Origin of the sequence: Pseudomonas sp. TAE6080, from assembly GCF_018732265.1 — a bacterium.
In the GTDB taxonomy this organism is placed as follows: Bacteria; Pseudomonadota; Gammaproteobacteria; order Pseudomonadales; family Pseudomonadaceae; genus Aquipseudomonas; species Aquipseudomonas brenneri.
In genome coordinates, this window is record NZ_JAHIDY010000009.1 from 57,672 (window position 1) to 113,409 (window position 55,738).

Sequence of the window (55,738 nt, forward strand, 5' to 3'; positions counted from 1 at the left end):
CCATCCGGTTGGCCGTCGGCCCCGAGGGAAAACACATCGACTTCACCATTGGCGCCAGGGTTGAGGTAGTGATATGGGCGACCCCACGGGTCGTTGGGCAAACGTTCGAGGTAGGCGCGCCAGTTGCTGTTCTTCGCATCGGCCGGGCGCTCGACCAGGACCTTGAGACCCTGGGTCATGTTCGGATAGGTGCCGTGGTCCAGGCGGTAGAGTTTGAGCGCCTGCATCAAGCCACCGATATCTTGCCTGGCGGCTGTGGCCCGCGCCTGATCCGGGCGGTCGAGCACCTTGGGCACCACCATGGCAGCGAGAATCCCGAGAATGACCACCACCACCATGATCTCGATCAGGGTGAAGCCACGCTGGCCCCAAGGGCCTCGCGGGGTGGATGTGACGTGCGCGCTATCCATCTCGACATTCCTTGGCTTGAGTGCTTTTCGTCGCGCAGTGTTGCAAGCCAACATGTCAGGCGTATTGAAAATCCTCGGGAGCTTTGGTCGCCAATCGGTCAAGTGCAGCGGCTAGTCTGCGGGCCTGTTTCCCGGCATTGAGCACGTCATGCGTGGTCGTCACAAGAACCATGGTTTCACCCTGATCGAGGTGCTGGTGGCCCTGGCGATTATTGCCGTGGCCATGGCGGCGGCTGTGCGGGTGGCGGGGTTGATGACCCAGGGCAATGGCCTGTTGCGCGACAAATCCATCGCCATTCTGGCGGCCCAGAGTCGCCTGGCCCAACTGCGCCTGGAGGGGCGCGCAAGCCCCGGACGCAAGACGTTCGAGTGTGATCAGGGGCGCTTGAAGCTGCGCTGTGAACAGGTGGTGGCGGGCGATGGCTCCCTATTGAAGGTCAGCGTGCAGGTGCTGGATGCCACACGCGAGGCGCCGCCCCTGGCACGCCTGGAAACCCTGGTGGACCGCGCGCCTGCGTTGCAACAGGTCAAGGTCGAGTGAGCCTGGGCAAGGCTGGCGCCTCGGGCAGCTTATCGAGATTGACCCGGACCTTTTCGGCGCCCCGCTCGATCACCACCCCATCGCCCTCGATGGCCGCCAGGCGTACGCCGGGGCTGAGGCGCTCACCGGCGAGAAAACTGCGTGGCGGTCCTTCGTTGAGGCTGAGGATTGCCACTGCACCCTGGGCACCAGCCAGCACCCCGGACACCTTGACCTGCAGCGCCGCCGGCACATCGGCAAACCATTGCAGCGCCGGGCTGTCACTGCGCGCCGCCAACGCCTGGGGTGCAATCGGCGGGGTATGGGACTGCGCAGACGTCAGCAGCAGCGGCGTCCATGTAGCAACCCCGGCCAGCGTCGCCAGCAAGGCCAGGGCCTGGACGCCGTGGGCGGCAGATAAGCGATCGATGAATGCCATGGGCGGGACCTCCTGTTTGTCCGTCCCGACAGCCTACAGGGCAATTCTCACGGTTTTATTTCAGTGGTTGATCCGGTTGAGGGCACACGCATGACGGATCGCAGGCAACGCGGTTTCACCTTGATCGAGTTGATGGTGGTGCTGGTGATCATTGGCATCGCCAGCGCTGCCATCAGCCTGAGCATCAAGCCGGACCCCTTGCACCTGTTGCGCAAGGACGCCGAGCGCCTGGCTCAGGTGTTGCAAATCGCCCAGGCCGAAGCCCGCGCCGATGGCCGCGCAATCACTTGGCGCGCGGATGCCAACGGCTACCGCTTGAGCCGCAGCCGCGACGATGCCCCAGGGCTGGAGGACTTCAAGGACGATCCACAACTGCGCCCACGGACCTGGGACACCACGCCGCTGCAGGTGCGCATCGAACCCCGGCAAACCCTGGTGCTGAATGCCGAATGGATCAACCCGCCGCTGCAGGTGCTGTTGTCGGACGGGCAGCACAGCCTCAGCCTGCAACGTGATGCAACCGGCGCCCTGCGCGTGGTGAGCCCGCCATGAACCGTAACCAGCAAGGCTTTACCCTGATCGAGGTGATGGTGGCGATCATGCTGATGGCGGTGGTCAGCCTGATTGCCTGGCGCGGCCTGGACAGCGTGACCCGCGCCGACGCCCACTTGCAGGCGAGTACCGAACAGACCCAGGCGCTGCTGCGTGCCCTGAACCAGTTGCAACTGGACGTCAGCCTGCGCGCCGGGGTGGAACTGGCGCCGCCACCCACCGCCGACCAGCCCCCCGCCGCAGACGCTTTGCCGGCGGTGACCGTGCGCAGTTCCGATAGCCAGGGGTTTCGCCTGGAGCTGATCCGCAGCGCACCAACCCCCGGCGATGGTCTGCAACGGGTGCGGTGGTGGCTCAAGGGCGACACCTTGTACCGCGCCGCAGCACCGGCGCGGGATCGCTATCCGCTGCCGGCCCCCAAGGAGGCCGTGGCGGTGTTGAGCCAGGTCAGCGACCTGCAAGTACGGGTCTGGGATAACGACAAGGGCTGGCGGCAGTTGAGCGGCAATCGCCGAAACAATCCGGCGGGGCTGGAAATCACCCTGGTGCGGCAGACACCGCAGGGGGTGGAGCGCTATCGGCAGGTGTTGGGACCGCTGGACTGAACGGTGTGCGATGGCCTGCTGTAGGAGCGAGCTTGCTCGCGAAGAACCCGAGAGCGCCGCGTTCATCCAGGGTGCGCACGTTATCGTTGACGTGCTTCGCGAGCAAGCTCGCTCCTACAGTGGGAACGGCATTAGCTGAGCAACACCACCCCACCCGGCAGCTGCGTGCATTTGGCCCCATAGGCATCGCGAATCAGCAATGCCACGCCTGCCAGTTGCTCCAGGCTGAAGCGCGCCTGCACCCGGCGTTTGCCCAGTTCGCGATTGAGCAAGACCAACATCCCCGGCCGGTAACGGTTGATCTCGTCGATCACCGTGTCCAGCGTGGCGTTATTGAACACCAGTACCTGCTCGCGCCAGGCGATCACGGCCTCGGTGTCCACCGTCAGTACTTGCCCCAGCCCTGCCGCGTCGTAGGTCAACTGGCGCCCGCTGTCCAGGCGCACGCTGCGCCCACCCACGGCAACCGCCAGCGAGCCTTCAATGCAGGTCACGCATACACTGTGATCGGTGTTGCGCACATTGAATCGCGCCTGGCTCGCACTCAGCCACCCTGCCCCCGCCTGTACCGTCAGCGGCTGCGCCGCCAGCACCTCGACCTCGCCTTCAAGCAATTCAATGCCCTGCTCACGCCGGCTGATACGGGTCTGGGTGTTGAGCTCCAGGCTGATGCCCTCGCTCAGTTCAACCCGCCGCTGCTCACCCACTTGCGTGCGGTAGTCGGCACTCAACCCGGCAAAACCACCGGGCACCGTGACGCGTACCATCACCAAGGCAGCCGAGGCGGCCAGCGCCCCGCCGAGGAACGCACGCCGGCCAAAATGCCGGGGTGCCTGGGCCTGTGCCAGCGCCGGGGTCAATTGTTGCCACAACAACTTGGCGTGTTCGAAAGCCTGGGCGTGCTCCGGGCTCTGGGCGCACCACTGGCGCAAGGCCTTGGCATCGGCCACGGTCGCCTGGCCCGAGGTCAGGAGGACCAGCCAATCGCGCGCTTCGTCGTGCAATCGGCTGTCGGGCGTGCCCCGGGCAGTGGGAAAGCTAAAAATTTTCAAGCGCGCAGGTACTCACGGATTGTCAGGGACTCAACACTAAGACGGTTTTCCGGCGCCGGGACCGAACCGCTGGATGACTTTTCTTTCCAGGCGCTGGGCGCAATGCCCCAGGGCGGCCTTGATTTCCTTCTCGACCATGCGCGTGGAGATGCCGAAACGCTGGGAGATTTCCAGGTGCGGCGCTTCCTCCAGGCGGGCCGCGATGAGGATCTTGCGGCGCCGGGCGGGCAGTTCGTAGAGGGCTTTGAGCAAGGACTGGATTTCTTTCTGGCCGCCCACCACCCGCGAGGGATCCTGGGCTTCGTCGCTGATGTTGAGCAACTCCTGGACCTCACTGCCGGTCAGCAGGCGGGCATCGGCCTGGCGCCGGTCGGCGGCGATGTTCAGGGCCATGCGATACAGATAGGCATTGGGTTGTTGCAGGTTGGCCGGCATGTCCATGCGGTCGACCCGCAGGTAGGTTTCATGCAGGACGTCATTGGCCAGGTCCTCCGAACCCAGGCGCTTGCGCAAACGCACCTTGAAGTCTTCGTAGGAGGCCAGGAACAACCTGACCATTGGCGTGTGCCCGGTATCCTTCATGCCCCGGAAACTCCTTCCCGTGCTGTGCATTCCATGCGTTTTCCTGTGGTGTCGGGCATTAAGAGCAGGGTCAACGGCAACCGCATCGAACTGGGTGCCGGGCGTTCTATCCGGGTGCTGCCCAGGCTGCGGACCAGCGCTTCATCACGCTGCGCATCACCGGTGGAACTGACCAGGCGGCTATGTTCAATCCACCCGTCGCGGTTGACCCAGACCTGTACCAGCGCACGAAAAGTGCCGGGGCGGGTCAAGGGCAAACGGCACAGGCTGGCTTCGACGGCCTGCTGCAAGGCCGTGGCATAACTGCGGTTGAGCCGTGCAGCATTGCGCGGCGACACCCCTCGACCGGCCAGCGGCTGGCTGACTTCAGGCAACTGCAGCGTAAATGCATCACTGCGTGCGTAACGCGCCATCAGGCCACTCCCGGTCAGTAACAGGCCCAAGGCCTGTTGGGCGCTGTAGTGCCCATGCACGCCAATCGAACGCCGCCCGTGGGTCAACTCACGGTCCACCAACACCGCCATCCCGGTGGCACGGCTGAAGGCTTCCAGGGCTGGCACCAGGCTTTGCGCAGGCAGATCCAGGCGCAACACCTTCGGCTCCCCAGCCAGGGCTGCGGGCAGTGGCAACCACATCCAGGCCAACAGCAAGGCCAGGCAGCAGTGTGTGCGCCTCCAAGCCCACCGTTCGACCCCTGCTCTGCCTTGCTGCACGGCTGACGTGTCCTGGGAAAAGCGTCATCCTGAGGCCAATTTATGAACCTGATGTTACGGTGATGGCAAAAAAAACATCACGGTTTCACCCGTTTCATCGGGCTAGACTGGCAAGCACTTACGGCCCACTTCCTCGGGCCAGCCAGGAGGCCCTGATGAAGCGGTTGGTGATGCTGTTGCTGTGTGCGGGCCTGGTGTCGGTCGTGCAGGCCGAGGACACGCCGGGCGGTTGTGTCGAAGCCAGGGTGGATGGGTACAAGGCGCCTGACTATGGGTGCTTGAGCCAGCAGATGGGCGGCAAGGCCGCGCAGAAAAACCGCGAGGCCCGGGAAAAACCGGTCCATCAGCGGCCGCCGAACCAGATTGGCTTGTCGACACCTGCAGCGACCAGCGTGCGGATGGGCAATACGTTTGGGACCGGGGTGAAGGCGCAGCGGCCCTGAGGCCGCCACGCCCTCCACTTATAACAACGACAACGGATAACTGATAATCAACCGGTTCTCATCAAACTCCAGCGTGCTGTAATCGCGACGCAACGTCGAGTTACGCCAGCGCACGTTGAGGTTCTTCGCCACCCCGCTTTGCACCACATACGCCAACTCCGACTCCCGCCCCCATTCCCGGCCATCAGTGACCGCCCCCACATGGGCATTGCTGCCGCGAATATAACGTGTCATCAACGTCAGCCCCGGCACGCCCAGGGCCGCGAAGTCATAGTCATAACGCAGTTGCCAGGAACGCTCGCGCGCTGCGTCGTAGCTGGCGTTGTAGCTGTCGTTGGCCAGGCTGGTGCCGGCAGTGCCATTGACCCGCATCCAGCCGTTCTTCCCGGACATCCGCTGCCCGCCCAGGTACAGGGTATGGGCACCTGTTTTTGCCGAAAGCATCGCCGACAGCGCACGGTTTTCCAGGTCGCCGGCCAGGGCCTTGGCGTTTTCTTCGCCAGAGAAATAACCCAGGTTGGCCCCCAATACCCAACTGCCCAGGGGCTGGCTGTGGATCAGGTTGAAGTAGCGCTGCTGATAGATATCGGCCAGTTCCGAGTACCACACGCCCACTTGGGTTCGCTTGTCGTTGAACTGGTACTCGGCGCCGCCGAAGTTGAAACGGTCCGAGGTCACATCCGCGCGCCCGGCCATGAACATGTCTTCCATGCTCGCGTCATTGCGCGGGCTGTTGGCGCGGAACTGACCGCCGTACAGCGTCAAGCCGTTGAGCTCGCGGGAGGTCAATTGCGCGCCGCGAAAGGTCTGGGTCAGCGAACGGCCATCGTCGGAGCGCAACACCGGCAGGGCCGGTGCCCACTCCCCGACCTTGAGCTCGGTGTTGGAAAGCTTCGCCTTCAATGCCACGCCCAATCGCCCGAAATCATCCGCCGGGCGACCGTCGTCGTGCACCGGCAACAACTGGGTGTTGGCGGTGCCCTTGCCGCCATCAAGTTTCACCGCATACAGGCCCAGTACATCCAGGCCAAAACCCACGGTGCCCTGGGTAAAGCCGGAGCGTGCATCGAGGATAAAGCTCTGCGTCCACTCCTCGGCCCTGGCCTGGGAGTAACGATCATCGACAAAGTTGCGATTGATATAGAAGTTGCGCAGGTTCAACGAGGCCTTGGCGTCGTCGACAAAACCTTCGGCATAACTGTTGGCGGTGAACGCCAGGCAGCCCAGCAGCACAGGGTTGGAACGGGAAAGGATGTTCATTGTTGTTATTCCTTTGCTTTTTGACAGGCAACAGTCTCCCGTCGCAGATAAACCGCTATCTGCCGGGAAAATGTCGTGGTGGTTCTAGCTAAGACGTGGCTGGGTTACCTAGCCCGCCAGCGCGATGATCGCCGGCACACTGAGCACCGCCGTGTAATACCCCATGAATTGCACGCCGGTGTTGAAACCCAGAAAGCGCGCCAGGAAACCACCCAGCAACCCAACCGTGACGATCACCAGCAGCCCAAGCAGACCGCCCTCCCAGATACCGATCACCAGCACCAGGCCGATAAACGTTGCGATCACCGCTTCGTGGCTGATCTTGCGCACCACAAAGGCGGCGGCGCCATGGGCAAAGTTCATGGTGAACGGGTAGGCCACCAGGATTGCCACGATCACGGCGAGCATGCCGTAGCCGAGGAAGTCCCAGGTGCTGAGCAGGTTGTGCAGGTTGTTGACCTGGCCGCTGGCGTTGTCCACCCAGAAGCGTGGCGGTGCGTTGAACAATGGCGCGGCCGGGCCGGCAGCCACCGGGCTCAGGGGCAGACCGAAGGCCATCAGCGGGATCAGGGTTTCGGCGATGTAGGTGGACTCGGTAACCCCGTTTCGCGCGGTGATCACCGTGGTCAGGCGGTCGTACGCCTGCTTGATCCGCGCGCCGATCACTTCGCCCATGATCACCGTCATCGCCACCGGGCTGAACACGAACGTCGCGCTCGACACGCTGGCGGCCATGGCCGTGACTTTCACCTGGCGCCGATTGATGACTTTGAACGGGTTGGGGAAATAGCCGCTCCAGCCCTTGACGTCCGGCGCCAGGGAGAACACCCGGTATTCGTTGCGGCGCATGTGCTCGCGCTCACTTGGGGCCAACAGCGAAAACAGCGACGCAATCAGCGGCGCCACGGCGATGCCGAGGAAATAGCTGACTGACAGTTTCACCCCGTAGTGGCCGGTCAAGGCCTGCAACGCGACGATCACCACCACAAACGGCACCAGGGTCAGCACCGAGGCCCAGCGCCCGGCGGAGAAATAGGCAATGGCCAGGGCCGCACACAGGAACACCCACGGCGCGAACTGCTTGATCACCCCGCCAAACGGCGCCAGCAACACCGCGAACAGGACCGACAACGGCACCGCAATCAACGCCGCCACCGCGCCGCCGGTGATCATTTTACGCAGGGCGATATGTGGCACGCCGAGTTTGCGCAGGTAGTTGGCGTCGCCAAGCAAGGCGGTGGCCACCGTATCACCGGGAATGCCCAGCAGAGCCGTGGGCACCGCGTGAGTCATGTGCTTGGCCACCGCGCCCGCGAGGAAGAACGTCAACACCCCGGCAGGTGGTGCGCCGAGCAACACCACCAGCATGGTCAACGGCGCCAGGGTGGCGGTTTCGTCGGTGCCCGAGACCAGGCCGATGGCGGAAAACACCACCGCCCCCAGCAGCCCCAAGGCGAACGCCATCATGATTTCATGCATCAGCATTTCCATCACGGTCGCCCTCCGTTCAGGTGCGCCTGTTCTTCACGAGCCTGGCCCTCACGGAACAAGTCGTACAGCTCCAGTTCGCGCAACTCGGCGATCACTTCGTCAGACAAGTCCTCCAACCGACCAAGGCTGCCGTACTCCTTGAGCAGATCGGCCACCACTTGTGCGCGAAACGCCGGGTCCGCCGCGTGCTCCTGCACGTCACGCTTGGGCGGGAACAACTTGGCGCTGATCACGCCTGCACCCAGGCAGCCGAGCACGCCCACCAGCATGGCGTAGGTCTTGGCCATCTGCGCCGACTCGACGATGGGTTGCAGCAGGTAATGTGCGCCGAAATACGCACCGAGGCTGACCACTGCACCGATGCCGATGGACAGCACCAGGTCGCGGCCATCGATGGTGTCGCCCCAGACCTCATAGAGGTTTTGCTTTTTTGGCGGTGAAAGAGGTTGCTGCATGGTGCCCTCCGCGCCCTTGCGGGCTTGTTGTTTTTATTAAGGCTTTTTATGAGAAGCATTGACGCGCTTTTATGGCTTTCGCCACTCGCGAGCCGCCGACGCGCTGCAACTGGCTGTCGATAAACACGCCGACCTCGATCAATCGCTCAAGGTCGACACCGGTTGCCAAACCCTGGTGTTCCAGCAGGTAGACCAACTCTTCGGTCGCCACATTACCGGTGGCTCCCGGTGAATAAGGGCAGCCACCCAGGCCGGAGACGGAGCTATCGAACACCCTGACCCCGGCCTCCAATGCAGCCTGGACGTTGGCCACGGCCATGCCATAGGTGTCATGGAAATGCCCGGCCAGGGCGCTGACTGGCACCTCTGCAGCACAGGCGGCGATCAGCCGGGAAGTGGCTTGCGCAGTACCGACGCCGATGGTGTCGCCCAGGCTGATTTCATAACAGCCCATCTCATACAGTGCCGTCGTCACCCGTGCCACTTCGCCGGGTGCAACCTCGCCACTGAACGGGCAACCCAACGCGCAGGACACATAACCACGCACCGCCACGCCTACCTCGCGCGCCTTGGCCAACACCGGGCCAAAGCGCTCAAGGCTCTCGGCAATCGAGCAATTGATGTTCTTGCGGGAAAACGCCTCGGAGGCCGCCGCAAACACCGCCACCTCCCGACACCCCACCGCCAGCGCGGCGTCCAGGCCTTGCAGGTTGGGCACCAGGGCGCTGTAGGTCACCCCGGCTGGCTGCCCGAGACGGCGCAGCACCTCGTCGGTGCCGGCCATCTGCGGCACCCAGCGTGGCGAGACAAAGGCCCCCGCCTCCAGGGTTCTCAGCCCCGCCGCGACCAGCCCCTCCAACAGCGCCACGCGGGTTTCTACCGGCAGGCTGCGGGCTTCATTTTGCAGGCCATCGCGCGCGCTCACTTCCACCAACCGCACAGAGTCCACGGTTACTGCCCGCGCTTTTCAAGCAACAGCTCGGCGGCCCGATCAGCGCGCACGTCATGGCTCTCGACCATGCGTTTGACCAGCCAGTCCAACTCTTCACCACGGGCGCCGGCCGACAACGCAACGTTGCGCGCATGCAAGGCCATATGCCCGCGCTGGATGCCTTCGGTGGCCAGGGCACGCAAGGCGCCGAGGTTCTGCGCCAGGCCCACGGCCACGGCGATTTCCCCTAGTTCCTGGGCAGTCTTCACGCCCAGAATGCGCAGCGACAATTGCGCCAGCGGATGGGTCTTCGTCGCCCCGCCCACCAGTCCCAGTGGCATTGGCATTTCCAGGGTACCGACCAAGTGCCCGGCGCCGTCCTTTTCCCAGGTGGTCAGCGAGCCGTAGTGACCGTTGCGGCAGGCGTAGGCATGGGCGCCCGCTTCCACCGCACGCCAGTCATTGCCGGTGGCCACCACCAACGGGTCGATGCCGTTCATGATCCCTTTGTTATGGGTCGCGGCGCGGTACGGGTCGATCACCGCAAAGGTGTAGGCGTCGATGATCCCTTCAATGACTTCTTCACCGCTGTACGCAGCGGTGGCCAGATGCTCAGGGGCGATGCGCAGCTGGGCACGGGACAGGCGCAGGTCCGCCAGGTTGGACAAGATGCGCAGGCGCACCTTGCCGCCAGTCAAGCGTTCCATCAGCGGCGCCACGGCTTCAGCCATGGTGTTGACGGTGTTGGCGCCCATGGCATCGCGCACATCGACGATCAGGTGCGCCACCAGCATCGGCCCGCGCGGGCTGTCGGCAAAGGTGTGGACCTCGATGTCGCGGCAACCGCCACCCAGCTTGATCAGCAATTGGTCCTTGCTGTTGGCCTGGGCGATGATTTCATCCTTGTGCCGCAACAGGCTCAGGCGCGCATTGAACGGGTCAGTAATCCCGACAATCTGCACCTGCGCACGCATCAATGGCGCGCTGCTGGAGGTCTGGAAGCCGCCGGCGTGACGAGTCAGCTTGGCCATGAACGAGGCCGCGGCGACCACCGAGGGCTCTTCCACCACCAACGGGATCAGCACGTCGCGGCCGTTGACCTGGAAGTTGCTGGCCACGGCGTAGGGCAATTCAAAGGTACCGATCACGTTTTCGATCATGCCATCGGCGATCTCCAGGGGCAGCGCGCCAGACCCGCGCAACAGGTCGGCATCAGCCGCGCTGAGGCCCAACAGTTGCTGGAGGTGGTCAAGACGCTGGCGGGGGGACAGGCTACGAAAATTGGGCAAGCGCGAATCGATTGGCATCAGGGGCTCCTTGGGGAGTCATTTGTTATTGGATGACGCCAAATTGCCCGATCTGTAGCCTTGAAAGAAGGTACAGTTTTGCCGGACAGTTACGCGACTGTACCCATAACAAGCACCCCACGAGGAAATGCCCCATGGCGCGCTCGACCCTCGCGCAGCAGGTAGCCAGCGCCATCGCCCAGCAAATCACCGATGGCGCCCTGAAAGCCGGCGAAAAGCTGCCGTCGCTGCGCGAATACATGCGCCTGCACGGTCATTCGAAAAATACCGTGATCACCGCCTACGAACACCTGGCCGCCGAAGGCTTGGTGGAGGCCCGCCACGGCCAGGGTTTTTTTGTCATCAAGCGCGTGGCGCAGCCCCGCGAAGAAGACGACAGCCTGCCCTACAACCGGGCGCTGGACACCATCTGGATGATGCGCCAGCAGTTCCTGCGCGACCCTGGGCATTCGCCCCTGGGGGAAGGTTTCCCGCCGGTTGAATGGCTGATGGATATGCGCCTGGACAAGTTCCATCGCCAGGTGGTGCGGGCCGGTGTCACCACTTTGTTTCGCTATGGCACGCGCCTGGGCAACGCCGGGCTGCGCGCACGCCTGGTCCAGAAGCTGGCGGACTACAACATCAAGGTCTCGACCCGCCAGTTGGTCACAACGCTTGGGGCCAACCATGCCATGGACCTGATCATCCGCCGCTACGTCAACCCGGGCGACCCGGTGCTGGTGGAAGACCCCGGCTACTACCCGCTGTTTGGCAAACTGCAATTGCAAGGCGCGACTATGCTCGGCGTGCCACGCGAGCCCGACGGACCGAACCTGGAGGTGTTGGAGCAGTTGCTCAAGGCCCATCGCCCCAAACTGTTCTTCCTGCAATCGATTGGGCATAACCCCACGGGCTCGGACTTGTCACCGGCCAAGGCGCACCAGTTGCTGCGCATCGCCGAGACTTACGACCTGCTGCTGGTGGAAAACGACGCCATGGCCGATTTCAAGCCCAGCTCGGCGATCAAACTCTCAGCCCTGGACCAACTCAACCGCACGTTGTACCTGGGCAGTTTTTCCAAGTCAGTGTCGGCCGCGCTGCGGGTGGGGTTTATCGCAGGCAGCAAGCAGCGGGTCGAAGAGTTGGCCGATATCAAGATGATCCTGCATAACAGCGGCGCCGAGTACAGCGAGCGGACCATCGACGTGATCCTCGGCGAAGGTCAGTTCCTGCGGCACTTGTCGCGCCTGCAAGATCGCCTGCGCCAGGCCACCGCCCGCGGCCTGGCCTTGCTCGACGAACTGGGCGCCGAGGTGTTTTGCCGCCCCGAACAAAGCCTGTACCTGTGGGCGCGTTTCCCCCAGGTCGACGACGCCAACCTGCTGACCCGCCTGTGCCTGGCCGAGGGCGTGATGCTCGCACCGGGGGCGATTTTCTCCACCCAACCCAAGAGCGTCGTGCCCTGGACCCGGCTCAACGTGGCGTATCTGGATGACCCGGTGTTCTGCCGGATCATCCGACAAATGCAGCAATAAACCGCAATCCATAGGAATGTGCCGAAAGATTTGCCAGAATGCGCGACTTAGAAACATTCGCATTCGCAGGAAATTCCCATGCACGCCCACCCTTCGCTCCCCGCTGCGCGTCGCATCCTCGCCGTCGAGGATGACCCGGTGCTCGCCGCCCATCTGGACAGCCACCTGGGCCAGCGTGGCTTCGAGGTCACGTTGCGCCAGAACGGTGGAGAAATCGTCGAGCTGGTGCGCGCCCAGCCTTTTGACCTGATCCTGATGGATATCATGCTGCCAGGCAGCAGCGGCCTGGAGGTGCTCGCGCAACTACGCCGGCATCAACGGGTGCCGGTGATCCTGATGTCAGCCCTCGGCGCCGAACAGGATCGCATCACCGGGTTCAGCCAGGGGGCCGACGATTACCTGCCCAAACCGTTCAGCATGTTGGAAATGGATGTGCGCATCGATGCGATCCTGCGTCGCGTGGCCTATGAACATGAGGTGCCCGGCACGGCGCGCAATGAGGACCCACAGCTGACGTTCGACGAGCAACGCAACGATGTCAGCCTCAATGAGCAGTGGGCCGACCTGACCACGACCGAGTATCGGGTACTGGAAACCCTGGTAGCCCATGTCGATGAGGTGCTGACCAAGGCATTCCTGTACCAGCAGGTGATGCACCGTGCCTATTCCCGGCATGATCGCAGCCTGGACATGCATGTCAGCCGCATCCGCCGCAAGTTGCAGGCCATCGGCTACACCGCCGGACGCGTGGAGACGGTCAGGAGCACCGGCTACATCCTGACCCGGCTGGCGCCATGAGGCTGCCCCACCGTCATTCGCTGTTGTGGAAACTGATCGGCCTACTGGCGGTGCTGTGCCTGCTGGTGGTCAGCCTGCAAGTGGATGTGAGCCAGCGTATCCAGGAAGCCACTGCGCGCTTGCCCGCGCCCACCCGGCAGATTCTTACCGATTATGCGCAGCAGGCCGAAGCCGCCTGGCATGAGCGCGGCGCGGCGGGCGTCGACGAGTTCCTGAATACCTTGCGCACCCGGGAGCAGGTGTGGGCGGTGGTGGTGGATGAGCACCATTCGCTGTCTTCCCAGGCACTGACCACGCTTGAACGGCGCAAGTTGGATTTCGTGCGCCGGATCGACTGGCCGGTGGGTCGCCCCGGTGGCCGGCCAACGTTTTATATCCCGTTCAGCGATGGCCAATCGCGGCTGGTGATGGAGTTGCCCTTGCACCTGGACCCGCGCAAGGACAATGGCCGCTGGAACATCCTCCTGCAACACGTACTGCCGGCCTCACTGGCGCTGTTGTTCGGCGTGCTGTTGTACCGGGTGCTGATTTCGCCGCTGGTGATCCTGCGGCGCCAGGCCAATGCGCTGAGCGCCGGTGACCTGGCGTCACGGGTCGGGCCCCAGGTGACACGCCGCCGCGATGAGCTGGGTGAGTTGGCCCGGGCCTTCGACCATATGGCCGAGCGCCTGGAGAGCACCGTGGTCCTGCAGCGGCGCTTGCTGCGGGACTTGTCCCACGAACTGCGTACGCCCTTGAGCCGGTTGCGGGTGGCCGGTGAGCGCGAGCCCGACCCTGCTGCATTGCGCCAACGCCTGGAGCGCGAAGTGCAAGGCATGGAACGTTTGATCGGCAGCACCCTGGAGCTGGTCTGGCTGGATACCGAACGCCCGTCGATGCCGGTGGAAGCGGTGGAGATGGAGCCGTTGTGGGACCTGTTGCGCGAAGACGCCTGTTTTGAAAGCGGCTGGTCGAGCGAGCGCCTGCCTTGCGAGCTGCCCGCAGGCGTTTGGGTGCTGGGCAACCTCAATGGCCTGGCCCAGGCCCTGGAAAACATCCTGCGCAATGCTATCCGCCACTCCCCTGAACAGGGTGTGGTGCGCTTGACCGGTAAGCTTGAGGGCGATTTCTGGCACCTGTGCATTCAGGATCAGGGCCCGGGGATCGAGCCGGACAAGCTGGAACAGATCTTCCTGCCCTTCACCCGCCTCAATGCCGCCCGCCCGGGCGGTGACGGTTATGGCCTGGGTTTGTCGATTGCGCGCAGCATCGTGCAGTTGCAGGGCGGCACGTTATGGGCGCAAAACACCACGCCCGGCCTGTGCCTGCATCTGCGGCTCAAAGTGTATAAGTTGTAAATTGCGTTTACTCCCATATGAGAATCACTAGCATTGGCGCCATGAGTTACTTGTGACCAACTCGATCCCAAAGGGGTTGTGTTGCCTGATCTGGCCCCGATGAGCCCACCATGAAAAGCAAATCCCCTGCCTGGCCGACACTCTCGCGGATTGTCGCCGCGCTGATCGGCGGCTACCTGTTTACCTATGCGTTTACCGCCGCCCTGGCGCGCCTGTTGCCCATGGACAAGGTTGATGCCCTGGTCGTCGCGACCCTGCCTTCTTTCCTGGTCTACACCCTGGTAATCCTCTGGGCCTTTGCCTGTCGCAACGCCTGGCGCGCCTGGGCCGGAGTGGTCCTGGCGCTGCCATTGGCCGCCATCGGGTTCTGGCCACAATGGCGCGAGGTGCTGGGATGAAACACAAGACCCTGACTCAATCCATGGCCTGGCTGCACACCTGGAGCGGGCTGATTTTTGGCTGGCTGCTGTTTGCGATCTTCCTCACCGGCACCCTGGCGGTGTTCGACAAGGAAATCGACGGCTGGATGCGCCCGGAAGTCCCCACCACCAGCCTGTCGCAAAGCGCTGCCGCGCAGCAGGCCCTCGGCTACCTGGCGCGCCAGCATCCCGAGGCGAAGACCTGGAACATCGGCTTGCCTGGCGAGCGTTCCGACACCCTGACGGTATCGGCCGGCGAGCAACGCCGTGGCGGCGGTACCGCGCTCGACCCACACACCGGCGAGCCCCTGGCCGTGCGCGAAACTGCCGGTGGCGGGTTCTTCTTCCGCTTCCACTTCACCCTCAACCTGCCGCGTGACCTGGGGATCTGGACCGTCGGCCTGGCGGCCATGGCAATGCTGGTGGCGCTGATCAGCGGGATTGTGATTCACAAGAAGTTCTTCAAGGACTTCTTCACCTTCCGCCCCGCCAAGGGCCAACGCTCCTGGCTTGATGCGCACAATGCGACGGCGGTGCTGGTGCTGCCGTTTCACCTGATGATCACCTATACCGGGCTGGTGATTTTCTACCTGATCTACATGCCGGCGGCGGTGGATGCCCTGTTTGATGGCGATCGCGACAACCTGGGCCGCGCCCTGCGCGGTGCGCCCGCTGAACAACAGGCGCGCGGCGAACGCCCCACACGTAGCGAAGCCGCCGAGTTGACGGCGCTGGAACCGCTGCTGCTCGCAGCGGAGCGAGCCATGGGGCCAGTGTCCAGTCTGTCGATCCACAACCCGGGCCGCAGCGACGCGCGTATCGAGGCGCGCCCGGTGCTGGGCAACCGCATCGAACTGACCAAGGGCCAGAGCATGCTGTTTGACGGGGTCAGCGGTGAGATCCTGCGCCAACCCGCCGTCAGCCGGCCGAGCCTGCTGACCCAAAAGGTCATGGCCGGCCTGCACTTCGCCCAGTTTGGCGGCTACTCGATGCGCTGGTTGTACTTTGTCTGCGGCCTGGCCAGTTGCGCGATGCTGGCGACCGGTGTGGTGCTGTTTACCGTCAAGCGCCGCCGTCGCCACGATGGCGAAGGGGCTGTCGGCGCCCTGCTCTACCACGTCGCCGAACGCCTGAACGTGGCAGTGGTAGCCGGTTTGATGGTGGCATGCGTGGCCTTCCTGTGGGCCAACCGCTTGCTGCCGGTGGAACTGGCCCAACGCGGTGGCTGGGAGGTGCGGGTGTTTTTCCTGGTGTGGCTGTTGAGCCTCGGCCACGCCATTGTCCGTCCGTGGCGCAGTGCCTGGCGTGAACAACTGGCGCTGGCGGCTGCGCTGTGTATCGGCCTGCCGGCACTGAATCTGCTGGGAGACAGCAGGGGTGATTACTTCTACCTGGAATTGACCACCGTCGCCCTCGGCCTGATGCTGGCCTGGCCGTGCTGGAAGCTGTGCCAGGCGCCCAAGGAGCGTGCCCCACGGCGCGTAGGCAAGCAACCTGTGGCAGAGGCCAACTGAGATGGCATTGATAGCAGCGTTGTTGCTGGCCTGCGGTGGAATGCTGGGCTTATGCCTGGGCTTGGAACGGCATTACAAACAACTCTGGCAACGCCTGCCCTCGCCCATGCTGCGGCGTGGCTTACGGGGGGTGGGTTGGGTGCTGCTGACGGCCAGCTTTGCCGTGAGTGTGCAGGTGTGGGGCTGGGCCATGGGGCCGGTGGCGTGGTTTGGGTTGATTTCACTGGCGGGGCTGGGTGTGGCGTTTTTGCTGCCTTACAGCACCCGCTGATTGCACGAGCTGGCTTGCCTGCGATGACCATGGGTGGCTACACAGCTCTGTTCTTCTTGGGGTTGTGTACCTATCCGTTTTTTGTGTAACGGCGACTAAGATCAACAGCAAGAGCAAAAGCAAAGTGCGGAGCTACTTACCTGTGGGAGCGGGCTTGCTCGCGATGGCAGCCGATAGGTCGCCGCAGAGTGTCAGGTACCCAACGTCATCGTTAGCGACCATCGCGAGCAAGCCCGCTCCCACAGGGGATGCGGTCGCTTCATAGATCAGGTCGGCTCTAAGGCCGCCTCGCTTTGTTTTTGATCTTAGGCGCCCCGTTAAACCACGCTGGCCGTCATCGCGGGCAAGCCCACTCCCACACAAGCCCTTCCTACAGGGAAAAATAACGCTTTGGGTCGGCTCAGTGAACGACAGCCCGGGTCACCAAAAAACTCAACAACTGCGGCTCGTCTTCCAGTTCAATCGCCTGCACCGGGCGCGGCAAGTGGTCCAGCACGCTGCGCCAGAACGCCTGGGAGGCCTCGTCCTGGTCGTAGAAACGCACCAGCCAGTCAGCCTCGCCGCTGGTCAATACCTGAGTGGCCACGGCACGGCCAATGCCCTTGCGGCGATAGCGCTTGAGGATAAACAGGTCCGCCAGCTCCAGGGCGTTGATTCCCGCCAGCTCGCTGCGTTCGATCAATAGAAAACCGGCGATATAACCGTCGACCAGCAACAGATTGGCGCTCCACTGCGGGTCTTGCCAGTAGCGCGACAAGTGTTCTTCGTGGATATAGAAACGGCCGTCCGCCTCGACGTCTTCCTGTTCCCAATCCGAGGATTCATAGGCATAGAACTGGTAGAGGTTGCGGATCAGCTCGGCCTGTTCAGGACCGGTTTGGATCAGTTCAACGGTGGTGTCACTCATGGCAGGGCTCACGCGGGCGGGGCGCCACAGTAGCGAAGGGCGGCGCCCCAGGCAAGCCGCTAGCCTCCAGCGACGACCTGCTGCCTGGCCTGGGGTGCCGCGCTCAACCACTGCTCCAACTCACGATGGACCTGTGGCGCCAGCAGTTGCCGGTCAGCCATCCATTGGTCGTTGAATACCGTGTCCAGGTACTTTTCACCGCCATCGCACACCAGCGCCACGATCACGCTGTGGGCCGGCGCGTGCCGTGCCTCGCGCAGGGCCTGGTAGATAACTCCGCCTGCCGAGCCGCCCAGCAGCAAGCCGTAATGCCGGGCCAGGTAGCGTGCGGTTTCAAAGGCCTGGGCATCGCTGACGGTGAGACCTTTATCGATCAGTGCATAGTCGACCACGGCACCGATTTCCGCGCCTTCGGGGGTGCCGGTACCGGATTGGTGATACGGCGCACCGGGGCCGCCGAAGATCACCGACCCACAGGGTTCGACACCAATCACCTGCAGGCCACGGGCATGGCGTTTCAAGGCGCGCGCAGTGCCGCACAGCGAGCCGCCGGTACCGACGGCGCCCACCAGGTAGTGGATTTCGTCCCCCAGCGCCGCGCGCAATTCCGCTGCCAGCGCCGTGTAGCCATTGGCATTCGCCGGGTTGTGGTGCTGGCGGGTCCAGTAGGCGCCCTGCTCGTTGGCGATACGCTCGGCGGTGGCATCACGGTCGGCGGTAGCCAGACCGCCACCGGGATCGCCAACCCGCACCAACTGCGCACCAAAGGCCTGCATGGCCCGCAGTTTGTCGGGGCTGGCGTGTTCGTCAACCACTGCGGTGAAGCTATAACCGCGCTCGGCGGCGAGCAACGCCAGGCCCAACCCGGTGTTGCCCGAGGTCGATTCGACAATCCGTCCACCCGGCTTGAGCTGCCCCGAGGCCTGTGCCTCATCGAGCATCTGCCGGGCCATGCGGATCTTGGCGGTGCCGGTGGGGTTGAATTGCTCCAGCTTGAGCAGCACGCAGCTGCCGTTTTCAGTGACGCATAATTTGAGCAGCGGCGTATCGCCGATCAGTTCGGACAGGCAAGTCTTGATCATGACAACCTCTGGGCAGTATGAAAAACAGGCGCGGCGCTTAGCCGGCCAGGGCCGCGACGGCGCGTTGCAAGCTGGCGAGAAACGCCTGGTTTTGCTCGACCAGGCCCAGGGACACGCGAATGAAACCGGTGTACCCCGGCTCGCGCCAGGCCTTGACGATGATCCCGTCCTTGAGCAGTTCTTCGACCACTTCCAGGGCATTGCAGGCGGTATCGACAAACAGGAAATTGGCCTGGGACGGCGCCACGCGAAAACCCGCAGCCTGTAGCCCCAGGGCCAGGCGCTGGCGCTCGATCGTGATGAATTCGCGGCTGCGCACCACGTGCGCCTGGTCAAGCCAGGCGGCCTGGGCAGCCTCCTGGGCCGGTTGATTGACGTTGTACGGCGTGCGCACCCGGTGCAGCGCGTCGATCAGGCTGGGATGCGAGGCAATGCCATAGCCGATCCGCAGCCCCGCCAGCCCGTAGGCCTTGGAGAATGTGCGCAGGATGATCCACGGCCGCGTCTGCGCGCCCAGGATCGCCAGGGCGTCGGCGCCGTCCTCGACGAATTCGAAGTAGGCCTCGTCGATCACCAGCAAGGTATCGGGATGGGCGGCGGCGACCAGCTCAGTCAGTTCAACCGACGATAGCGCTGTCCCTACCGGGTTGCAGGGCGTGCTCAGCATCAGCATCTTCGCCGGTGGCTGGAGGGCCGCAGTCCAGGCCGGCAAGTTGAGGCTGAAGTCATCGTTGAGCGACACCTTGTCCACCTGCGCCCCCATCATCAACGGCAGGCTTTCATGCAGGCTGAAACAAGGCTGCTGGGTGACGACCCGATCCTGGGGATCGAGCAGTGCCAGGCACAGCAATTCGAGGATGTTTTCCGAACCGTTGCCGAGGATGATCCTGGCCGGATCGATATCCAGCTGCCCACCGATCAGCAGTCGCAATGCCCGGCCGCTAGGGTCGGGATAACGCTCCAGCCCTGCCCCGCCCTGACGCGCAAGCGCAGCGGCGGCGGCCGGCGACACGCCCAGGGGGTTTTCGCAGTTGGACAGCTTGGTCACCGTTGGCGTACCGAGCTTACGTGGATCGGCACCCGGGTCGTACAGGGGCAAGCGCCGCACGCTGGGCCGCACCAGCGCTTCAATGCGGTGGGCGGGGTTGTCTTGATGCATTGAACACCTCCTTGTTATGACAGTGCGATGGCGCCCGCGCGGTCCAGCGCCTTGAGTTGCCGTTCAAACGAGACGATCAGCAGCAGCGCCGTGGCCGCCAGGCCTATCGCCAGCCCGGCCCATACGCCAAAGATGCCGTAGGGACTGACGATGCCCAGCAACCAGGCGGCGGGCAGCCCCACCAGCCAGTAGCCGAACAGCGAAATACGCAACGGCCCCGCCGTATCGCCGATACCCCGCAAGATGCCGTTGCCGATGTTCTGGCTGGCATCAAAGATCTGCAGGACGATGGCGATCAGCAAACCGGTGGCCATCAGGCTCACTGCATCCTGGTTGTTGGCGTGTTCGGTGCTGATAAACAGGCCGATCACCTGTTCGGGCAGCAGTGCATAGGGAATCGCAAACAGCAGCATGACCACCACGCCGAGCCCCAGCCCCAGGCGCCCCAGCTGCCGGGCGCGCTGATACTGCCCGGTGCCGCAGGCCTCGCTGATATGGATCGAGGCCGCGTGGGAGATCCCCGCCGAAAACATGAACACGATGTAGATGATCTGGTTGAGCACGGTCTGCGCCGCCAGCGCTTCCATGCCCAGGGTGCCGATCAGCAGGGTCAGCACGCTGAAGAACCCGGCCTCGCTGGCATAGGTCCCGGCAATCGGCAGTCCGAGCTTCCACACGGCCTTGATCGCTGTCGGCGAAAAACTCAGCTGTGCAAGCTTGAAGTAGCCGGCCAGGCGCCGGTGGGTCAGCACCACCACGAGGAACATCAGGAACGACAGCAGGAACACCACCGCGCTGGTGATTGCCACCCCTGCCAGCCCATAGGCCGGCAGGCCCAGTTTGCCGAACACCAGCACGTAGTTCAGTGCCGCCGTAAGAACGATCGACACCAAGGTGATTGCCAGCAACGGGCCGGGGAACTTGAGGCCGACCGTGAAGTGGCGCAGCGCCTGGAACCACAGGCACGGCAACAGGCCTGGGGCAATAATCAACAGGAAGTCCATGGCACCCGCCACGACGCTGGCGTCCTGGCCCAGCCATGTCAGTGGTTGGCGCAACGCCAACAATACGCCCATAAACACCAGGCCACTGACGGTGGCCCAGAACAGCCCCGCCACCAGCAGCGCACGCACTTGAGCCTCATCGCCCCTGGCGTTGGCTTGCGCCACCAGGTTGCTGACGCCCGTGACCAGCCCGGTGCCGGTGGTGCGCAACTGGTTGAACAGGGCGAGTGCCAGGCCACCGGCTGCCAGCTCCTTGGCGCCCAGGGTGCCGAGCACCACGATATCGATGGTGGTCAGGGCCACATACGCCAGGTTGGTCAGGATCAGCGGCAGTGCCAGTAGCAACAGTGCCCGGCTGTCAGCGCGCCAGGCGCCAGGTTGCACGGTATTCAAGCCGACCATAGGTTGACCCTCTGCCCACGGTTCTGCGCCAGCGCGCGATCGGCCATCAAGCGGCCGAGGGCGACATCGGTCACCACCATGCCGCTGTTGTAGGCAAACACCACATCATCGCGATGGCGCCGTGCGGGCGCCAGGCCCAGGAGGATATCCGGCAGTTCGGCGTCCACCTCGGGCAGGCTGCCGTCGGCCGCCGCAAGGTCGGCGCTGGTGACCTGCATCTGCGCGATGTCGGTGGCGATGCGGTAGTCAGCGCCATGCAGCACGTCGGCATCGATGCCATAACCGACCAGCACCGCCACAGCGCCAGGCTTGAGCCAGGCCCGCTGCACTTGCTGGCGCGCCGAAAGCCCGGCGACGCCGAGGATGATATCGGCCTCGCCAGCCGCCGCCTGCAAGTCGTCGACCACGATCACATCGCGCAACGGATAGTGTTTGTGCAGGTTGTCCCGCACCGCGCGCAGGCCCTCGGCGTAGTGCCCATAGACATACAAACGCTCCAGGTCCGGCATGGCCGCCAGCAGCATGGGCAGCGCCACCTGGCCCTGCACACCGGTGCCGACCACCAGGGCGCTGCGGGCATCCGGGCACGCGGCCCTGGCCATCAACGCCGAAGTAGCCGAGGTGCGCAGCGGCCCGAGCTTGACCACATCCATCAAGGCAATCGGGCGGCCGGTGCGGTCATCACACAAGAAGATAAACGAGTGGAATTGATAGGCATCACGGGTGCGCTGCGGATCATGTTCGTAGACCACCTTGAAACCCACGGTTTGGCTCGCGCCATCGCGGCCGACCATCGAGTAGCTGATGGAGCGCCGGTCTGCCGGTTCGACAATGGTCTTGAGCGGGTTCTGCGAATCGCCGCTGCGCAAGGCCTTGTATGCCTGTTCGACCACCTGCAGCACTTCGCGGTAACTCACCCCCAGGTCTTCGAGCGCGGCCTGGGGCAATACCCATAGATCGGCGGGGGCAGCGGGTTTGTTCAAACGGTTCACTCAAGGCTCCTTATTGAATGGTTTTAACGCTCACGCCAGGCTGTCCAGCTTCCAGCGCAGGTGTTGATTACGCAGTTCCACCACCACTTTGTGGGGCAATGGGGCTTCGTGAAATGGCGACTCGTTGGAGTCCATCTGATAGCCGGCGGTATTGAGGTAGATCAGCAAGTCGCCGGCCTGGATCGGGCAGTCGAAGGCGACTTTGCGCCAGGTCAGCATGTCCGACTCCAGGCAGGTGGCTCCGCCGATACAGGCGACAAAGGGCGACGGCGCCCGTGGCGTTGCCGGCAGCAGCAGTGGGTCAGGCAGGAACTCGCTGTTGAACCATTGTTCGGAGAGGCTGAAGCTGCTGCCCTGCACGGTGACCAGTGCATACCCGTCGCTGGCGCTGCGGTCCTTGACGCCCTGCACGCGGAACACACTGATGCCGGCCTGGTCGAGCAAGGCGCGGCCAGGTTCAATGATCAGGCGCACCCCGTGTTCGATGACCTTTTGCGCCAGGCTCAGGCCAGGGCTGACGGGCGTGGCGAGGATATCGTCGAGGGCCTCGGCCCCGGCGCGCAACGCACCATAGGGATAGAACCCGGCAAACCCTTTTTCCCCGTGATAACCCTCGGCACAGTCCTCGGCCATAAAGGCCCGCCACTGCGCCGGGTCGACATAACGCACGGCAAAACCACCACCCAGGTTGACCGTGCGGCAATTGTCCAACTCACTGGCCTGGCACAGATCGATCAAGTGGCTGGCGACTTGCGCCCGCTGCGCGGTGTCATAACCGCCCAGGTGAAAGGAAAAGCCTTGCAGGTCCAGGTTCGCCACATGCTGGCGGCAGAACACCAGGGCCTGGTCGCACTCCCGGGCATTCAAGCCGAAACGGCTGTGGGGCTGGCTGCTGGGGCAATAACGCAACAACAGGTGCGCCCGTTGTCGCATCGATTGCGCCAACTGTTGGATACGCAGTAGCTCCTCCAGCGAATCCACCGCTAGCAGGCACTGGTGGCTCAAGCCCAACCCCAGCAACTGATCACTCTTGCGCGGGCCGGACACGCCGATATCAGCGCCGGCAACCCCGCCCGCCAAGGCCTTTTGCAACTCACCGACGCTGGCCACATCCACGCCAATCGCACACTGCGCGCAGGCCTGGATAAAGCAGTTGGCCTTGTTGGCCTTCTTGGCAAATAACAGGCTGCCGCGTACCTGGGCGTCGGTGAAGCTGTGCTGGAAGGCCTCGACATTGGCGTGAAAGATCTGCGGGCACAGCAGATGCAATGGCGAGCCAAGGCCGTCGACCAGTTCGGTCAATCGGGTGCGGTGCTGATCGAGCAGCCGCTCGACCCACAGGTGGCGCAGGCCGGGCAATGAGCTGGAATGGGTCATCGGTCTAGAACTCGAATTTGGCCGAAAGGAACACTTCGCGCTCGCGCCCCACATCCAGCCCACCCTGGTAATAGGCGCTGGCGTAGTAGTACTTGTTGGTCAGGTTCTTGCCGTGCAGGCGGTAGGTCACCGGGGTATCCGCCAGTTTCGAGCGGTAGCTGACGCCGGCATCGAGCAAGGTGTAGCTGGGGATGTAGCCGCTGTTCTGTGGATCCACCGGGCGGCTGCCGACGTAGCTCAAGGTGCTGTCCAACGACAGACCAGGCACGGCGGCCACGCTATACAGGGCACCGACCGCACCTTTCCACTTGGGCACGCTTTCGGTGCGTTTGCCTTCGACCGTGACGTCATCGACATCTTCCATGCGCGTGGACAGATAAGCCGCATTGGCGGTGAGTGTCAGGGCATCGGTGACGCGGTTGGACAGGGTCAGCTCGGCGCCACGGTGGTGAAATTCACCATCGCTGACGTAAGTGTTGCTGGTATTCAGGTAACTGGCCTTGCGCCGGATATCGAACACCGCCAGGCCCAGGTTCAGGCGATCATTGAGGTCCAGCTTCAGGCCGACTTCGTACTGCTGGGACTCGATGGCGTCCGTGGGCTGGTTGGCATTGGTCGCGTTGTAGGGTGCGTAGTCGCCCTTTTCAAAGCCTTTGGAGTAGCTGACGTAGGTCATCAGGCTGTCCCAGGGCCGATAGATCAGCGCGGCGCTGGGCACGAATACGTTGTGGCTTTGCGCCGGCGCCTTGGCCGAGAGATGATCGGCGCGGTACCAGATATAGCGCCCACCGAGCATCACCTGGAACTGTTCGTTCAGGGAAATCAGGTCGCTGGCAAAGACCGAGGTTTCCTTGATGGAGGACACAAAGTCGGTGGGCTGCTCCGGGCCGAAATGCCATTTCGGCGGGTTGACCGGGTGCCGGATGTTGCCTACCGAGACGTCACCGATGCTGATGCCCGGAGTGCCGCTGTCCACCGAATCCCAGAACGGGCTGACATCCTTGAATTGCTTGTAGCCGGTGCCGAAGAACACGTCGTGATAGATGTTGCCGGTGGCGAACTTGCCGGCCAGGTACGACTGCAGCGACCAGGTGCTGAACACTTCGCCACGGGACACGTAAAAGTCCGCCGAGCCAATATCACCGTTGGGCTTGATCCCGAACAGGTCGTTGTAGCCGCCGTGGCGCTCGACCCGCGAATAGTTGCCCTGGGTCACGGACGTCCAGTTGTCATCGAGTTCGTACTCGAACTTGGCGTCGAGGTTGGCGCCTTCGGTCTGGTGGCGGAACCAGGAACCGGTCAGCAGATCCCGGCGATTGACCTTGGGCGGCAGTACATAGCTGGACGGATCCAGCGGATTGGCGCGGCCACTCTGGTCGGCACGCAGCAATGGGTCCGAGACCGTGGATTTACGCGACCAGTCCGCGTTGAGTTGCAACAGCGCACGATCACTCAAGCGAAAATCGGTGGCCAGGCCAATGAACTTGCGCTCCATGTCGCGGGCGTGATCGAAGTCACCGTTTTTTTCATAGCCGGCATTCAGGCGATAGCCAAAGGCGCCGTCGTTGAATGAGTCACTCGTATCAATCGCCACATAGCGGCCGAGCAACGACGAGCCTTGCACGCTGACATTGAGCAGCGGCTCCAGGGTCGGGCGCTTGAGGATGTAGTTGATGGTGCCGCCCGGCGAGTTGAAACCGTAGAGAAAGCCCGACGGGCCCTTGAGCACATCGATGCGCTCGACGTTTTCCAGGGGCACATCGTGGTGCGGTGCCAGGGTCAGGCCGTCGCGGCGGATGGTGTTGAAGTTGTCCATGGCAAAGCCGCGCAGGCGGAAGTTGTCAAACCCACTACCGCCTGAAGCACTGAGCACCGAAGGGTCGAGGCTCAGCACGTCCACGGCGGTGCGCGCGGAGCTGTCGGCGATGGTCTTGCTGGAGTAACTCTGGATGGCCAGGGGGATTTCCATGGCGTCCTTGGCGCCAAAACCACCGGCATTCACTTCCAGCGCCTTGTTCAGCGGTGCGCTGACCCGGGTGGCTTCAAGCTCGGTGACCGACTCTTCGCGATCTTCTGCGGCGACGGCGGGCAAGCCAGTGAGCGAGGACATCAGCCCCACTGCCAACAATGTGGGAAACCGTGGAGCAATCCCGTGCAACTGGTTCATCTGCAATCCCTTGAGCCAAAAATAAACGAGCCGATCTCAGGCATGAAGATACATGAGAATCGTTATTGATGGATACAATATAACATTTCTATTTGCCGAACAATCGCACAATCATTCAATACCCGCTGTCGCGCTGCCATTAAGGTCAGGCCTTTCCTGGATCACCTGAGATGACTGCCATGCCCTCCTACACCGCCATCAACTTTGCGCACAAATACAGCCTGTTCAGCGAGCAATGGACACCCAAGGTCGTCGCGCAGATGAACGACTACCAATTCAAGGTGGTGAAGATCGAGGGGGATTTTGTCTGGCACAGCCACGCGGATACCGACGAGACCTTTATTGTCCTCGACGGCGCGCTGCGTATTGATTTTCGCGATGGTGCGGTACAGATCGGCGCCGGCGAGATGTTTGTGGTGCCCAAGGGCGTCGAGCACAAACCGTATGCCGAGGGTGAGGTGAAATTACTGCTGGTCGAGCCCTGCGGTGTGGTGAATACCGGTGATCAGGGCGGCGAGCGGACCATGCTCAATGATGTGTGGATCTAGATCACCACATTGCGGATGAAGCGCACCGCCACGACCCCCTCATTGCGATAGGCATGGGGCTGGTGGCTGGGGAACATAAAGAACTCGCCGGCGGCGATGGTGGTTTCGACATCGCCCACCACCAGGGTCAGGCTGCCCTCGAACACAAACAATTGCGTGCTCCAGCCTTCCAGGTCGGGGTCCGGGCAATAGCGGTCGCCCGGTTCCAGGCGCCACTCCCACAGTTCAACCTCACGCCGGGCGGTAGCCTTGGCCAGTAGCACGGCTTTGCTGCCATCGATTTCCCCGGTCCAGGCCAGTTCGTTGATGCGGCTGTGGTCACGGGCATCGGGCGCCTGGATCAGGTCGCTGAAGGCCACGTCCAACGCTTCGGCCACACGGTCGAGGGTGGACAGGCTGACGTTCTTTTCACCCGCCTCGATGGCCACCAGCATGCGCCGGCTGACCCCGGATTTTTCCGCCAGGGCCGTCTGGCTCAATTCGGCCGCGTGGCGCAGGCGACGAACGTTCTGGCTGACGTGCTGCAGGACCGAAGCCCGTTGCGAATTTTCTTTGTGCACTATATTGCTCACTCGGTGGGTTTGCGCAGTATACTGCCCAGCTGCGGCGCATTGTGCGTTCCGCGCCCCTCCTGTGCAAGACCAGAGCCGCCATGACCACCTCGACCTCCTCCGCACTGTTTTCCCGTTTCAGCAAAGCCGAATGCGTGCTGGTGCTGATCACCATGATCTGGGGCGCAACCTTTATCCTGGTGCAACATGCCATGACCGTCAGCGGGCCGATGTTCTTTGTCGGCCTGCGTTTCGCGGCAGCGGCGCTGGTGGTGGGCCTGTTTTCCCTGCGCAACCTGCGCGGCCTGACGTTGTTTGAACTCAAGGCCGGGGCCTTTATCGGCACCGCGATCATGTTTGGCTATGGCCTGCAAACCATTGGCTTGCAAACGATCCTCAGCAGCCAGTCGGCGTTCATCACCGCGCTCTACGTGCCTTTTGTCCCGCTGTTGCAATGGCTGGTGCTGGGGCGGCGCCCGGGCTTGATGCCGAGCATTGGCATCATGCTGGCCTTCGCCGGCCTGATGCTGCTGACCGGCCCCGCCGGCGCCTCACTGAATTTCAGCCCCGGTGAAATCGCGACCCTGATCGGTGCCATTGCGATTGCCGCCGAAATCATCCTGATCAGCGCCTACGCCGGCCAAGTGGATGTACGCCGGGTGACGGTGGTGCAACTGGCCACCGCGTCGCTGCTGTCGTTCCTGCTGGTGGTGCCTACGGGCGAAGCCTTGCCGGGCTTTTCCTGGTTACTGCTGTTCATCGCCATGGGCCTGGGCTTGACCAGCGCGGTGATTCAACTGGCGATGAACTGGGCGCAGAAAAGCGTCTCGCCGACCCGCGCCACCTTGATCTATGCCGGCGAGCCAGTCTGGGCCGGGGTGATCGGACGGATCGCCGGTGAGCGCTTCCCGCCGATTGCCATGCTGGGGGCGGTGTTGATTGTGGCGGCGGTGATTGTCAGTGAGATGAAGACCCGGCAACAGAAGTCCACTGGTAGGAGCGAGCTTGCTCGCGAAGAACGTTAACGATGAAGCGGGTAACCTGATGCCCCGCAGCGCTCTCAGGTTTTTCGCGAGCAAGCTCGCTCCTACACAGGGACAGATAAGGGTTTTCGGTGCATCTTGTAGGATCCTGCCACAGCTTGCCGTTTGGTAATCCGGTTTCCGGCACGTATGATGCATCCCAAACCACTGCAGATTAGAAGCCTATGTCCCTGATAGTTCTACTGCTTCTGCCTTTTATCGGCAGCTGTCTGGCGGCCTTGCTGCCGCATAACGCACGTAATACTGAATCCCTGCTGGCCGGCCTTGTGGCCTTGGTTGGCGCTGTACAAGTCGCCCTGCTCTACCCCCAGATCGCCGACGGTGGCGTGATCCGCGAAGAATTCTCCTGGCTGCCCAGCCTGGGCCTGGATTTCGTGTTGCGCATGGATGGTTTCGCCTGGTTGTTCTCGCTGCTGGTATTGGGCATCGGCAGCCTGGTGTCTTTGTACGCCCGCTATTACATGTCGCCGGATGACCCGGTGCCGCGTTTCTTTGCGTTTTTCCTGGCGTTCATGGGCGCGATGCTCGGGTTGGTGATCTCCGGCAACCTGATCCAGATCGTGTTTTTCTGGGAACTGACCAGCCTGTTCTCGTTCCTGCTGATCGGCTATTGGCACCACCGTTCCGATGCGCGCCGGGGTGCCTATATGGCGCTGATGGTCACCGGTGCGGGTGGTTTGTGCCTGCTGGCGGGGGTCATGCTGCTCGGCCATGTCGTCGGCAGTTACGATCTGGACCAGGTGCTTGCCGCCGGCGACCAGATCCGTGCCCACTCCCTCTACCCCATCCTGCTGACGTTGATCCTGATCGGCGCCCTGAGCAAAAGCGCGCAATTCCCCTTCCACTTCTGGCTCCCCCACGCCATGGCCGCACCGACGCCCGTGTCGGCCTACCTGCACTCGGCCACGATGGTGAAGGCCGGCGTGTTCCTGCTGGCCCGCCTGTGGCCCTCGCTGTCGGGCAGCGAAGAATGGTTCTGGATGGTCGGTGGCGCCGGTGCCCTGACCCTGTTGCTCGGCGCGTATTGCGCGATGTTCCAGAACGACCTCAAGGGCCTGCTGGCCTACTCCACCATCAGCCACCTGGGCCTGATCACTCTGCTGCTGGGCCTCAACAGCCCGCTGGCCGCCGTCGCGGCAGTGTTCCATATCCTCAACCACGCCACGTTCAAGGCTTCGCTGTTCATGGCAGCAGGCATCATCGACCACGAAAGCGGCACCCGCGATATCCGCAAGCTCAGCGGCCTGGTGCGCCTTATCCCGTTTACCGCGACCCTGGCCATGGTCGCCAGCGCTTCCATGGCCGGGGTGCCGCTGCTCAACGGCTTCCTGTCCAAGGAAATGTTCTTCGCCGAAACGGTATTTATTTCCTCGACCCAGTGGGTGGAAATTGCCCTGCCGGTGATCGCGACCATCGCCGGTACCTTCAGCGTGGCCTATGCCCTGCGCTTCACCGTGGATGTGTTCTTCGGCCCGGCGGCCACCGACCTGCCGCACACCCCGCACGAACCGCCACGCTGGATGCGCGCGCCGGTGGAACTGCTGGTGTTCACCTGCCTGCTGGTGGGGATCTTCCCGGCCCAGGTGGTGGGTTCGATCCTTGCCGCCGCCGCCCTGCCGGTAGTCGGCGGTGTATTGCCCCAATACAGCCTGGCGATCTGGCACGGCTGGAACGCGCCGATGATCATGAGCCTGGTGGCCATGACCGGTGGTGTGGTCCTGTACCTGCTGTTGCGCAAGCAACTCAAGCGCGGGCGCTTCAAGTACCCACCGATCATCAGCTACTTCAATGGCAAGCGCATGTTCGAGCGCTGCCTGGTGGTGATGATGCGCAGTGTGCGCCGGCTCGAAAAATACATCAGCACCAAGCGCCTGCAGACCCAGTTGTTCCTGCTGGTGCTGGCGGCGGCGGTCGTCGGGATGATCCCGATGCTGGGCAACAGCCTGAGCTGGGGCGACCGGCCGAAGATTCCCGGGTCCATCGTCTTCGTCACCCTGTGGCTGCTGGCGATTGCCTGTGCCCTGGGCGCCGCCTGGCAAGCCAAGTATCACCGGCTGGCAGCCCTGACCATGGTCAGCGTCTGCGGCCTGATGACCTGCGTGACCTTTGTCTGGTTCTCTGCGCCGGACCTGGCATTGACGCAACTGGTGGTCGAGGTGGTGACCACCGTGCTGATCCTGCTGGGCCTGCGCTGGCTGCCACGGCGGATCGAAGAAGTCTCGCCACTGCCTAGCTCGTTGCGCAAGGCACGCATCCGCCGCCTGCGCGACTTGCTGCTGTCGACCGTGGTCGGTGGCGGCATGGCGCTGTTGTCCTATGCCATGCTGACCCGCCAGACCCCCAACGACATTTCCTCGTTCTACCTCAGCCGTGCCCTGCCTGAAGGCGGCGGCAGCAATGTGGTGAATGTGATGTTGGTGGACTTCCGGGGCTTCGATACCCTGGGCGAAATCACCGTGCTGGGCGCCGTGGCCTTGACGGTCTATGCGCTGCTGCGCCGCTTCCGCCCGCCCAAGGAAAGCGAGCAACTGCCCGCGCAACAGCGGCTGTTGGCACCGGACGTGGACACCGACCTGGTCAACCCACGCCAGGCCAGCGACACCGCCCTGGGCTTTATGATGGTGCCTGCCGTGCTGGTGCGCCTGCTGCTGCCGATTGCCCTGGTGGTGTCGTTCTACCTGTTCATGCGCGGCCACAACCAGCCGGGCGGCGGGTTTGTCGCAGGCCTGGTGATGTCGGTGGCGTTTATCCTGCAATACATGGTCGCCGGTACCCAGTGGGTCGAGGCGCAGATGAACCTGCGGCCGCTGCGCTGGATGGGCTTCGGCCTGTTGTCGGCGACATTGACCGGCTTGGGCGCACTGTTCTTCGGCTACCCGTTCCTGACCACCAGTACCCTGCACCTGAGCTTGCCGGTGCTGGGCGACATCCATATCGCCAGCGCGCTGTTCTTCGACGTGGGCGTATACGCGATGGTGGTCGGTTCGACCCTGCTGATGCTCACCGCCCTGGGTCACCAATCGGTGCGGGCCCATAAACCCGGCAACCAGGCGAAAGCCGCCGCCAACCCACAAGGAGCTGCCGCCTGATGGAAGAAGTCATCGCAATTGCCATTGGGGTCCTGGCGGCCTCCGGCGTCTGGCTGGTGCTGCGGCCACGGACCTTCCAGGTGGTGATGGGCCTGTGCCTGTTGTCGTATGGGGTCAACCTGTTCATCTTCAGCATGGGCAGCCTGTTTATCGGCAAGGAGCCAATCATCAAGGACGGCGTGCCCCAGGACCTGCTCAATTACACCGATCCCCTGCCCCAGGCCCTGGTGCTGACGGCGATTGTGATCAGCTTCGCCATGACCGCGCTGTTCCTGGTGGTGCTGCTGGCGTCCCGGGGCCTGACCGGCACTGACCATGTGGACGGCCGGGAGCCCAAGGAATGAGCTGGATGAACCAACTGATCATCGCGCCGATCCTGCTGCCGTTGCTGACCGCCGCGCTGATGCTGATGCTGGGCGAGAAACACCGCCCGCTCAAGGCCAAGATCAACCTGCTGTCGAGCATGACCGGCCTGGGCATCGCGATGCTGATGCTGTACTGGACGCAAAAAGGTGGCCCCGCCTCCATCGGCGTGTACCTGCCGGGCAACTGGCAGGCGCCGTTCGGCATCGTGCTGGTGGTGGACCAACTGTCTGCGTTGATGCTGGTGCTCACCGGGATCATTGGCGTTAGCGCCCTGCTGTTCGCCATGGCCCGCTGGGACCGCGCCGGTACAAGCTTCCACGCGCTGTTCCAGATCCAGTTGATGGGCCTCTACGGCGCCTTTCTCACCGCTGACCTGTTCAACCTGTTCGTATTCTTCGAGGTGCTGCTGGCGGCCTCCTACGGCCTGATGCTCCATGGCTCGGGCCGGGCGCGGGTGTCGGCGGGGCTGCATTACATTTCGATCAACTTGCTGGCCTCGTCACTGTTCCTGATTGGCGCGGCGCTGATCTACGGCGTCACCGGCACCCTGAATTTTGCTGACCTGGCGCTGAAGATCCCGCTGGTCCCGGAAGCCGACCGCGGCCTGCTGCATGCCGGCGCGGCGATTCTTGCCACGGCGTTCCTGGCCAAGGCCGGGATGTGGCCGTTGAACTTCTGGCTGACGCCGGCCTACTCCGCGGCCAGCGCGCCGGTGGCGGCGATGTTTGCGATCATGACCAAGGTCGGCGTGTACACCGTGTTGCGCCTGTGGACCCTGCTGTTTTCCGGGCAAGCCGGCGCTTCGGCGCTGTTTGGCGGCGACTGGCTGGTGTACGGCGGCATGGCAACCATTCTCTGCGCCGCCCTGGCCATGCTCGCCGCCCAACGCCTGGAGCGCATGGCCAGCCTGAGCATCCTGGTCTCGGCCGGCATCCTGCTGTCGGCGGTAGGCTTTGCCCAGCCCAGCCTGACCGCTGGCGCGCTGTTTTACCTGGTCAGTTCGACCCTGGCCTTGAGCGCGCTGTTTTTGCTGGCCGAACTGATCGAACGCTCGCGCTCGTCCAATGAACTGCTGCTGGACGATGAAATCGAAGCGTTGCCAAGGCCCATGGAAACCCTGCATCCGCCCAAGGGCACCAACCTCGACGATGAGCAAAAGGCCGTGGTCGGCCAAGTCATCCCGTGGACCATGGCTTTCCTCGGCTTGAGCTTTATTGCCTGTGCCCTGCTGATCATCGGCATGCCGCCGCTGTCGGGGTTTATCGGCAAGCTCAGCCTGCTCAGCGCCCTGATCAACCCGCTGGGCCTGGGCCATGCCGTAGGTGAGCCGATCCGTCCGGCAGCCTGGGGCCTGGTCGCGCTGTTGATTTTCTCGGGCCTGGCCTCGCTGATCGCCTTTGCCCGACTGGGCATCCAGCGCTTCTGGACCCCGGAAGAACGGCCTTCACCGCTGCTGCGCCGCTTGGAGTGCGTGCCGATCTTCGTCCTGCTCGGCCTGGCGATTGGCCTGACCTTCAAGGCAGAGATGCTCATGCGCTTTACCCAGGACACCGCCAACCGCCTCAACAACCCCGAGCACTATGTGATGGCCGTCATGGCCACTCGCCCAGTGCCCAGCCCGCAAGCCCAGGCCGCCGCCGTGGAGGTGCAGCCATGAAACGCCTGTTCCCTGCCCCGTTGCTGTCATTGGCGTTGTGGGTGCTGTGGCTGGTGCTGAACCTGTCGATCAGCCCCGGTAACCTGCTGCTGGGGGCGATCCTCGGCTTCCTCGCGCCGCTGATGATGGCGCCGCTGCGCCCACTGCCAGTCCGTATCCGCCGCCCAGGCGTGATCATTCGCCTGTTTTTCCTGGTCGGCCGCGATGTGATCGTCTCCAACCTGCTGGTGGCCTGGGGTGTGTTGACCTGTGGTTCGCGCCCTCCGCGCTCGCGTTTTGTCAAAATCCCCCTGGACCTGCGTGACGCCAACGGCCTGGCGGTGCTGTCGATGATCACCAGCGTGACCCCAGGCACCGTCTGGTCGGAACTGGCCCTGGACCGCAGCATCCTGTTGCTGCACGTGTTCGACCTGGATGACGACGCGCAGTTTATCGAGCACTTCAAGCAGGCCTACGAGCGGCCCCTGATGGAGATCTTCGAATGAGTGCCCTGCTCTCCAATGCGATCTTGGCCAGCCTGTTCCTGTTTTCCCTGGCCATGGTCCTGACCCTGGTACGCCTATTCAAGGGACCGTCGGCCCAGGACCGGGTCCTGGCCCTGGACTACCTGTATATCCTGGCCATGCTGATGATGCTGGCGCTGGGTATTCGTTACGCCAGTGATACCTACTTCGAAGCAGCGCTGCTGATTGCGCTGTTCGGCTTTGTCGGCTCGTTTGCCCTGGCCAAATTCCTGCTGCGTGGGGAGGTGATCGAATGATCAATGTCAGTGAACTGCCACTGTGGGTGGAAGTGCTCGTGGCAATCTTGCTGCTGCTCAGCAGCCTGTTTGCGCTGCTTGGCGCGATCGGCCTGCTGCGGATGAAGGACTTTTTCCAGCGCATGCACCCACCGGCGCTGGCCTCGACCCTTGGCGCCTGGTGCGTGGCGCTGGCGTCGATAATCTATTTCTCGACCCTCAAGTCCGGGCCGGTGTTGCACGGCTGGCTGATTCCGATCCTGCTGTCGATCACCGTACCGGTGACCACCCTGTTGCTGGCGCGCACATCGCTGTTTCGCAAGCGCATGGCGGGGGAAAATGTGCCGGCCGAGGTCAGCAGCCGCAGGACTGACAGCGGTAGCTGATCCCTCTGAATATACGCGGTAAACAATGTGGGAGCTGGCTTGCCTGCGATAGCGGTAGATCAGTCACTGATGTGTCAGCTGACAGTCTGCTATCGCAGGCAAGCCAGCTCCCACATTTTGGACGGTGCTGTGTCAGTCAGGCCCAGGCAACGACCAGCAACCCTGTGCCCAACACCAGGCACAGCGGCGAATAGAAAAACGTATCCAGCCGGGCAAACCGCGAGCCGCCAACCTTCTTGAAAAAACCCACCAGCTCCGAGTCCCCAATTGCCCGCGCAAACATGATCAAGGCAATCGCGCTGATCCCCCACTGCAAGGCCTGATGCCCCACCGGCTGAAAAAACAGCCCCGCCCGCAGGCACACCAGCAATGCAATCAGCACCAGCCCCACGGCCACCAGGAAGGTGCCCAGCGCCGACGGCTTGAACGCCGGTCGCGGCCCGCTGGCGAACTCGCCGGGCAGTTGCGGGATCGCCGCCGTACTGCCTAGCTTGCCGCCTGCGGCCCAGTACACATGGACCATGCTGATAAACGCAAATACCCCGACAACCCACCTCGCAATAACAAAGCTCATGGCTGGATACCCCTTAAAAAGTTCGAAAGAGGATAGTCCTTTTCAGATTTTTTGCAGGCATTTAGTCGTCTGGTGATAAAGTGCCGCCCCATGAAACTCGCCCGTGCCGACCGCTCGTTGATTGCCTGGATGCTCTATGGCTGCGTCCTGTTCAACGTGTTCGCCTGCAGTATTGGCCATGGGCAAATGGTCGGCATGCAGCTCAACGGCATTGGCGGCCAGTTCTGTACCGTAGACCCGCGCACCCAGGCGCCAGCCCCCGTAAACACGGGCGATGAGTCGCTGCCTACGCTGTCCAAGGCCTTCGGTTGCCCGCTGTGTTCCACCGGCGGCATGGGCCCGGCGCTCAACTCCAGCCTTAACGTCGCGGTCCTCCCCCAGCCTCAGGCGCCACCGCCAGCCGTGGTGGTCACGGCTGACATTCCCACCCGTTTTACCTGGCCTGCGGCTAATCCGCGCGCCCCACCCGCCTACGCCTGATACCTGCGCTTTCTGACCCGCATACCACGCTGCTTCCCCTGAGAAGCGCGGACGGCTGTGCGTTGCTTCCAAGCCATGCTTTTCAGGATTTATCGATGAAACATTTACCTCTACTGGCGGGCCTGTGCGGCTGCCTGCCTTTTGGCGCCTGGGCCCTTGAGCTGGCCCCCACCACCATTGACGGCGCCGCCGGCAACGAGCCAGGCCTGGCCCTGGACCAATCCAGCGGCATGGCCTCGCGCCTGGGCTTGAGCGTGCGGGAAACCCCGGCCTCCATCAGCATCGCCGACCGCAATGATATCGAGCGCCGTGGCGCCAAGACCTTCCAGGATGCGGCCAACACCCTGCCCGGGGTCAACGCCAGTGCGCCGCCGGGGTTTGGTGGATTTATCTCCTACCGGGGCTTTACCAGCAGCCAGATCACCCAGATGTTCAACGGCATCAACGTCGCCGGTGGCCTCGCACGGCCAGTGGATGCGTGGATTTATGACCGGGCGGAGCTGGTGGGCGGCCCCTCCTCGCTGATCAACGGCGCCGGCTCCGTGGGCGGCTCGCTGAACTACGTGACCAAGCTCGCCACCCGCGAAGAACAGGCCGTCGAAGGCCAGATCAACTATGGCAGCTACGACACCAGCGGCATCGCCCTGGGCCTGAACCACGCCCTGACCGAGCCCGGGGCCGAGGTGCAGCACTACGCGCGCCTGGATGTCAGCCGCAACACCAACCACACCCATATCGACCGCCAGCAACGCGAGGCCTGGAGCGTAGCCTTTTCCCTGCTCAGTGACCTCACGCCCAACCTGTCCCACACCCTGGCCCTGGAGTACCAGGACGAACACGAAGACAGCCCGTACTGGGGCACCCCGGTGCTCAACCCCAAGGCCGGCGAGCTGAAGATCGACAAGCACAACCGCTTCAACAACTACAACGTCGCCGATGGCCGCTACGAACAGCGGACAATTTGGGCCCGCTCGATCATCGACTACCGGATCAACGACAGCACCACCTTGCGCAACACCCTCTATCACCTGGACAGCCAGCGCGACTACCGCAACCTGGAGACCTACCAGTACAGCGCCGACAACAGCGTGGTGAACCGCTCGACGGCCTATCAGGTGCGGCATCAGGGCGAGCAGAACGGCAACCAGTTCGAGCTGCGCCATGACAACAGCCTGTTCGGCCTGACCACCACCTGGTCCGGCGGTTTCGAATACAAGGTCAACAGCACCACCGCCAGCCCGCTGAACGTGCCCGGCAAGAACACGGTGGACCCGAACCATTTCGATCCAGGGCATTTCTACGACCTCCCTGGCACCAAACCAGGCTTTATCAAGGACAAGACCACCGAAGTGACGACCAAGGCGCTGTTCGTCGAGAACCGCCTGGGCCTGACCGACAAACTGTCACTGCTGACCGGCCTGCGCTATGACGCCATCGACCTGGACGTGACCAGCCACCGTGACAATCAACCTAACGTCAAACGCCGTTGGGAGCCGGTCACCGGACGCGTTGGCCTGACCTACCAGTTCATCCCTTCGGCCAATGTCTATGTGCAATACAGCACCGCAGCCGAACAACCGACCAGCACCACCCAGGTGTTTGATGTGTCCACCGGCAAGCAATGGGAAGTGGGCAGCAAGTTCGATTACCTGGACGGTCGCGGTTCAGCCACCGTTGCCGCGTACCACATCGAGCGCAAGGACTTTGCCGTGACCGACCCACAAGACCCTACCCGCAGCCTTGCGGTGGGCGCACAGACGTCCAAGGGCATCGAGTTGGCCAGTTCGTTGCGCATTACCCCCAAGCTGTTGGCGGAAGGCAACTTCGCCTGGGTCGATGCGCAATACGATGACTTCAACGAGAAAATCGCCAGCGGCGCGGTGGTCTCGCGCAAGGGCAATACGCCGACCAACGTGCCGAAACGGGTGGCTAACCTGTGGCTGACCTATGACATCGCCCCCGCCTGGCAAGGCGGCGTGGATGCGCGCTATGTGGCACAGGTGTATGCCGACAACGCCAATACCCTGACTGTGCCGGCGTACACCCTGTTTGGCACGTTTTTGACCTACAAGGTCGATCAACACACCTCGGTGACAGGGCGGGTGCGCAACCTGACCAATGAGGTGTATGCGCAGTTTGCCCATGTGTCGCCGGCGTATTACCTGGGATCGCCGCGTACCTTCGAGTTGGCGGTGCAGACCAAGTTCTAAGGCTGGAATGCAGTTAAACCTGTGGGAGCGGGCTTGCTCGCGAATGCGGTGGGTCAGTCTATACATCTGGTGACTGACACTGCGCATTCGCGAGCAAGCCCGCTCCCACAGTTTGATCTTCATATGAACGGTTATTTGAGGCTGGCTTCGACCTTGGCGGCCACGTCCTCTGTCAGCCAGGCCTTCCACACCTGCGGATGCTCCTTGAGAAACGCCTGCGCCACTTCACGAGGCGGGGTGTGTTTTTCGCTCATTGTCGCCAGGGCCTGGTTGAGCGGTTCAATCGGGAAGTCGACCTTCTCAAAGAATTGCGCGATCTGCGGGTACTGCTGCTGGAACGGCGTGGACACGCCAATACTCAGCTTGGACGCCAACGACCGTGTCGGCTTGGGGTCGGGGTTGCCGGCATCGGTCAGGGTCTTCCAGGCCTCGGCATCGAACGGCGGCTCTTGCAGCTGGATCAACTTGTAGCGCCCCATCAGCGGCGTCGGCGACCAGTAGTAGAACAGGATCGGTTTGCCACGGCGGATCGACGAGGCAATCTCGGCATCCAGGGCCGCGCCTGAACCGCTGCGAAAGTTCACGTAGCTCGCGTCCAGCCCATACGCCTTGAGCTTCTGCTTGTTGACCACCTCCGAGGTCCAGCCAATAGGGCTGTTGAGAAACCGCCCCTTGCCAGGTGCCTCCGGGTCCTTGAACACGTCCTTGTAGCGCGCCAGGTCCTGTACGCTGCGCAGCTCAGGAGCCAGCGGCTTGATACCCCTGGCCGGGTCGCCCTTGATCACATATTCCGGCACCCACCAGCCTTCGGTCGCGCCCTTGACGGTATCGCCCAGGCCGACCACCTTGCCCTCAGTTTCAGCCTTGACCCACACCGGGCTGCGTCCCGCCCACTCCTCGCCGATCACCTGGATATCATTTTTGGCCAGGGCGGTTTCCAGGGTGATGGTGGTACCGGGCAAGGTGTCGGTGGGCAAGTCATAGCCCTTCTCGACGATAAACCGCAGGACTTCGGTGATCAGGCTGCCACTTTCCCAATTCAGGTCGGCAAAGTGGATAGGCGCCTGGGCAGCCGCTACCGGTACGGCCGCCATCGACAGGCCCAGAGTGGTAAGGGACGCTGCCAACAGCGCTCGAATTGCTTTCATGCCTTTGAACCTCGCGTTTACACAGCCATGACGGATGGCTTTGCTGTCACGCCGCGAAAGCCCCTGAGTAATTAAGTCCACGCAACTGTAGTAGAGGTTCAAACGGTTGCCGGTATTCAGGGCTGCTGATGCAAACGCTGCAGCTCCCGGCGCACCATGCTGGCGTACTCGGCGGGCCGCAGGGCATAGAGTTGACTGGCCACCCAGTTCAGCCAGGCGCCTTGCAAGTCATCTTTGCGAGCCAGCAGTTCGGCAGCCTTGGCCTGGGCATCTGCCAGGTGCTGCTGGTGAAAACGGGCCCGGCTTTCGCTCATTATTCGCTGGCCTTGAAAGTCACCAGCTCACCCTTGCGCCACTTGGCGGCCTTGCCGGTCACAGCCTTGAGGGTTTTGCTCAGGCCTTCCTGCAACTGTTCGTGGGTGGCGAACACCAGCATCACGCTGTGGCCTTCCTTGAACACAATGCCCTCGCCTTGCGCCGTGGACACAAACGCGTAGTCGCCCAGGCCATAGACCGTCAACTTGATGTCGCGAAACTTCAGTTCGAACTTGCCACCTTCACGACTGGGCAACACTGCCGCACGAAAATGATCGCCGACCTTGAGTTCCAAACGCGGTTTGTCATCTACCACCAGCGCTGTTTCAGTATCGATTTCAGCAATGTAAATGCCTTCCGGGGTTTGTTCCGTGATGTAAACAAACCGCGATTGAAACTGTTTAACCAACTTTGCGCGCAAATCACCCAGCACGAACAATGCGTGCATATCCAGATTACTGACTGCCAAGGAAACGCCCCCACATCTAAAAAAGCGCTACCCGCCCAGGCAGGCAGCACAAAAAAGGCCGATACGGCACGACACACTGAAAAACTGAAGTTGATCCCCGCCAGACTCGTACAGCCGGGCCGGACAGGCCTTGTACAAGGTCGTCAGGTATTGCAGGAAATCACAGGTTTATCGGCCAGAGAATACTGGACGCCCCACTTCAGAGAATACCCCATTTGAAAGGGTGGTTTCCGACAGCCAAAAACAACGGAAAAACGTTGGATGGAACCGAACGTGGGCTGCCGACAACAATATTAGAACAGCAACACGGCTTAAAACCACCCGAAAAGCTGCACGTAGGTCAACAGATCGACAGGAGCTGGCTATGCAACGAGTTCAACGTCAACCGACACAGGCTTGCGGCACCTTGTCCCGCAAGGATAGCGCGCTATTCTACAGTGTGCATGCCAACAACGTGTGCCCGGATTTCGCGCTGTATCGGGTCGTCCCGGCTGGCAGGAATTTTTTTCATATCCTTGAGGTTCCCAGCGGTCGGATCAAAGGCTTTCGCAGCGATCACAACAAGGCTTGCGCCTTGGCCAAAGAGTTGGAAGCCCTGCTCTGCACCACAACACGTTAAGCGTCGACTGCAACAAAGCGTGTAGCCAGCACTCAATGCAGGCGATCTGATCGCTCCAGGTCCAGTAATGCCTGCCAGGCGGCGCGGCACTCCTGGGCTTCGTCACGGCTGGCGAAGGCCGTGCCGCGCTGTTCGCCATTGAGCAACACCACCCAGCAGGCCCTCAGGCCCAACGCACGCAGGGTCGGTGGCACACCACTGCCAATCATCACCGCCACATCGACTTTGCTTTGCATGGAAGTTCTCCGCATGATTAGTTAGCAAGCTAACAATTTGCGGTATCTTAAGCTGTTCCCTACGTTGGAAAAAGCTATCGGCGTAGAAGCTTCCTTGCAGAACACGCAACAATCCGGGCCTGGACCTACTGTGCGCCAGCCTGCCCTTCAGGCTTGTAGCCCAGGCGCAAACCGCCCCAATGCCGGCCGTTGACCATGATCGGCACGGACAGGTCGTGCATCAACTCCCCGGTGTCACGGGTATAGGTTTGCAACAACACGGCCTGCTGGTGACTGCCACAACGAATCCCGGTGCGGTCTTCAAACTTGCGCTTGGTCCGATTGTTCACGGCGTCCACCTGGGCATCGCCGGTCAGCGCCTGGGAAAACGCCTTGTTGTGCGTCGGCACATAACCCTGTGGCGTGCAGGCAATCGCGAATACCAGGCCTTCGTGACGGGGCAGCAAGGCTTCCTGGATAGTGGGCAATACTTGATCGGTGTAGCCGTCGAAACGGCTGTGATATTTGGTCGGGTGGCTGTTGGCAATCGGTGTGTAGCTGCGATTGAACAGGTCGTCGAGGCTGATGCGGTTCTGCTGGACATCCGCCTCGAACTGCGCGGCGATCCGGCTCGCACCTTCGCGGGCCAGATCGTAGATGCGCTGGTGATAGTCGTCCAGGCCGACTTCAGCCAGGCGCTCGCTGATCGTTTCGGCCTGCCCTTCCATTTGCACGGCGGCCTGGGCCAACTGCTGGGTCTGCTGGTCGCTGACGATCAAGTCGCTACGCATCTGCTCCACCGCATGGAACAGGCTGTCGAGTTGCACCCGATTGGTCTCGGTACCCTGGGCAATCGCGCTGACCTGGCCTTCCACTCCCGCCGCCAGCGTGGCAATGCTTTCCAGTTGCTCGCCGGCGTGCTCCACCTGCTCGACGCCAGCCTGCAAATCCACGGACAGTTGGCGAATTTGCTCCACCACCTGGGCTGTACGCTGCTGGATGTCCGCGACCATCACCCCTACTTCATCGGTGGCGGTCGCCGTACGGCCCGCCAGGCCACGCACCTCATCGGCCACCACGGCGAACCCACGCCCATGCTCACCGGCGCGGGCGGCTTCAATCGCGGCATTCAGGGCCAACAGGTTGGTCTGGCTGGCGATGGACTGAATCACCAGGGTCACGCGCTGGATCTCTTCGCTGCGCTGGCTCAGGGCCTCGATCAATTGGCGACTGTCGCTGGCGCGCTGGCTGAGTTGGTGCATGCGGCTGATGGATTCCCCCAGCACCGCCCGCCCCTCGGTACTGCGCTGATGGGCCTGGCCCGCTGCACCGAGAGCCTCACGACTGAGCTGGGAAGTCTGTTGCTCGGTGCCAATCATCACTTCGGCACTGCTGACGATTTGCTGGGCGGCGCCCAATTGCGATTGCAGCCTGGCCGCCAGTTGCTTGACCGAATAGGCCACGCCAGCCGCTGACAACGCATTATGGCTGGTGGTGTAGGACAGATCGCGAGTCAACGCGCCCATGGCATCCTCGGCCACATCAGGCGCAAGGCTGCGGGCCGGTTTTTTCAGGCGTGGCAGCCAGACCAGCAGCAGGGCGACGGGCACACAGAGGTAGATCGACAGCTCGGCAAACGCCAGGCCCAACAGTATCAGCACCAGGGCGATGCTTTGCAGGAACGGCGTCACCCAACCAGGCAGTTGGCGGCTCACCGCATGCGGCACCACGGCGGCGCCCATCAGAGATCCATCCCCAGCCATGCTTGTCACCCCACTGTTTGTCATTATTGTGCCTGCATTAAACGCCACTAATTGGCCATTATCCATGGGCCTTTGGTGTTAGGGCTTGCAGCAGATCAATAGACTGGGGGATGAGGTTGCTGACGCTCACCTGATGTAGGAGCGAGCTTGCTCGCGAAGAACTCAGGGACAACACGTTTATCCAGAATACACGTGTAATCGTTGACGACTTTCGCGAGCAAGCTCGCTCCTACAGGGGCGGACAGATCAGGCTTGGCGCTGATGCTTGTCGATTTGCTCGTGGCGCTCTTGCGCTTCGATGCAGTACTTGGTGGTCGGGCTGATCAGCAGGCGCTTGAGGCCGATAGGCTCGCCGCTGTCATCACACCAGCCAAAGGAATCTTCCTTGATGCGCTCCAGGGCACGCTCAAGTTGCGGCAGCATGCGCTGGTCGCGGTCAATCGCGTTTACCAGCCAGGTGCGCTCTTCTTCTACCGAAGCGGCGTCAGCCGGGTCAGCCGGGGTGTCCAGGCTTTCAATGGCGATGCGGTTCTGCTCAATGCGCTCGTGGTGTTCGACTTTCATGTCTTGCAACAGCTGCTCGAAAAAAGCGTGCTGTTCGGCATTCATGTAGTCATCCGCCGGCATGGCCAGCAACTTTTCCTTTGTCATTGATTTCTCTATAAAAAATACGTGCATTAAGGCGAATAAGGGAGCGTTCCGGCCGACCTCTGCAGGTCTCGGCAAGGCGCCGTCCATTCCAAGCGCCACCCGGCACTCAATTTACGAGGGGCGGCAGTCTACGGCTGACTTGAGGGCGCAGCAACTGAAATGACAGGCAATTTGTCCGACATCCCCCCAAAAGGCACCAGGACGGGCTTGGCAGGCGGTAATCGGAGTGCGTTTATAGCAGGAATTTTCATAAAGCAGCTATAAGTTGCAAGCTGCAAGCGACAAGCTGTCAAGCCCGCCGCACTTGCAGCTTGAAGCTTAACGCTTGCGCTGCTTCTTATTGCGGTACTGGTCGATCACCACCGCCACCACGATGATCAGGCCCTTGATGATGTCCTGGATATACGCATCCACCCCCACGAAGGTAAACCCGCTGGCCATCACCCCGAGGATCAGCGCGCCAATCACCGTGCCGGTGATGCGCCCTACCCCGCCCGCCAGGCTGGTGCCGCCGATCACCGCCGCGGCAATCGCGTCCAGCTCGTAGGACATACCCATCCCCGCCTGCCCGGTAGCGGCCCGCGCCGAGGCGACCACACCCGCAAGCCCAGCCAGCAGCCCGGCGATGCTGTAGACAATGATCAAGTGGCGCTTGACGTTGATCCCCGAGGTGCGCGCCGCCTGCATATTGCCGCCGATGGCATAGGTGTACTTGCCGTACTTGGTGTAGCGCAGGGCAATGTGGAAGATCACCGCCACCACCAGGAAGATAATGACCGGCATCGCGCCATGGCCGATGGCCGTGTAGGAATCCGACAGCATGCTCACCGGCTGGCCTTCGGTGTAGTAACGCGCCAGGCCACGGGCCGAGACCATCATGCCCAGGGTGGCGATAAACGGCGGGATCCCGGTAATGGCAATGATGCTGCCGTTGATCGCCCCCGCCAGCAACCCCACGCCCAGGCCGGCCACCACAGGGATCCACACTGGTAAGTCAGTCAGCGAAGGAAACACCGCACGGGAAAAATCCGAGGTTTGCGCCAGACTCGCGGCAATCATCGCCGACAGCGCCAGCACCGAGCCCGAGGACAGGTCGATCCCCGTGGTAATGATCACCTGAGTCACACCAATCGCCAGCAAGCCGATGATCGACACTTGCAGGATCATCAGCACCAGGCGCTGGGAGTTCATCAGGAAGCTCTGGTCACGTACGATCCAGCCAAACAATTCGAACACCAGGCCGATGCCGATCAGCACCAGGAAAATGCTCAGCTCGGTAGGAAACCGCCGCCGACTCTTGACCGGTGCCGTGGCGGGCTTCTTTTCCTCGGGTTTGCTTTCCAGTATCGCGTTCATTACCCGTCACCTTTTTATTCGTTAGTGGACTGCCGTCATACCGGAAGCCAGTTGCATGACTTTTTCCTGGGTGGCCTCGGCCCGGTCCAGGGTGCCCATCAGCTCGCCTTCGTGCATCACCATGACGCGATCGCTCATGCCCAGCACTTCCGGCAGTTCCGAAGAAATCATGATCACCGCCATGCCCTCGCTGGCCAGCAAGGCAATCAAGCGATAGATCTCGGCCTTGGCGCCGACGTCGATGCCACGGGTCGGTTCATCGAGGATCAGCAGCCGGGGATTGGTCATCAGCCAACGTGCCAGCAAGGCCTTTTGCTGATTGCCGCCGGACAGGGTGTCGATGCACTGCTCAAGGGAAGGGGTTTTCACCCGCAGTTTCTGGCACATGTCTTCGCACAAGGCCCGCAGGGCTTTTTGCTGGATAAAGCCATTGCCCGAGTAGTGCGGCAGCACTGCCATCTCCATGTTTTCCAGGACCGACAGGCAGGGGAACAGCCCACTGAGCTTGCGGTCCTCGGTCAACAGTGCAAAACCTTGCTTGATGGCCAGATGCGGGTCGCTGATGCGCAGCACCTGGCCGTCGAGGCGGATTTCGCCACCGTCGCTTGGGGTAATGCCGAACAGGGTTTCGGCGACGTTGGTGCGGCCCGAGCCCATCAGCCCGGCAATACCGAGGATCTCGCCAGCATGCAGATCAAACGATACGCCCTCAAACACACCCTCCAGGCGCAGGTCGCGCACCGACAGCAGCAGTTCGCCGACGGGCTTGTCGCGCACGGGAAACAGTTGGCTCAATTCACGCCCGACCATCATCGATATCAGGCTGTCGCTGTCCATGCTGTCGGCCCGTTGCAGGCCGATATAGGCGCCGTCGCGAAACACCGCCACTTCATCGGCGATGGCAAACACTTCATTCATTTTATGGGTGATATAGATGATGCCTTTGCCCTGGGCCTTGAGGTCGGCAATGATCGAAAACAGATGGGCCACTTCCTTATCGGTAATTGCCGACGTCGGTTCGTCCATGATCAGCACGTCAGAGTCATAGGACACCGCCTTGGCAATCTCCACCATCTGCCGCTCGGCAATGCTCAGGCTGCCGACCAGTTCCTCAGGATCGAGGTTGATCCGCAACCGTGCCAGCAACTCGGCCGTGCAGCGGTGCATGGCCCGGTGATTGACCAGCCGCAGGCCATTGAGCTGCTCGCGACCGATCCAGATGTTCTCGGCGATGCTCATATGGGGCATCAGGTTGAGTTCCTGGTGAATCATCGCAATGCCCGACTGCAAGGCGGCCAGGGGCGTATCAAACACCACCGGCTTGCCCCGCAGGCGGATTTCGCCGGCATCGGGCTGGTAGATGCCGGCGATGATTTTCATCAGCGTCGACTTGCCGGCACCGTTCTCCCCCATCAGCGCCAGGACCGAGCCGGGGCGCACCCGCAATTGCACATCGTCCAGGGCCACGACGCCGGGAAAGCCTTTGCTGATATGGGCGATTTCCAGCAGGTAGGGTTGTTCCAGGTCGGCGGTCTGCGCAGCCGTCGCTTGAGCGAGCATATCGGGGCTCCATCAGCAGGGCGACGGTGATCACCCTGCAGGCTTATTGTTGTTATTGAACGCTACTTGAATGACGCAACATTGTCCGGGGTGATCAGTTGGAAAGGCACCACGACGTTTTGCTCGACCGCCTCGCCCCTGGCCATTTTCACCGCGGCCTCCACTGAACCAACCGCCTGCCCCTTGGCATCCTGGAACACCGAGAGCGCCATCTCACCCTTGGAAATCGCATTCAACCCGTCGGGCGTGCCATCGACACCGCCAATCAACACGCTGCCCGGTTTGACGCCGGCGGTTTTCAACGCCATGGCCGCACCAATCGCCATTTCATCGTTGTTGGCGACCACCGCATTGAACTCGCGGCCCTGGGTCAACCAATCGTTCACCAGCGTCATGCCTTTGTCCCGTAGCCAGATCCCGGTCTGCTCCTGTTCAACCTTGATGTCCGGATATTGACCGAGGATCTCCTTGACGCCCTTGGTGCGATTGGTCGTCGAGTTGTTGGCCAGGTCACCCAGCAGAATCACGATCTTGCCTTTGCCGCCCATCTTCTCGGCCAGGTACTGCATTTGCAGTTTGCCGGCCTCGACATCATTGGACGTCACCGTCACCACCCCTTTGGGCAGATCGGTCTGATCCGGGCGGCGGTTGACGTAGACCAGCGGGATGCCGGCCGCCACCGCAGCCTTGGTGATACGTGCGGTAGAGGCTGTGTCCACCGGGTTGACCACCATGGCATCGACTTTCTGGCTGATAAAGTTCTCGACCTGGCTCAGTTGCTTGACCACGTCGGCGCGGGCATCTTCGAATTGCAGTTGCACGCCGTCGCCCTTGGGGTAGGACTTGGCTTGCTTGTCCATGTCTTCACGCAGGTAGGTCAGGAAAGTGTCGTCGAACTGCGACATGCTGACGCCAATCTTGAGATCGGCGGCGGCGGCCACACCACTGGCAAGCAGCATCGCCAAGGCCAGCGGGGCGAAACGGATCTGAGTCTTCATGAACGGTCTGTCTCCACTTTCTTGTTGGTTTTCTGGACGTAGCGTTTATCAGAGCGATGGTGTTGAAGCAGGCAGTCGCACCACTGGCGCCCCTGGGATGCAGCACACCAGGGCGCCCTTGCTTTCGACGCAAAGGACATTGAGAAAAGAGAAATAGAAAGGCCGTGCGCGGGGCAGGAAGGCAGAACGTAATACTTGCAGTACAGCGTTGGAGATTTTCATCTGACGGTACCTGGTTGTTTTTTTATCTTGTTTTTGTTGAGTCCCGCGGCTCCTTTAGAAAGGAAGGCCGAGACGGACTTTCAGCAACCTGGAATGACTTTATTGGAAAATAATTTCCATATCAACTCATTTTAGAATTTTATTCTATTTTCGTTCACCCCCTTCCACCGCGGCCATCTCTACCACTTGCCGGTGCTCGGCGCTGAGCCTGGCGGCATCCAGCACCCGTGTGGTTTCCCAGGCATCCCGGGCCTCCACCGGCAGTGCGCCGAGGCCTTGCACAGCACGTTGCAACTGCCGGTAGAACTCGTTCCAGGCGCCCTTTTGCGAGGGGATCCGCTCGCGTTCCGCCCCTTGCTCAAACCAGCCCCAGCGCCGATGTTCTTCGGCGCCCCAGTGCTCGCCTTCGGTCTTCGGGCTCTTGCCAGCCATCAGCGCTTCTTCCTGGCCGTCCAGGCCCTCGACGGTGTAGCAACCCGCCGTGCCATTAACCCGAAAACGCGGGGCCTGGCTGTTTTGCAGGGCGCTGCCCCACAGGTGGGAAATCACCCCGTTGGCATGGGTCAGGCAGACAAAAAAACCATGATCGACCGTGGGATGCTCGGCGCTGTACTGCAATTGCGCAAACACCCGCTCCACCGGGCCAAACAACTGCAAAGCCTGGTCCACCAAGTGGCTGCCCAGATCCCGCAGGAACCCGCCGCCGCTGGCATTGCCCACCGCTTGCGGGTTGTAGCGCTCCACTCGGGATTCAAAGCGGGTGATGGTGCCCAGGGCGCCAGCGTCGATCAGCTTGCGCAAGGTGAGGTAATCCGAGTCCCAACGCCGGTTCTGGTAGACGCTGAGTTTCACCCCTTCACGTTCGGCTGCGGTGATCAGCGCCTGGGCCTGCTCGGCATTGCTGGCAAACGGTTTGTCGCTGACCACCGCCACACCATATTCAATGGCCTCCAGCACCAGGGCCGGGCGGCCCTTGAGCGTGGTGGAAATCACCAGCACATCCACCCCGGCCTCAACGATCTGCGCGATGCTGTCGAATGCCGGCAATCCGGGATGCTCCGTCGCCAGTTGCTGGCGCCGCTCAGGCGAGCGAGTCACCACACCGACAAACGTCGCCCCGGGCAATGTGGCGATCAGCGGGGCATGAAAAAAACGGCCACCGTGGCCGTATCCAACCAGTCCGATGCGCATGAACCAACTCCTTGCTTGAGGTGCAAACCCCATCAAAATGTAGGAGCTGGCTTGCCTGCGATGGCGGTGGATCAGGTTAGAAATACTTGACTGATCTACCGCCATCGCAGGCAAGCCAGCTCCTACAACGACCGCGTTTCACCTGTGAAATGGGAGGCGCTAGCCGTAGAACGCAGGGCGATCCGGCAGGCTGACCTTGACGATCTGCCCACTGCCCTGGGCCTCGATACACGCATCCGCCGCCACCGCTGCGGCAAAGCCATCCCACGCCGATGGCCCACCCACCTGGCCGGCACGCACACCATCGATAAAGGCCTGCAACTCGACGTCATAGGCGGCGATAAAGCGATCTTTCCAATCCATCAGAATCGCATTCGACAGCTTGGCGCCGCTGCGCAATTGCACCTGGGACGGCTCCGGCAATTTGGCAATACCGGTCTCCCCCACCACTTCGCACTGGATGTCGTAGCCGTACTGGCAGTTCACAAACACTTCCACATCAATCCGCGTGCCCCTGGCGGTTTCCAACAGCACGATCTGCGGGTCGCGCAAATGGCTCAGGGCCTTGCTGGTTTTACGCGGGAACACCACCTGTACCGATACATAGTCATCGGCCAGCAACCAGCGCAGCACGTCCAGTTCGTGGATCAAGGTGTCGGTAATGGCCATGCTGGTGTTGTAGTTCTCGCCCACCGTCGGGTTGCGGTGGGCGCAGTGCAGCATCAGCGGCTCACCGATCTGGCCGCTGTCGATGACCGCCTTGAGGGCTTGATAACCCTGGTCGTACGGGCGCATGAAACCGACCTGGACCAGGCGCTTACCATGGGCCACTTCCGCCTCGACGATGTGGCGACAACCCTGGGCAGTGACCGCCAGCGGCTTTTCACAGAACACCGGCTTGCCCGCAGCAATCGCCGCCAGTACAAACTCCTCATGGCTCGGCCCCCAAGAGGTAACCAGCACCGCCTCGACCTGCGCCGAATTGATCAGTGCATGACCGTCGGCGTACACCTCGGCATTGAGTTGCAGCTCCGCCACCACCTGGGCCGCCTGTTCAAGGTTGATATCGGTGACCGCCACCACCTGGCTGTTGAGCAAGGTCTGGCTGCAACGGCGAATATGGTCGCGGCCGATGGCGCCCGTACCGATCACACCCAACTTCAAAGACATGGCAACACTCCTCTTATTGTCAGTACTGCCGGGCCTTGGCCAGGCGTTCATTGAGTTGTTTGGCGCAGGCGTTGGTGCGCGCGCTGGTGGACACCTGCGCCACACCGACCCGCCACCACGACAGGTAGCCGTGGATCATGGTCTTGGGCAGGACCTTGATATCGATTAGGGTCGACACGCTCTGCTCGCGTGCATCGGCCAACGCGGCGTGCAGTTGCGCAATCGTCGTGACCTTATAAGTCTTGCAACCATAGGCCGCCGCGCTCATGGCGAAATCCACCGGCACCAGGCCGCCATCGAGCTTGCCGCTATCAGGGTTGCGGAAGCGGAACTCGGTGCCGAAGCTGTCCATGCCGTTGCCCATCTGCAGGTTGTTGATGCACCCGAAGGCCATGTTGTCCAGCAGCACCACGTTGATCTTGCGCCGCTCCTGGATCGAGGTCGCCAGCTCCGAATGCAGCATCATGTAGGAGCCATCGCCGACCAGGGCGTAGACCTCACGCGCCGGCTCGGCCAGTTTCACGCCCAGGGCTGCGTTGATCTCATAGCCCATGCACGAATAACCGTACTCGACGTGGTAGGTGTTGACCCCCTTGCTGCGCCAGCTGCGCTGCAAATCCCCCGGCAGGCTGCCGGCAGCGGCGACAATTACCGCATCGTCGGCCAGGGTGTCGTTGAGCACGCCCAACACCTGGCTTTGGGTCAGGCAGGAGCCTGTCAGTTCGATAAACTCGCGCAGTACCGCCGGGTCCATGTGGTCATTGATCTCGGGGGTGAAGTCGGCGTCGGTGTAGCGCGCCTGATAGACCCGGTCCACTTCGGCATCCAGTTGCGCACGGGCCTGGCGTGGCTGCTCGCCCCATTGCGCGCAGTAATCGCCCAGGGCGCCGGTCAATTCCTGCAGCCCCAGCCTGGCATCTGCCAGCACCTGCACGCCGTCGAGCTTCAGGACATCGCCGGGGCTGATATTGAGGTTGAGAAACTGCACCTCGGGGTGTTGGAACAGCGATTTCGATGAGGTGGTGAAATCGGTATAGCGCGTGCCAATGCCGATGATCAGGTCGGCGTCGCGGGCCAGCAGGTTGGCGGCCAGGCAACCGGTTTCACCGATACCGCCGACATTCAAGGGGTGGCTGGAGACGATTGCGCTCTTGCCGGCCTGGGTCTCGGCAAAGGGGATCTGAAAACGCTCGGCAAACGCTTGCAGCGCCGCATTCGCGCCGGAGTACTTGACCCCGCCACCGCAGATAATCAGTGGCTTGCGCTTGGACTTGAGCAGCGCGGCAGCCTCGCGCAGCATCGCTTCGGTGGCCGGGCGACGGTCCAGGCGGTGCACGCGTTTTTGCAGGAAGTAATCGGGGTAATCCCAGGCCTCGGCCTGCACATCCTGGGGCAAGGCCAGGGTCACGGCGCCGGTTTCGGCCGGGTCAGTCAACACGCGCATGGCGTGGATTGCCGCACTCATCAACTGCTCGGGGCGGTTGATACGGTCCCAGTATTTGCTCACGGCGCGAAACGCGTCGTTGGTGCTGATGCTCAGGTCATGGAATTGTTCGATCTGCTGCAACACCGGGTCCGGCTGGCGGCAGGCATACACATCACCCGGCAGCAGCAACAGCGGGATGCGGTTGGCGGTGGCGGTCGCGGCGGCGGTGAGCATATTGGCCGCGCCGGGGCCGACCGACGCCGTACAGGCGTAGACCTTGCGCCGCAGATGCTGCTTGGCAAAGCCAATCGCGGCATGGGCCATGCCCTGTTCGTTGCGGCCCTGGTGCACCACCAGGTCGCCACTGTCCTGCTCCAGGGCCTGGCCCAGGCCCAGCACATTGCCGTGGCCGAAGATGGTGAACACCCCAGCGACGAACTTGCTCTGCACGCCATCGACTTCGATGTACTGGTTATCGAGGAACTTCACCAGGGCCTGGGCCATGGTCAATCGGGTTGTGGTCATGTTTGGCACCCGTGTCTTTTGGATTTGGCGTTGTTAAAGATCCAGCAACCAACTGTGCTGCGGGTCGTTGTGAAAGTGCCAGGCGCGCTTGGGACCGGCCATCACGTTCAAGTAATACGACTCATAGCCATACGGCACGCTGACCGGGTGATAGCCCTTGGGCACCACCACCAGGTCGTGGTTTTCCACGGCCATGGCCTGGTCGATGCTGCGGTCGTCGGTGTACACCCGCTGGAAGACAAAACCCTGGGATGGGTTGATCTGGTGGTAGTAGGTTTCTTCGAGAAAGCTCTGGTGCGGCAGGTCATCGGTGTCGTGCTTGTGCGGCGGGTAGCTGGACGAATGCCCGGACGGCGTGCGCACCTCCACCACCAGCAGCGAATGGGCCGGTTCGCTGTCGGGCAGGATGTCGCAGACATAGCGGGTGTTGGCCCCTTTGCCGCGCACGCTGCGCCGGCAGTGCTCGGGGCGGATCAGCCGGGGCGCCAGACCGGCGGCGGTAGAGCCCGGCGCGGCACAGACGGCGATCTGCACATCGCTCAGGGCTGTCACCTGGGCCACCGTGTTGGGCGGCAGATAGGCTGCGAACGGCGATTTATCCTCGAACACTGACTGGCGATCCCCGAGGTTCTGCCAACTGAAGCCCTCGCCTTCGATCGTCACTCGGCCACTGAGCAGTACCAGGCACAACTCTTTGTCGTCGGCACTGACCGGCAGCGTTTGCCCCAGGCCCAGGCGGTAAGCGGCAAACCCCACATACTCCAGGCCGCCTGCTGGCAGCGCGACCATGGTTTGCCCGTGCGGCGTGCTTTTGACCAACAGGCTCATTGTCCGGCCCTCGCATCCAACAGCGCACGTAAGGTATCAAAGCCTTTTTTTGCATAGATATAGCTGGGCGCCACGGCCGGATCCTGCTCGGCCTCCACCACCAGCCAACCGCTGTAACCGGCGCCCAGCAGTACGTCCAGCAACTCGGCGAAGTCGATGTCGCCATCCCCCGGTACGGTGAAGGTGCCGTTGACGATACAGTCGGGGAAGCTCCACATCTGGTTGCGCGCCAGTTGCACCACCGGCTTGCGCACATCCTTGAAATGCACATGGCAGATACGCACCAGGTGCTTGCGCAGCACCTCGATCGGCTCGCCGCCGCCCATGTAACAGTGCCCCGAATCAAACAGCAGGCCGACCTCCGGGCCGGTGAGGCGCATCAAGGTGTCGATGTCTTCCGGGGATTCGACATAAGCGCCCATATGGTGGTGATAGGCCAGGCGCACGCCCTGGGACAGGGTAAAACGCGCAAGCTCGGTGAGCTTGTCGGCGTAGGCCTGCCACGCCTGCTCACTGTGGAAACGCGGGCGTTCGATCAGGCGGACCGGCGAGCCCTGGATCGAGTCGGCCACTTCACCGTAGACCAGCACCGTGGCACCGTTCTCGCGCAGCAGTTGCACATGGCTGGCGATGGCGTCGATTTCCTCGGCCACCGAGCGTCGGGCCAGGCGGCTGGAGTACCAGCCGGAGACCAGCGCCAGATCGTAGGGACGCAACACATCGCCCACGCCCTTGGCGTCCTTGGGGAACTTGCCGTTGAGTTCGAAACCTTCGTAGCCGATGGCCTTGCCTTCGCTGAGCGCAGTGCTCAAGGGCGTCTCGCCGCCCAGGGCCGGCAGGTCGTCGTTGCTCCAGGAGATGGGGTTGATGCCAATACGGATTGCGGGCATGGCTGCACCTTTTATTGTTTTAACCTTAAGGCTGCTGAAATCTGCTTCTGTGGGAGCTGGCTTGCCTGCGATAGCGGTGGGTCAGGCACTTAATGTGTATCTGACAGACCGTTATCGCAGGCAAGCCAGCTCCTACAGTTGATCGTGTTTAAACTCTGGAGCTGCGCCAGGCCTGGATCAATTGCTCGAAGATCTGCTGCACTTGCTGGATCAGCGTTTCATCGTCAATTTCACCCGCCAGCCACGCCCTGCTCGGCTCCTGGAAGATCGTGCGGCCCACGGCAAACCCACGGCAGGTCCGGCTCTGGCCCGCCTGCTGGAAGCCCTCGGCCAAGGATTGCGCCGGAGCATTGAGGCCCAGCAATACCACGCCCCGGCAATAGGGATCGCGCGCCTCGATCAGCTCATCGAGCTTGCGCCACTGCTCGGCAGTCTGCGCCTCGATCTTCCACCACGCCGGGTAGATGCCCAGGTTGTACAAGCGCTTGAGGCTGCGATAGAGCACATCCGGGTAGGTCGAAGGATGATCCTTGGGTGGCACCACTTCCAGCAGCAGTTCATGGCCGCTGGTTTGCGCTGCCTGGTACAGGCCCTTGAGCTGGGCTTCCTGCTCAAGGCGCAGCAACGGCTCGTCGTCGGGGTGAAACTGCACCAGGCACTTGATGATCTGCTCCTGGGGCCAGGCGATCAGGTTGCTGCCAATCGAACGGCCATGCTCGAACGCCAACGGCCGCGAGCCCTGGACCTCTACCGGGCGCGCGACCCACCAGCCACGGCCAGTGGCGGCGTTCAACGCATCCTGGCCAAAACGCTGGTCGGCCAAAATGCCCACATCGGCCTCGACGCCCTGCTCGCGCAGCTTGCCTTCGACGCGCTCGACCGCCTGGATAAACAGCTGCTTGATAGCGCTGATCCGCGCGGGGTCCTGGCCACCTTTTTGCGCCAGCTCCACCAGTTGCCAGCGATGATCGAAGGCAAACACAAACAGTTGCTTCCAGTTTTTGCGCGGCACGCTGACCTGATGCAAACGTTGCAGTACCGGGTCCAGGTCCGGCCGGGTGATGGGCACCGGGCTGTTGAACAGGTATTCGAGTTCCGCCGGGGTCGGCATTGCCGGGGCGCAGGCATGGCGCGACACCACCAAACCGCCGCAGGCATTGGCCAACTGGCAGCAACGCTCATCACTGGCCTCGTTCAGCCAACCACTGAGGAACCCCGCCATAAACGCATCGCCGGCCCCCAGTACATTGAGCACCTCAACGCGCACGCCAGGGTAAATCGCACCGTCTGCCAACCGTGCCGGGATCTCGCCGTGGATCACCGTGCAACCCTGCGGGCCGAGCTTGACCACCAATGTCGCCGTCGTCAGGCGCCGCACCGTGCGCAAAGCGTCGAGCAGATCCGCGCTACCGCCGGCAATCAGGAACTCTTCTTCGGTGCCCACAATCAGGTCGAAACGCCCGAGGATGCCCTGCACATGCTGGCTGACATTCTGGTCGGCGACAAAACGGGTCTCGCCGTCGGCCTTGCCCGCCAGCCCCCAGAGCACCGGGCGATAGTCGATATCCAGCACACGCTTGACGCCGTGCCGCTCGGCGTAATCCAGGGCCTGGAGGCTGGCCTGGTACACGCCGTCGGTAGAAAAGTGAGTGCCGGTGATCAGCAGCGCCTTGCTGCTGGCAACGAAGGCTTCGCTGATATCTTCGGCGCGCAGGGCCATGTCCGCACAGTTTTCGCGATAGAACACCAACGGGAAGGTTTCGCGGTCCTTGAGGCCCAGCAGGACCATGGCGGTCAGGCGTTGTGGGTCGACAGTGATGCCACTCACATCACAGCCTTCACGTACCAACGACTCCACCAGGAAACGCCCCATGTGATCGTCGCCGACCCGGCTCAACATCGCCGACCTGAGCCCCAGTCGCGCCGTGCCAAAAGCGATATTGGCGGAAGATCCACCCAGGTACTTGGCGAAGCTTGAGACATCCTCCAGCCGCGCCCCGACTTGCTGCGCGTACAGGTCGACGCCCAGGCGCCCGAGACAAATCAGATCCAATTGACGCCCACTGGCAAAACGAGTCTGGCCCATGCTGGCTCCTGTTATTTTTATCAGCCCGCGCCTGCCGTCAAAACGGCGACGCTCTTGGTGGATGCAGACTAGGACGTCCGGCGCCATCAATCAATATTTATTCTATAAATATTTTATGTGGAATATATTTTCCATTAAGGTATTTTTTGGTGCCTTCCCTGTAGACTTGCGCCCATTGACCTATTGTCAGGGGCACCGTGCCCGTCACCTGCCCTGTAAGAACAAGCCAGAAGGATTGCTTATGTCCCGCACCGATCAGCAGTCTTGCGCCGAGACCGACGCTCTCGCCAATCCTCCGATCAATGCCGAACGTCTGTTGCAGTTGATCACCGACGAATACGAAAGCCTGCCCCGCCAGCTCAAGCGCATCGCCAGCTACATGAGCCAGCAGAGCGATCGGATCATGGTCGACCGCATCAGCGATATCGCCCGGGAATGCGAAGTCCATCCGTCGGCCATCGTGCGTTTTTCCCAGCGTTTTGGTTTCAGTGGCTTCAGTGAAATGCAGGCGCTGTTTCGCGAGGCGTATACCCACAAGACCACGCCGGTGCAGAACTACCAGCAGCGCATCCGCAGCATGATCGCCAACAAGTCGCAGAAAGCCAGCGGCGGCGACCTCGCCCGCGAGTGCGTGAGCGCCACGCTGTCCGGCATCGAGCGCCTGGGCCTGGAACTGGACGACGCGGCCTTCGAGAAAGCCGTGGACCTGGTGGTCAACGCCGACAATATCTACGTGGTTGGCGTACGCCGCTCGTTTGCGGTGGCCGACTACCTGGTCTACAACCTGCAACACACCAACAAGCGCATCCACCTGGTCTCGGGCCTGGGCGGCAGCTACCGCGAACAGATGCGCAGCGTACGCGCCAATGATCTGGTGATCGCCATCAGCTTCACGCCCTACGGCAAGGAAACCCAGCACTGCCTGCGCATCGCCCAGCACCACCAGGCCAAGACGCTGAT

At 62.3% G+C, this 55,738-nt stretch carries 56 protein-coding genes (2 of these 56 only partly in view); 22 read left to right on the forward strand and 34 right to left on the reverse strand.

Annotated features, from left to right (window positions below; translation table 11 throughout):
• On the reverse strand, positions 1-410 hold the 5' portion of the coding sequence (gene gspG, locus KL786_RS09070) for a type II secretion system major pseudopilin GspG (RefSeq protein WP_215517380.1). It extends 40 nt beyond the left edge of the window; the window shows 410 of its 450 coding nt (coding positions 1-410); its start codon is at positions 408-410; the stop codon falls past the left edge of the window.
• 148 nt (positions 411-558) lie between these two features.
• Here gspG and gspI point away from each other — a divergent pair, with 148 nt between their 5' ends.
• Complete coding sequence (gene gspI / locus KL786_RS09075) at positions 559-951, forward strand: type II secretion system minor pseudopilin GspI (protein WP_215517381.1); 393 nt, start codon at positions 559-561, stop codon at positions 949-951.
• Here gspI and KL786_RS09080 read toward each other — a convergent pair.
• Positions 938-1,369 (reverse strand): type II secretion system protein N, encoded by a 432-nt coding sequence (locus tag KL786_RS09080; RefSeq protein ID WP_065943723.1) that lies wholly within the window; start codon positions 1,367-1,369, stop codon positions 938-940. The two genes, gspI and KL786_RS09080, sit on opposite strands and share 14 nt — an antisense overlap.
• A gap of 90 nt (positions 1,370-1,459) precedes the next feature.
• On the opposite strand from KL786_RS09080, the gene gspH reads away from it, so the two are divergent.
• On the forward strand, positions 1,460-1,921 hold the full coding sequence (gene gspH, locus KL786_RS09085; RefSeq protein ID WP_215517382.1) for a type II secretion system minor pseudopilin GspH: 462 nt from the start codon (positions 1,460-1,462) through the stop codon (positions 1,919-1,921).
• Positions 1,918-2,526, forward strand: a complete 609-nt coding sequence (locus tag KL786_RS09090) for a type II secretion system protein GspJ (RefSeq protein ID WP_215517383.1) — start codon at positions 1,918-1,920, stop codon at positions 2,524-2,526. The genes gspH and KL786_RS09090 overlap by 4 nt, the downstream gene beginning before the upstream one ends.
• Before the next feature lie 131 nt (positions 2,527-2,657).
• Here KL786_RS09090 and KL786_RS09095 read toward each other — a convergent pair whose 3' ends face one another.
• The 3 genes from KL786_RS09095 to KL786_RS09105 are packed head-to-tail and all read right to left on the reverse strand — an operon-like array spanning position 2,658 to position 4,795.
• Positions 2,658-3,578: a FecR family protein gene (locus KL786_RS09095; protein WP_215517384.1), complete on the reverse strand. Its 921-nt coding sequence runs from the start codon at positions 3,576-3,578 to the stop codon at positions 2,658-2,660.
• Between the two features lie 36 nt (positions 3,579-3,614).
• Complete coding sequence (locus tag KL786_RS09100) at positions 3,615-4,160, reverse strand: RNA polymerase sigma factor (protein ID WP_032861042.1); 546 nt, start codon at positions 4,158-4,160, stop codon at positions 3,615-3,617.
• Positions 4,157-4,795, reverse strand: coding sequence for a secretin and TonB N-terminal domain-containing protein (locus KL786_RS09105; protein WP_215517451.1), 639 nt, complete (start codon positions 4,793-4,795; stop codon positions 4,157-4,159). The genes KL786_RS09100 and KL786_RS09105 overlap by 4 nt, the downstream gene beginning before the upstream one ends.
• Before the next feature lie 233 nt (positions 4,796-5,028).
• On the opposite strand from KL786_RS09105, the gene KL786_RS09110 reads away from it, so the two are divergent.
• Positions 5,029-5,316: a hypothetical protein gene (locus tag KL786_RS09110; protein WP_215517385.1), complete on the forward strand. Its 288-nt coding sequence runs from the start codon at positions 5,029-5,031 to the stop codon at positions 5,314-5,316.
• 18 nt (positions 5,317-5,334) lie between these two features.
• Here the strand turns inward: KL786_RS09110 and KL786_RS09115 are convergent, their stop codons facing one another.
• The 5 genes from KL786_RS09115 to KL786_RS09135 form a co-directional block, all read right to left on the reverse strand.
• Entirely contained in the window at positions 5,335-6,576 is a 1,242-nt protein-coding gene (locus tag KL786_RS09115; protein WP_215517386.1) for an OprD family porin, read from the reverse strand.
• 108 nt (positions 6,577-6,684) lie between these two features.
• Positions 6,685-8,055 (reverse strand): tripartite tricarboxylate transporter permease, encoded by a 1,371-nt coding sequence (locus KL786_RS09120; protein WP_373290069.1) that lies wholly within the window; start codon positions 8,053-8,055, stop codon positions 6,685-6,687.
• Between the two features lie 11 nt (positions 8,056-8,066).
• The gene (locus KL786_RS09125; protein ID WP_090290851.1) at positions 8,067-8,522 is read right to left on the reverse strand and encodes a hypothetical protein; all 456 of its coding nucleotides are present in this window, start codon (positions 8,520-8,522) and stop codon (positions 8,067-8,069) included.
• Positions 8,523-8,568: 46 nt separating this feature from the next.
• Positions 8,569-9,471 carry a hydroxymethylglutaryl-CoA lyase gene (locus KL786_RS09130; RefSeq protein WP_215517387.1) on the reverse strand — a complete coding sequence of 301 codons (903 nt, stop codon included), beginning with the start codon at positions 9,469-9,471 and terminating at the stop codon, positions 8,569-8,571.
• 2 nt (positions 9,472-9,473) lie between these two features.
• Entirely contained in the window at positions 9,474-10,760 is a 1,287-nt protein-coding gene (locus KL786_RS09135; protein ID WP_215517388.1) for a hydroxymethylglutaryl-CoA reductase, degradative, read from the reverse strand.
• Between the two features lie 134 nt (positions 10,761-10,894).
• Between KL786_RS09135 and KL786_RS09140 the strand changes: the two genes are divergently transcribed.
• From KL786_RS09140 to KL786_RS09165, 6 genes are all read left to right on the forward strand, one after another.
• On the forward strand, positions 10,895-12,274 hold the full coding sequence (locus KL786_RS09140; RefSeq protein WP_215517389.1) for an aminotransferase-like domain-containing protein: 1,380 nt from the start codon (positions 10,895-10,897) through the stop codon (positions 12,272-12,274).
• Positions 12,275-12,352: 78 nt separating this feature from the next.
• Positions 12,353-13,072, forward strand: a complete 720-nt coding sequence (locus KL786_RS09145; protein ID WP_032861051.1) for a response regulator transcription factor — start codon at positions 12,353-12,355, stop codon at positions 13,070-13,072.
• Positions 13,069-14,409: a sensor histidine kinase gene (locus KL786_RS09150; protein ID WP_215517390.1), complete on the forward strand. Its 1,341-nt coding sequence runs from the start codon at positions 13,069-13,071 to the stop codon at positions 14,407-14,409. Before KL786_RS09145 ends, KL786_RS09150 begins: the two co-directional genes overlap by 4 nt.
• Positions 14,410-14,519: 110 nt before the next feature.
• On the forward strand, positions 14,520-14,807 hold the full coding sequence (locus tag KL786_RS09155) for a DUF3649 domain-containing protein (protein WP_215517391.1): 288 nt from the start codon (positions 14,520-14,522) through the stop codon (positions 14,805-14,807).
• Positions 14,804-16,342 (forward strand): PepSY-associated TM helix domain-containing protein, encoded by a 1,539-nt coding sequence (locus KL786_RS09160; protein WP_215517392.1) that lies wholly within the window; start codon positions 14,804-14,806, stop codon positions 16,340-16,342. The genes KL786_RS09155 and KL786_RS09160 overlap by 4 nt, the downstream gene beginning before the upstream one ends.
• A gap of 1 nt (position 16,343) precedes the next feature.
• Positions 16,344-16,613, forward strand: a complete 270-nt coding sequence (locus KL786_RS09165) for a DUF3325 domain-containing protein (RefSeq protein WP_215517393.1) — start codon at positions 16,344-16,346, stop codon at positions 16,611-16,613.
• A gap of 400 nt (positions 16,614-17,013) precedes the next feature.
• Here KL786_RS09165 and KL786_RS09170 read toward each other — a convergent pair whose 3' ends face one another.
• The 7 genes from KL786_RS09170 to KL786_RS09200 are packed head-to-tail and all read right to left on the reverse strand — an operon-like array spanning position 17,014 to position 25,703.
• Positions 17,014-17,520: a GNAT family N-acetyltransferase gene (locus tag KL786_RS09170; protein ID WP_032861055.1), complete on the reverse strand. Its 507-nt coding sequence runs from the start codon at positions 17,518-17,520 to the stop codon at positions 17,014-17,016.
• Between the two features lie 59 nt (positions 17,521-17,579).
• Complete coding sequence (locus KL786_RS09175) at positions 17,580-18,602, reverse strand: PLP-dependent cysteine synthase family protein (protein ID WP_215517394.1); 1,023 nt, start codon at positions 18,600-18,602, stop codon at positions 17,580-17,582.
• Between the two features lie 37 nt (positions 18,603-18,639).
• Positions 18,640-19,761 carry a histidinol-phosphate transaminase gene (gene hisC / locus KL786_RS09180; protein ID WP_215517395.1) on the reverse strand — a complete coding sequence of 374 codons (1,122 nt, stop codon included), beginning with the start codon at positions 19,759-19,761 and terminating at the stop codon, positions 18,640-18,642.
• Positions 19,762-19,775: 14 nt separating this feature from the next.
• Entirely contained in the window at positions 19,776-21,167 is a 1,392-nt protein-coding gene (locus KL786_RS09185; protein WP_215517396.1) for an MATE family efflux transporter, read from the reverse strand.
• Positions 21,155-22,159, reverse strand: a complete 1,005-nt coding sequence (locus KL786_RS09190; RefSeq protein ID WP_215517397.1) for a hypothetical protein — start codon at positions 22,157-22,159, stop codon at positions 21,155-21,157. The genes KL786_RS09185 and KL786_RS09190 overlap by 13 nt, the downstream gene beginning before the upstream one ends.
• 30 nt (positions 22,160-22,189) lie before the next feature.
• The gene (locus tag KL786_RS09195) at positions 22,190-23,536 is read right to left on the reverse strand and encodes an alanine racemase (RefSeq protein WP_215517398.1); all 1,347 of its coding nucleotides are present in this window, start codon (positions 23,534-23,536) and stop codon (positions 22,190-22,192) included.
• 4 nt (positions 23,537-23,540) lie between these two features.
• Positions 23,541-25,703: a TonB-dependent siderophore receptor gene (locus KL786_RS09200; protein ID WP_215517399.1), complete on the reverse strand. Its 2,163-nt coding sequence runs from the start codon at positions 25,701-25,703 to the stop codon at positions 23,541-23,543.
• 179 nt (positions 25,704-25,882) lie between these two features.
• Between KL786_RS09200 and KL786_RS09205 the strand changes: the two genes are divergently transcribed.
• Complete coding sequence (locus tag KL786_RS09205; protein ID WP_215517452.1) at positions 25,883-26,251, forward strand: cupin domain-containing protein; 369 nt, start codon at positions 25,883-25,885, stop codon at positions 26,249-26,251.
• Here KL786_RS09205 and KL786_RS09210 read toward each other — a convergent pair.
• Positions 26,248-26,811 carry a helix-turn-helix domain-containing protein gene (locus KL786_RS09210; protein WP_215517400.1) on the reverse strand — a complete coding sequence of 188 codons (564 nt, stop codon included), beginning with the start codon at positions 26,809-26,811 and terminating at the stop codon, positions 26,248-26,250. The two genes, KL786_RS09205 and KL786_RS09210, sit on opposite strands and share 4 nt — an antisense overlap.
• Positions 26,812-26,903: 92 nt before the next feature.
• Between KL786_RS09210 and KL786_RS09215 the strand changes: the two genes are divergently transcribed.
• The 7 genes from KL786_RS09215 (at position 26,904) to KL786_RS09245 (ending at position 34,082) form a co-directional block, all read left to right on the forward strand.
• Positions 26,904-27,827, forward strand: coding sequence for a DMT family transporter (locus tag KL786_RS09215; protein ID WP_215517401.1), 924 nt, complete (start codon positions 26,904-26,906; stop codon positions 27,825-27,827).
• 182 nt (positions 27,828-28,009) lie between these two features.
• Positions 28,010-30,934, forward strand: a complete 2,925-nt coding sequence (locus tag KL786_RS09220) for a monovalent cation/H+ antiporter subunit A (protein ID WP_215517402.1) — start codon at positions 28,010-28,012, stop codon at positions 30,932-30,934.
• Positions 30,934-31,278 carry a Na+/H+ antiporter subunit C gene (locus tag KL786_RS09225; protein ID WP_005789164.1) on the forward strand — a complete coding sequence of 115 codons (345 nt, stop codon included), beginning with the start codon at positions 30,934-30,936 and terminating at the stop codon, positions 31,276-31,278. The genes KL786_RS09220 and KL786_RS09225 overlap by 1 nt, the downstream gene beginning before the upstream one ends.
• Entirely contained in the window at positions 31,275-32,957 is a 1,683-nt protein-coding gene (locus KL786_RS09230) for a monovalent cation/H+ antiporter subunit D (RefSeq protein WP_215517403.1), read from the forward strand. The genes KL786_RS09225 and KL786_RS09230 overlap by 4 nt, the downstream gene beginning before the upstream one ends.
• Entirely contained in the window at positions 32,954-33,442 is a 489-nt protein-coding gene (locus tag KL786_RS09235) for a Na+/H+ antiporter subunit E (protein ID WP_215517404.1), read from the forward strand. The genes KL786_RS09230 and KL786_RS09235 overlap by 4 nt, the downstream gene beginning before the upstream one ends.
• The gene (locus tag KL786_RS09240) at positions 33,439-33,717 is read left to right on the forward strand and encodes a K+/H+ antiporter subunit F (protein WP_032861066.1); all 279 of its coding nucleotides are present in this window, start codon (positions 33,439-33,441) and stop codon (positions 33,715-33,717) included. The genes KL786_RS09235 and KL786_RS09240 overlap by 4 nt, the downstream gene beginning before the upstream one ends.
• On the forward strand, positions 33,714-34,082 hold the full coding sequence (locus KL786_RS09245) for a Na+/H+ antiporter subunit G (RefSeq protein ID WP_215517405.1): 369 nt from the start codon (positions 33,714-33,716) through the stop codon (positions 34,080-34,082). The genes KL786_RS09240 and KL786_RS09245 overlap by 4 nt, the downstream gene beginning before the upstream one ends.
• A 136-nt stretch (positions 34,083-34,218) precedes the next feature.
• Here KL786_RS09245 and KL786_RS09250 read toward each other — a convergent pair whose 3' ends face one another.
• Positions 34,219-34,656, reverse strand: a complete 438-nt coding sequence (locus KL786_RS09250) for a DUF3995 domain-containing protein (RefSeq protein ID WP_215517406.1) — start codon at positions 34,654-34,656, stop codon at positions 34,219-34,221.
• 90 nt (positions 34,657-34,746) lie between these two features.
• Between KL786_RS09250 and KL786_RS09255 the strand changes: the two genes are divergently transcribed.
• Both KL786_RS09255 and KL786_RS09260 read left to right on the forward strand, forming a co-directional pair.
• A complete protein-coding gene (locus KL786_RS09255) occupies positions 34,747-35,136 on the forward strand; it encodes a DUF2946 domain-containing protein (RefSeq protein ID WP_215517407.1) in 390 nt (129 codons plus the stop codon).
• A 95-nt stretch (positions 35,137-35,231) separates the two neighbouring features.
• Positions 35,232-37,346: a TonB-dependent receptor gene (locus tag KL786_RS09260; RefSeq protein WP_215517408.1), complete on the forward strand. Its 2,115-nt coding sequence runs from the start codon at positions 35,232-35,234 to the stop codon at positions 37,344-37,346.
• 131 nt (positions 37,347-37,477) lie between these two features.
• Here KL786_RS09260 and KL786_RS09265 read toward each other — a convergent pair whose 3' ends face one another.
• The 3 genes from KL786_RS09265 to KL786_RS09275 all read right to left on the reverse strand — a co-directional run bounded on the left by KL786_RS09265 (position 37,478) and on the right by KL786_RS09275 (position 39,257).
• Positions 37,478-38,494 (reverse strand): ABC transporter substrate-binding protein, encoded by a 1,017-nt coding sequence (locus tag KL786_RS09265; protein ID WP_215517409.1) that lies wholly within the window; start codon positions 38,492-38,494, stop codon positions 37,478-37,480.
• 116 nt (positions 38,495-38,610) lie between these two features.
• Positions 38,611-38,808: a hypothetical protein gene (locus KL786_RS09270; protein WP_215517410.1), complete on the reverse strand. Its 198-nt coding sequence runs from the start codon at positions 38,806-38,808 to the stop codon at positions 38,611-38,613.
• The gene (locus tag KL786_RS09275) at positions 38,808-39,257 is read right to left on the reverse strand and encodes a hypothetical protein (RefSeq protein WP_032861073.1); all 450 of its coding nucleotides are present in this window, start codon (positions 39,255-39,257) and stop codon (positions 38,808-38,810) included. The genes KL786_RS09270 and KL786_RS09275 overlap by 1 nt, the downstream gene beginning before the upstream one ends.
• 385 nt (positions 39,258-39,642) lie before the next feature.
• Between KL786_RS09275 and KL786_RS09280 the strand changes: the two genes are divergently transcribed.
• Entirely contained in the window at positions 39,643-39,897 is a 255-nt protein-coding gene (locus KL786_RS09280) for a hypothetical protein (protein ID WP_215517453.1), read from the forward strand.
• Between the two features lie 32 nt (positions 39,898-39,929).
• Here the strand turns inward: KL786_RS09280 and KL786_RS09285 are convergent, their stop codons facing one another.
• The 12 genes from KL786_RS09285 to KL786_RS09340 all read right to left on the reverse strand — a co-directional run bounded on the left by KL786_RS09285 (position 39,930) and on the right by KL786_RS09340 (position 54,778).
• Entirely contained in the window at positions 39,930-40,133 is a 204-nt protein-coding gene (locus tag KL786_RS09285) for a hypothetical protein (protein ID WP_215517411.1), read from the reverse strand.
• 125 nt (positions 40,134-40,258) lie between these two features.
• The gene (locus KL786_RS09290; protein ID WP_421527568.1) at positions 40,259-41,941 is read right to left on the reverse strand and encodes a methyl-accepting chemotaxis protein; all 1,683 of its coding nucleotides are present in this window, start codon (positions 41,939-41,941) and stop codon (positions 40,259-40,261) included.
• A 180-nt stretch (positions 41,942-42,121) separates the two neighbouring features.
• On the reverse strand, positions 42,122-42,526 hold the full coding sequence (locus KL786_RS09295; protein WP_010564800.1) for a TraR/DksA family transcriptional regulator: 405 nt from the start codon (positions 42,524-42,526) through the stop codon (positions 42,122-42,124).
• Between the two features lie 318 nt (positions 42,527-42,844).
• Positions 42,845-43,882: an ABC transporter permease gene (locus tag KL786_RS09300; RefSeq protein ID WP_032861077.1), complete on the reverse strand. Its 1,038-nt coding sequence runs from the start codon at positions 43,880-43,882 to the stop codon at positions 42,845-42,847.
• A 21-nt stretch (positions 43,883-43,903) separates the two neighbouring features.
• Entirely contained in the window at positions 43,904-45,442 is a 1,539-nt protein-coding gene (locus KL786_RS09305) for a sugar ABC transporter ATP-binding protein (protein ID WP_215517413.1), read from the reverse strand.
• A 62-nt stretch (positions 45,443-45,504) separates the two neighbouring features.
• A complete protein-coding gene (locus tag KL786_RS09310; RefSeq protein ID WP_032861079.1) occupies positions 45,505-46,440 on the reverse strand; it encodes a sugar ABC transporter substrate-binding protein in 936 nt (311 codons plus the stop codon).
• Positions 46,441-46,806: 366 nt separating this feature from the next.
• Positions 46,807-47,853, reverse strand: a complete 1,047-nt coding sequence (locus KL786_RS09315) for a Gfo/Idh/MocA family protein (protein ID WP_215517414.1) — start codon at positions 47,851-47,853, stop codon at positions 46,807-46,809.
• A gap of 159 nt (positions 47,854-48,012) precedes the next feature.
• Positions 48,013-49,023, reverse strand: coding sequence for a bifunctional inositol 2-dehydrogenase/D-chiro-inositol 1-dehydrogenase (gene iolG, locus KL786_RS09320; RefSeq protein ID WP_215517415.1), 1,011 nt, complete (start codon positions 49,021-49,023; stop codon positions 48,013-48,015).
• Positions 49,024-49,042: 19 nt separating this feature from the next.
• Positions 49,043-50,974, reverse strand: a complete 1,932-nt coding sequence (iolD, locus tag KL786_RS09325) for a 3D-(3,5/4)-trihydroxycyclohexane-1,2-dione acylhydrolase (decyclizing) (RefSeq protein ID WP_215517416.1) — start codon at positions 50,972-50,974, stop codon at positions 49,043-49,045.
• A gap of 33 nt (positions 50,975-51,007) precedes the next feature.
• A complete protein-coding gene (gene iolB, locus KL786_RS09330) occupies positions 51,008-51,802 on the reverse strand; it encodes a 5-deoxy-glucuronate isomerase (RefSeq protein WP_215517417.1) in 795 nt (264 codons plus the stop codon).
• Complete coding sequence (gene iolE / locus KL786_RS09335; protein WP_215517418.1) at positions 51,799-52,692, reverse strand: myo-inosose-2 dehydratase; 894 nt, start codon at positions 52,690-52,692, stop codon at positions 51,799-51,801. The genes iolB and iolE overlap by 4 nt, the downstream gene beginning before the upstream one ends.
• Before the next feature lie 148 nt (positions 52,693-52,840).
• Positions 52,841-54,778, reverse strand: a complete 1,938-nt coding sequence (locus KL786_RS09340; protein WP_215517419.1) for a bifunctional 5-dehydro-2-deoxygluconokinase/5-dehydro-2-deoxyphosphogluconate aldolase — start codon at positions 54,776-54,778, stop codon at positions 52,841-52,843.
• 241 nt (positions 54,779-55,019) lie between these two features.
• Here KL786_RS09340 and KL786_RS09345 point away from each other — a divergent pair, with 241 nt between their 5' ends.
• On the forward strand, positions 55,020-55,738 hold the 5' portion of the coding sequence (locus KL786_RS09345) for a MurR/RpiR family transcriptional regulator (RefSeq protein WP_032861090.1). The gene runs 193 nt beyond the window's last position; 719 of the gene's 912 nt are visible here — the first part of the coding sequence; it begins with the start codon at positions 55,020-55,022; its stop codon lies off the right edge, out of view.

Bases quoted from the DNA above. Each gene is read 5' to 3' on its own strand.
- KL786_RS09310 (WP_032861079.1), bottom strand. From the start codon at position 46,440: ATGAAGACTCAGATCCGTTTCGCCCCGCTGGCCTTGGCGATGCTGCTT.
- KL786_RS09125 (WP_090290851.1), bottom strand. From the start codon at position 8,522: ATGCAGCAACCTCTTTCACCGCCAAAAAAGCAAAACCTCTATGAGGTC.
- KL786_RS09170 (WP_032861055.1), bottom strand. From the start codon at position 17,520: ATGAGTGACACCACCGTTGAACTGATCCAAACCGGTCCTGAACAGGCC.
- KL786_RS09240 (WP_032861066.1), top strand. From the start codon at position 33,439: ATGAGTGCCCTGCTCTCCAATGCGATCTTGGCCAGCCTGTTCCTGTTT.
- KL786_RS09175 (WP_215517394.1), bottom strand. From the start codon at position 18,602: ATGATCAAGACTTGCCTGTCCGAACTGATCGGCGATACGCCGCTGCTC.
- KL786_RS09285 (WP_215517411.1), bottom strand. From the start codon at position 40,133: ATGCAAAGCAAAGTCGATGTGGCGGTGATGATTGGCAGTGGTGTGCCA.
- iolD (WP_215517416.1), bottom strand. From the start codon at position 50,974: ATGACCACAACCCGATTGACCATGGCCCAGGCCCTGGTGAAGTTCCTC.
- iolG (WP_215517415.1), bottom strand. From the start codon at position 49,023: ATGTCTTTGAAGTTGGGTGTGATCGGTACGGGCGCCATCGGCCGCGAC.
- KL786_RS09340 (WP_215517419.1), bottom strand. From the start codon at position 54,778: ATGGGCCAGACTCGTTTTGCCAGTGGGCGTCAATTGGATCTGATTTGT.
- KL786_RS09245 (WP_215517405.1), top strand. From the start codon at position 33,714: ATGATCAATGTCAGTGAACTGCCACTGTGGGTGGAAGTGCTCGTGGCA.
- KL786_RS09165 (WP_215517393.1), top strand. From the start codon at position 16,344: ATGGCATTGATAGCAGCGTTGTTGCTGGCCTGCGGTGGAATGCTGGGC.
- KL786_RS09250 (WP_215517406.1), bottom strand. From the start codon at position 34,656: ATGAGCTTTGTTATTGCGAGGTGGGTTGTCGGGGTATTTGCGTTTATC.
- KL786_RS09140 (WP_215517389.1), top strand. From the start codon at position 10,895: ATGGCGCGCTCGACCCTCGCGCAGCAGGTAGCCAGCGCCATCGCCCAG.
- KL786_RS09100 (WP_032861042.1), bottom strand. From the start codon at position 4,160: ATGAAGGATACCGGGCACACGCCAATGGTCAGGTTGTTCCTGGCCTCC.
- KL786_RS09260 (WP_215517408.1), top strand. From the start codon at position 35,232: ATGAAACATTTACCTCTACTGGCGGGCCTGTGCGGCTGCCTGCCTTTT.
- KL786_RS09315 (WP_215517414.1), bottom strand. From the start codon at position 47,853: ATGCGCATCGGACTGGTTGGATACGGCCACGGTGGCCGTTTTTTTCAT.
- KL786_RS09230 (WP_215517403.1), top strand. From the start codon at position 31,275: ATGAGCTGGATGAACCAACTGATCATCGCGCCGATCCTGCTGCCGTTG.
- KL786_RS09280 (WP_215517453.1), top strand. From the start codon at position 39,643: ATGCAACGAGTTCAACGTCAACCGACACAGGCTTGCGGCACCTTGTCC.
- KL786_RS09295 (WP_010564800.1), bottom strand. From the start codon at position 42,526: ATGACAAAGGAAAAGTTGCTGGCCATGCCGGCGGATGACTACATGAAT.
- KL786_RS09300 (WP_032861077.1), bottom strand. From the start codon at position 43,882: ATGAACGCGATACTGGAAAGCAAACCCGAGGAAAAGAAGCCCGCCACG.
- KL786_RS09110 (WP_215517385.1), top strand. From the start codon at position 5,029: ATGAAGCGGTTGGTGATGCTGTTGCTGTGTGCGGGCCTGGTGTCGGTC.
- KL786_RS09235 (WP_215517404.1), top strand. From the start codon at position 32,954: ATGAAACGCCTGTTCCCTGCCCCGTTGCTGTCATTGGCGTTGTGGGTG.
- KL786_RS09185 (WP_215517396.1), bottom strand. From the start codon at position 21,167: ATGGTCGGCTTGAATACCGTGCAACCTGGCGCCTGGCGCGCTGACAGC.
- KL786_RS09215 (WP_215517401.1), top strand. From the start codon at position 26,904: ATGACCACCTCGACCTCCTCCGCACTGTTTTCCCGTTTCAGCAAAGCC.
- iolB (WP_215517417.1), bottom strand. From the start codon at position 51,802: ATGAGCCTGTTGGTCAAAAGCACGCCGCACGGGCAAACCATGGTCGCG.
- KL786_RS09120 (WP_373290069.1), bottom strand. From the start codon at position 8,055: ATGCATGAAATCATGATGGCGTTCGCCTTGGGGCTGCTGGGGGCGGTG.
- gspH (WP_215517382.1), top strand. From the start codon at position 1,460: ATGACGGATCGCAGGCAACGCGGTTTCACCTTGATCGAGTTGATGGTG.
- KL786_RS09155 (WP_215517391.1), top strand. From the start codon at position 14,520: ATGAAAAGCAAATCCCCTGCCTGGCCGACACTCTCGCGGATTGTCGCC.
- KL786_RS09080 (WP_065943723.1), bottom strand. From the start codon at position 1,369: ATGGCATTCATCGATCGCTTATCTGCCGCCCACGGCGTCCAGGCCCTG.
- KL786_RS09205 (WP_215517452.1), top strand. From the start codon at position 25,883: ATGCCCTCCTACACCGCCATCAACTTTGCGCACAAATACAGCCTGTTC.
- KL786_RS09225 (WP_005789164.1), top strand. From the start codon at position 30,934: ATGGAAGAAGTCATCGCAATTGCCATTGGGGTCCTGGCGGCCTCCGGC.
- KL786_RS09200 (WP_215517399.1), bottom strand. From the start codon at position 25,703: ATGAACCAGTTGCACGGGATTGCTCCACGGTTTCCCACATTGTTGGCA.
- KL786_RS09160 (WP_215517392.1), top strand. From the start codon at position 14,804: ATGAAACACAAGACCCTGACTCAATCCATGGCCTGGCTGCACACCTGG.
- KL786_RS09270 (WP_215517410.1), bottom strand. From the start codon at position 38,808: ATGAGCGAAAGCCGGGCCCGTTTTCACCAGCAGCACCTGGCAGATGCC.
- iolE (WP_215517418.1), bottom strand. From the start codon at position 52,692: ATGCCCGCAATCCGTATTGGCATCAACCCCATCTCCTGGAGCAACGAC.
- KL786_RS09115 (WP_215517386.1), bottom strand. From the start codon at position 6,576: ATGAACATCCTTTCCCGTTCCAACCCTGTGCTGCTGGGCTGCCTGGCG.
- gspI (WP_215517381.1), top strand. From the start codon at position 559: ATGCGTGGTCGTCACAAGAACCATGGTTTCACCCTGATCGAGGTGCTG.
- hisC (WP_215517395.1), bottom strand. From the start codon at position 19,761: ATGCATCAAGACAACCCCGCCCACCGCATTGAAGCGCTGGTGCGGCCC.
- KL786_RS09255 (WP_215517407.1), top strand. From the start codon at position 34,747: ATGAAACTCGCCCGTGCCGACCGCTCGTTGATTGCCTGGATGCTCTAT.
- KL786_RS09220 (WP_215517402.1), top strand. From the start codon at position 28,010: ATGTCCCTGATAGTTCTACTGCTTCTGCCTTTTATCGGCAGCTGTCTG.
- KL786_RS09275 (WP_032861073.1), bottom strand. From the start codon at position 39,257: ATGCACGCATTGTTCGTGCTGGGTGATTTGCGCGCAAAGTTGGTTAAA.
- KL786_RS09105 (WP_215517451.1), bottom strand. From the start codon at position 4,795: ATGTGGTTGCCACTGCCCGCAGCCCTGGCTGGGGAGCCGAAGGTGTTG.
- KL786_RS09145 (WP_032861051.1), top strand. From the start codon at position 12,353: ATGCACGCCCACCCTTCGCTCCCCGCTGCGCGTCGCATCCTCGCCGTC.
- KL786_RS09195 (WP_215517398.1), bottom strand. From the start codon at position 23,536: ATGACCCATTCCAGCTCATTGCCCGGCCTGCGCCACCTGTGGGTCGAG.
- KL786_RS09135 (WP_215517388.1), bottom strand. From the start codon at position 10,760: ATGCCAATCGATTCGCGCTTGCCCAATTTTCGTAGCCTGTCCCCCCGC.
- KL786_RS09090 (WP_215517383.1), top strand. From the start codon at position 1,918: ATGAACCGTAACCAGCAAGGCTTTACCCTGATCGAGGTGATGGTGGCG.
- KL786_RS09150 (WP_215517390.1), top strand. From the start codon at position 13,069: ATGAGGCTGCCCCACCGTCATTCGCTGTTGTGGAAACTGATCGGCCTA.
- KL786_RS09265 (WP_215517409.1), bottom strand. From the start codon at position 38,494: ATGAAAGCAATTCGAGCGCTGTTGGCAGCGTCCCTTACCACTCTGGGC.
- KL786_RS09305 (WP_215517413.1), bottom strand. From the start codon at position 45,442: ATGCTCGCTCAAGCGACGGCTGCGCAGACCGCCGACCTGGAACAACCC.
- KL786_RS09290 (WP_421527568.1), bottom strand. From the start codon at position 41,941: ATGGATAATGGCCAATTAGTGGCGTTTAATGCAGGCACAATAATGACA.